Source organism: Agrococcus sp. Ld7 (assembly GCF_045064095.1).
Taxonomy (GTDB): domain Bacteria; phylum Actinomycetota; class Actinomycetes; order Actinomycetales; family Microbacteriaceae; genus Agrococcus.
Window position 1 is genome coordinate 230,687 of sequence record NZ_JBISGY010000027.1, and the last position, 54,801, is coordinate 285,487.

Consider the following 54,801-nt stretch of genomic DNA (forward strand, 5'->3'; position numbering starts at 1 on the left):
ATCTTCTCGATCATGCCGCGCGAGCGAGTGGCCTCCGCGAGCTCGTCAGCCAGCTGCCGCACCGTGACGTCGTCGAGGCCGCGGCCGGGGCCGGCGGGCTCGACCGGAGCAGGTCCGGCGCTCAAACCTGGTTGCCCATCTTGAAGCCGATCTCCTCGGCCGGCTCGCCCTTCAGCGCGTCGCCGGGGGCGCGGGTGTAGGAGAAGCCGTCGGCGCCGACCGTCACGGCCATCTCGCTCGCGTCGGTGCGCTCGATGACGGGCTGCGGGTTGCCGTCGAGATCGAGCACGAGCGAGGCCTCGGTGTACCAGGAGGGCACGACCGGGTTGCCCCACCAGTCGCGCCGCTGGTTGTCGTGCACATCCCAGGTGACCGTCGGGTTGTCGGGGTCGCCGGTGTAGTAGTCCTGCGTGTAGATCTCGACGCGGTGGCCGTCCGGATCGAGGATGTAGAGGTAGAACGCGTTCGAGACGCCGTGACGGCCGGGGCCTCGCTCGATGCGGTCCGAGATGCGCAGAGCGCCCATCTTGTCGCAGATCTGGATGATGTTGTGCTTCTCGTGCGTCGAGAACGCGATGTGGTGCATGCGCGGCCCGTCGCCACCGGTGAGCGCCGTGTCGTGCACGGTCTGCTTGCGGTGCATCCAGGCGGCGTAGGTCACGCCCTGGTCGTCCTGGATATCCTCCGAGACGCGGAAGCCGAGATCCTCCAGGTAGGCGCGACCGCGCGGCACGTCGGGGGTGACCTGGTTGAAGTGGTCGAGGCGCACGAGCTCGCCCGCCGAGTAGAGGTCGTAGCGCTGCGTGAGCCGCTCGACGTGCTCGGTGGCGTAGAAGAACTCGTAGGGGAAGCCCAGCGGATCCTCGACCCGCACGCTGTCGCCGAAGCCCTTCTGGAAGCCGTCGGCACGCCGCTCGGTGCGGCAGCCGAGCTCCCGGTAGTAGGCCTCGGCGGCGTCGACGTCCTCGGGCGTCCGCACGCGGTAGGCGAAGGCGGCGACAGCGGCGACCGGGCCCTTGCGCAGCACAATGTTGTGGTGGATGAATTCCTCGAACGACCGCAGGTAGATCGCCTCGTCGTCCTCCTCCGTCACGTGCAGGCCGAGCAGGTCGACGTAGAACTTCCGGCTCGCCTCGAGGTCGGTGACCACGAGGTCCATGGCCGCGCAGCGCACGATGTCGGGTGCGGGCACCGAGGGCGTTGGGATCTTCTCGCTCATGATTGCTTCTCCTTCGAAGTCTGTCGGTTCAGGTGCTGGCACGGCTCAGGCGGATGCGCCGAAGCGCACGGTGTGGACGTCGCCGAGCGTGATGTGCACGGCCTGCTGGTCGCTGTAGAAATCGAGCGAGCGGTAGCCGCCCTCGTGTCCGAGACCCGATGCCTTCACGCCGCCGAACGGGCTGCGCAGGTCGCGCACGTTGTGGCTGTTGAGCCACACCATGCCGGCCTCCACGTTCTGCGAGAACAGGTGGGCGCGTCGGAGGTCGTTGGTCCAGATGTAGGCGGCGAGGCCGTAGCGCGTGTTGTTCGCGAGCTCGAGCGCCTCCTCGTCGGAGTCGAACGGCGTGATCGAGACGACCGGGCCGAAGATCTCCTCCTGGAAGATGCGAGCGTCAGGAGCGACATCCGCGAACACCGTGGGGGAGACGAAGTTCCCCTCCGGGAACGCATCGGGGCGGCCGCCGCCGGCGAGCAGACGACCCTCCTGCTTGCCGATCTCGACGTACGACATGACCTTGTCGAAGTGCTCCGGGTGCACGAGCGCGCCCACCTCGGTCGCAGGGTCGTGCGGGTCGCCGACCACGATGTTCTTCGCGCGCTCGGCGTAGCGCTCGAGGAACTCCTCGTAGATCGAGCGCTCGACCAGGATGCGGCTGCCGGCCGTGCAGCGCTCGCCGTTCAGCGAGAACACGCCGAACAGGGTCGAGTCGATCGCGGCGTCGAGGTCCGCATCGGCGAAGACCACGGCGGGGCTCTTGCCGCCGAGCTCCATCGAGAGTGCCTTCAGATGGGGCGCTGCGTTGCCGAAGATGAGCTTGCCCGTGCTCGACTCGCCGGTGAACGAGATGAGCGGCACGTCGGGGTGCTTGACGAGCGCGTCGCCGGCGGTCTCGCCGAAGCCGTTGACGAGGTTGAAGACGCCACGGGGCAGCTCGGCCTCCTCGAAGATCCCCGCCCACAGCGACGCCGAGAGCGGCGTGAACTCGGCAGGCTTCAGCACCACGGTGCAGCCGGAGGCGAGCGCGGGGCCGAGCTTCCAGGACTCGAGCATGAACGGCGTGTTCCACGGCGTGATGAGCCCAGCGACGCCCTTGGGCTTGCGGTTGACGTAGTTCACCTGGCTGCCGGGCACCTTGTACGCGTCGTCGCGCCCCGCGACGATCAGGTCGGCGAAGAAGCGGAAGTTCTCGGCGGCGCGCTGCGCCTGGCCGCGCGCCTGCGTGATGGGCAGGCCCGAGTCCCATGACTCGAATTGCGCGAGCTCCTGGTCGCGCGACTCCACGATGTCGGCGATGCGGCTGAGGATGCGGGCGCGCTCGCGGTTCTTCATGCGGGGCCACGGGCCCTCCTCGAACGCGCGCGTTGCGGCGGCGACGGCGAGGTCGATGTCGGCCTGCTTGCCGGAGGCCGCGATCGTGTAGTCCTCGTTCGTGACCGGGTTCAGCACGCCGAAGGTCTCGCCGTCGACCGAGGGAACGCGCTCGCCGTCGATGTAGTGGGGGATCAGGTCGGGGATGCCTGCGGGCTGGTTCGCCATGATGGCTCCTTCTCGGTCGGGTCGGTCTGTGGGGAGGGTTCGGGGATCCGCGGCCGAGGCCGCGTCGCTCATTCGGATGGCGCGGTCGGGCGGTGGAAGTAGGCGTCGGGCGTCGCGAGCCGGTGGTGGCGCACGGCGAGCTCGATGCTGCGCGGGTCGGCGCCGTCCTCGATGAGGGCGAGGATGGCCTCGTGCTCGTCGACCGACGGCAGGGCACGGCCGGGCACGAACGAGAACGTGGACTGGCGCAGTCGCGCAAGGCGCCGCCAGCAGGTGTCGATGACGTCGGCGAGCACGGCGTTGGGAGCGACGTCGCTGAGCCGCCGGTGGAACGCCTCGTTCAGCGCCGTGAACTGCACGGGGTCGAACGCCGTGAGCGAGTGCCGCATCTGCTCGTTGATCGCGCGCGCTTCGTCGACGTCGGCCTTGGAGTAGAGGCCCGCGGCCAGGGAGATGGCGGCGCCCTCGACGAACGAGAGCGTCTCCATGGTGTCGTGGTACTCGAGCTCGTCGATCTCGGCCACGCGCGCGCCGATGTTCCGCTCGAAGGTCACGAGACCCTCTGCCTCGAGGCGGCGGATCGCTTCCCGTACGGGGACGACGCTCATCTCGAGCTCGCGACCGAGCGCATCGAGCACCAGTCGGTACCCCGGGGAGTAGGTGCCGCTCACGATGCGATCGTGCAGCAGCGTGTAGGCTCGCTGCGACTTCGACGGAGCGATCGCTCCGCCGGCCTCGGTCAGTGCAGCCGCCTTCGCCGATCTCGTCCTCATTGGCCGTCCGCCTCCGACAGGGTCGCCTCGTACTTCGCGCGCCACTCGGCGTTCATGGGGAAGAGGCCTTCGATGCGCTCACCGGCGTCCATCTGCTGAGCGATGAACTCCTCGGCGCGCTCGGCCGCGATGCACTCGGCGACCAGCTCGCGCGCGATGGCGGGCGGGATGACGAGCAGGCCGTCGCCGTCGCTGACGATCACGTCACCGGGCTGCACGGTCGTGCCGCCGCACGCGATCGTCTCGTCGTAGCTCCACGGCACGTGCAGGCGGCCGAGCACGGCGGGGTGCCCGCCGCCGTGGTAGGTCGGCACACCGATCTCGGTGACGACGTCGAGGTCGCGCACGGCGCCGTCGGTGATGATGCCCGCAGCGCCGAGGTGTCGGGCGCGCAGCGCCAGGATGTCGCCGAAGGTGCCAGCGCGATTGTCGCCGCGAGCCTCCATGACGACCACGTCGCCCGGGTGCAGGTCATCGAAGAGCCGCTTCTGCGCGTTGTAGCCGCCGCCGTGGGTCTCGAACAGATCCTCGCGGTTCGGCACGTAGCGCAACGTGCGGGCGGTGCCGATGATGCGCGTGCCGGGCTGCGTCGGCCGCAGGCCGTCGATGGAGACGTTGTTGAGGCCGCGCTTGCGCAGCGCCGAGGAGAGGGTCGCGAGGGCGACGCTCGCGAGCTGCGCGCGCAGCTCGTCGTCGAGCACCGGGGCAGCCGCGTCCTGGAACTCGGCGACAGGACGACCGGACGCATCGGCCCACTGCTCCGGCGTCGGCTTCGGCTGGGCGGAGTACGGCGGGAGCTGCTGCTCGCCCACGCGCACCGTGGAGGCGAGGCGGCCGGTCGAGACCTGCTGGCCATCCACCGTCGTCGCCGACACCTCGACCTCGACCCGCTGGCCGGGGGCGAAGGTGGAGGCGTTCGCGGGCGTGCCGGTGAGGATGACGTCGCCGGGCTCGAGGGTGACGAGCTGCGACAGGTCGCTGACGATCTGCGCGAGCGAGAAGATGAGCGTCGCGGTCGAGTCGGCCTGCACGAGCTCGCCGTCGAGCCAGGTGCGCACCTCGATCGCGTTCGGGTCGAGCTGCGTTGCGTCCAGCAGCGTCGGGCCGATCGGCGTGAAGCCGTCGCCGCCCTTGGAGCGGATGTTCGAGCCCTTGTCGACCCAGCGCAGGTCGAACACGCCCAGATCGTTGGATGCGGTGACGTGCGCGACGTGCCCCCACGCATCCGCCTCGCTCACGGCGCGGGCTGCGGATCCGATCACGATCGCGATCTCGCCCTCGAAGCCGAAGATCTCCGTGCCCGCCGGCGCGACCATCTCGCCGCCGGTGGAGAGGGAGGTGGCTGGCTTCAGGAAGTAGCCGGGCGCCTCAGGCGTGCGGCCCTTCTGGGCTGCGCGCGCCGCGTAGCCGATGTGCATCGCGAAGATCTTCGACGGCCGCGTGCCGAGCAGCTGCCAGGCGTCGACTGCGGTCTGGGGGGCGCCCTGTTGGGGCTGCGACGATGCATCCATGCGGGCATCGTATACGATTCCGAATCTGGTCTGCAAGAGGCTGACGATGCGGATCTCGCCCCACGCGGCGCTCCGGGCGACACGCCCCCTTGACGGTCGTGGATGAAATCGTATATGTTCCTGCCAGTCCATGGCGCAGGCCGCACCCCGCTACTGACGAAGGAGTCAGCGTGTCCCACAGCCCCACGCACACGAGCACGAGCGAGCGCAACAGGGTGCTCGCCGCTGTCGTCGTCGGCACCACCATCGAGTGGTACGACTTCTTCATCTACGCCTTCATGGCGAACCTGGTCTTCGCGCAGCTCTTCTTCGAGCCGGCCGGGGAGGGCCTCGGCCAGATCATCTCGCTGGTCACCATCGGCATCTCGTTCCTGTTCCGGCCTCTCGGCGCGTTCCTCGCCGGTCACTTCGGCGACCGGCTCGGCCGTCGTCCGATGCTCGTGATCACCCTGCTGCTCATGGGCGCCGCGACCACGCTCGTCGGTGCGCTGCCCACGTATGAGCAGATCGGCATCCTGGCGCCGATCCTCCTCATGCTGCTGCGCATCCTGCAGGGGCTCTCCGCCGGCGGCGAGTGGGGCGGCGCCGTGCTGATGGCGATCGAGCACTCCCCGACGCACCGCCGCGGTCTGTTCGGCTCCTTCGTGCAGTCGGGTGTGCCGCTCGGCATGCTGATCGCGACCGGTGTGCTGGCGGGCGTTCGTGCCATCTTCGAGGGCGACTCGTTCCTCGAGTGGGGCTGGCGCATCCCGTTCTTCGTCTCGATCATCCTCGTGGTCGTCGGCTACATCGTGCGTCGCGCGGTCGAGGAGTCGCCCGTCTTCCTGGAGATCAAGGAGACAGCGCAGCAGGAGTCCGCTCCCATCAAGCAGGTGTTCACGAAGTACGGCACGATCGTGCTGCTGTGCGCGATGGTCTTCATGGGCAACAACGCGGTCGGCTACATGACCACCGGTGGCTACATCCAGGGCCTCGCCTCGCGCCCGACCGACGCGGGCGGGTACGGCTTCGACCCGGTCGGCGTGCAGCTGGCGAACCTGGCGGGCGCTGTGTCGTGGCTGGTGTTCACCTTCATCGCCGGCTGGCTCTCGGACCGCATCGGTCGCAAGCCGCTCTACCTGATCGGCTGGGTGACCCTCGCCGTGGGCGTGGTGCCGCTGTTCACGCTCACCGCGCAGGGCGTCGGGGGCGTGGCGATCGCCACCACGATCCTGGGCGTGGGCCTCGGCCTCACCTACGGCGCGCAGGCTGCCTGGTACGCCGAGTCGTTCCCGGCCTCGGTGCGGTTCTCGGGCGTCTCGATCGCCTACGCGATCGGTGCGGTGTTCGGTGGCGCGTTCGCGCCCACCATCGCGCAGGCGCTGCTGCAGGCCACCGGTTCCACCTGGTCGATCGTCGTCTACCTGCTCGGCATGGTCGTGCTCGCGGTCGTCGGCACGCTGCTGCTGCGCGACCGCTCGCAGATCCCGCTCACGATCGAGTTCGAGCACGGCGGCAACTGGGAGGACTGGAAGAAGGGCGACGGCGACCCCGCCGGTGTCGCCTCCGGCGCTGCGCGCGACAGCCGCTGAACCGCCGCGAGGAGGGGATCCGCTTCGGCGGGTCCCCTCCTCTCGCTGTGGCTTCGACCCCGAACCGTGCGGTGCACGCATCGGCAAGACGGTCGCCGTGATTCGCTAGCCCCTCCCATCGCGCCTCTGTGAGCATGGCGAGAGTCGATCGACGGCGATCGGCAGAGGGAGGGATCATGGCGGACGTACTCGTCGTGGGTGCAGGGTCGGCAGGATCGGTCGTCGTTCGTCGTCTGCTCGATGCTGGCGCGAGCGTGACGCTGCTCGAAGCGGGAGGCGACGACCGGAAGCCCACCGTCGATGATCTGGGCCGGTTGGGTGAGCTGTGGCTGAGCCCCGACGACTGGGGCTACTTCACCACGCCGCAGGAGCACGCGCACGGGCGCAGGATTCACTGGCCGCGCGGCAAGGTGCTCGGCGGCTCGCACTCCCTCAACGCATCGATCTTCGTCCGTGGCGCCCACGGCGACTACGACCGCTGGGAGCGCGAAGGCGCAACGGGATGGAGCTGGGATGACGTCGCGCCCGTGTTCCGCCGCATGGAGTCCTTCTCCGGTGGCGCGAGCGAGCTGCGCGGTGGCGACGGCCCGCTCGACGTCACCGACCGGTACGCGCGGAACCCCGTCTTCGAGTCGATCCATGACGCCTTCGTCGCGGCCGGCGTTCCCGCGAACCCCGACTACAACGGGGAAGCCATCGAGGGCGTCAGCTGGATGCAGCTCACGACGCGCGACGATGTGCGGCTGTCGTCGTGGCGGGCATACATGGGCCCGGTGCAGGAGCACCCCGCGCTGACGATCCGCACGGGGGTGTGGGTGCACCGGCTCCTCATCGAGGGCGGTCGAGTCGTCGGCGTCGAGCTCGAGTCGGACGGCGCGCTCGAGCAGGTGCGCGCCGACGAGGTCGTCCTGTGCGCGGGGGCGCTCGACACGCCCCGCATCCTGCTCCATTCCGGGATCGGCCCAGCCGCGCACCTGCGCGACGTCGACGTGCGCGTTGCACATGATCTGCCCGGCGTCGGCGAGAACCTGCACGATCATCTGCTCGTGCCGTTCGTCTACGAGACCACGGCAAAGCCCATCCCCACCCGCGCCGACTACGAGCCCGTGGCGATGGTGCACTCCTTCACGCGGTTCCGCGACGGGATCGATGTGCCCGACACGCAGCCGATCTGCTTCTCCGTTCCGATGGCGCCGCCCGGAGACGACGTCACCGGCACGTGCTTCACGCTCCAGGCGGGGCTCGTGCGGCCAGAGTCACGCGGCACGGTCAGGCTCGCGTCGAACGACCCGCATGCGCTCGCGCTCATGGATCCGCAGATCCTGGAGCGCCCAGAGGACGTCGCGAGCCTGCGCGCCTCGATGCAGCAGATCCTCGAGGTCGGCGCTCAGTCCGAGCTCGCAGACGAGTGGGGCGCGCGGCTCGTGCTGCCGACGGGCCGGCTCGACGACGCGGCGCTCGATGCGCACATGCGCGAGTGGGTCACGACCTACCACCACCAGGTGGGCACCTGCCGCATGGGCACCGACCCCGGCGCGGTCGTCGACCCCGAGACCTTCGCCGTCCACGGCCTCGAGGGCCTCAGGATCGCGGACGCCTCGATCATGCCGAGCGTACCGAGCGGCAACACCAACGCGCCGACGATCATGATCGGCGAGCGCGCAGCCGGCGTGCTCACGAACCACCGATGAGCCAACACCGAGAAGGAGCGACCATGGAGACCTACGAGAGCCTGCTGGCAGCGATCAGCGCACAGGAGGGGACGCCCGTCATCGACCCGGCGACGGGCGAGGTCTTCGCCCACGCGCCGCGATCCAGCGTCGACGACCTGGAGCGCGCGATCGAGGCCGCCAGCGCGGCGCAGCCGGCGTGGGCGGCGAAGACCGATGCACAGCGCTGCGAGGCGCTCGCGGCCGCAGCCGACGAGGTGGAGGCGAACGGCGAGGCGCTCGCGCAGCTCATCGCCCGCGAGCAGGGGAAGCCGCTCAGCGGACCCGGCGCGCGCTTCGAGGTCGGCGCCGTCGTGGGATGGCTCCGCGCGACGATCGCGACCGTGCTCGAGCCCGAGGTGGTCGTCGACGACGGTGACACCAAGGCCACGATCTACTACCGCCCGATCGGACTGGTCGGCGCGATCGGGCCCTGGAACTGGCCCGCGATGATCGGCACCTGGCAGTTCGCCCCCGCACTGCGGATGGGCAACGGCGTGGTGATGAAGCCCAGCGAGTACACGCCGCTGAGCGTGCTCGCCACGGCGCACCTGGTCAATCGGCACCTGCCGGCGGGCCTGTTCACGGTGCTCGCGGGTGACGGGGAGCTGGGCGAGGCGATCAGCAGCCACCCGGCCTTCGGGAAGGTCACCTTCACGGGCTCGGCGAAGACCGGGGCGTCGATCATGCGCGCATCGGCCGACAACCTCACGCGCCTCACGCTCGAGCTGGGGGGCAACGACCCGGGCATCGTGCTGCCGGATGTCGACGCGAAGGCGATCGCGGAGGGCCTCTTCTGGGGCGCCTTCATCAACACCGGGCAGACCTGCGCGGCGCTCAAGCGGCTCTACGTGCACGAGGACGTCTACGACGACGTGGTGCGCGAGCTCGTCAGCGTCGCGGGCGCCATGCCCATGGGCGCGGGCTCCGACGAGCAGAACCTGCTCGGACCGCTCACGACCGAGCAGCAGTTCGATGTCGTCGACCGGCTGGTGGAGGATGCGAAGTCGCGCGGCGGCAACGTGCTGCTCGGCGGCGAGCCAGACCGGGATGCACCGGGCTGGTTCTATCCCGCGACGCTGGTGGACGGCCTCGACGACGACGCGGCCCTCGTGGTCGAGGAGCAGTTCGGCCCGGCACTGCCGATCCTCAAGTACAGCGACATCGACGACGCGATCGCGCGCGCGAACCGCGGTGAGGCCGGTCTCGGCGCGAGCGTCTGGTCCGCCGACCCGGCGGCCGCACGCGAGGTCGCTGCGCGCATCGAGGCGGGCTCGGTGTGGATCAACTCGCACGGCACCATCCACCCGATGGCACCCTTCGGCGGCGTCAAGGGCTCCGGCTACGGCCTGGAGTTCGGCGTCGAGGGGCTGAAGGCGATGGGTGTGCCGCAGGTCATCCACGGCTGATCCTTGCGACGAGGAAGGGGCCCCGCCGTCTCGGTGGGGCCCCTGCTTCGTCGCGTGCCACGCGTCTGCGCGGCCGCTACCCGAATGCGAGCGTCGGCACGTCGACGATGTGCGCCCCGCCGTCGACCAGGATGGTCGAGCCGGTGAGGTAGGAGCTCGCGGGGCCCGCAAGAAAACCCACGAGCTCGGCGATCTCCGCCGCCTCCGCCGGGCGTCCGAGCGGCACGTCGCGGGTGACGAGCGCATACGCCTCGTCGATGGAACCGGCACGCCCCTGCTCGACGAGCACGCGCATCTCATCGTCGGCCATCGGCGTGCGCACCCATCCGGGGCAGACGGCGTTGGCGCGCACGCCGGTGCCGCCGCCGTCACGGGCGATCTGCCGCATCAGCCCGAGCAGCGCGTGCTTGCCGACGGTGTAGCCGGTGGTCTCCGGTGCCGCACGGATCCCGGCGAGCGACGAGATGATCACGATCGACCCGCCGCCGTTGGCCATGGCTGGCAGCGCCGCACGACACGCGACGAACGCGGTCGTGACATTGGCCTGCAGCGACGACGCCCACTCCGCGTCCGTCGTGTCGGCGACCGCGGAGTAGCCGTGGCCGCCCGCGCTCGTCACCAGGGCGCCGAGCGGCCCGAGCTCCAGCGCTCGGCGAACCACCGCGTCCATCGCGTCGCGGTCGGACGCGTCGGCCACCACCGCGCGGATGCGGTCGGGCGACAGCGCTGCCGTCTCCTCGAGCGGCTGCGCGCGGCGGCCAGTGACGACGACGTCCCACCCCTCGCGGACAAGCCGCAGGGCGACGGCGCGGCCGATCCCGGTGCCGCCGCCCGTGACGATGGCGCACGTCATCCGGACGACCCCTGCGCGAGGTACGCGGTCACGTTCGCGACCTCGAACCGGCTGCCGACCGGGAAGACCGTCGCGCTGCCGGGCTCGAACGCGTCGTCCCCGAAGATGGCGCCGTCGGTCCGCAGCTGCCGCAGGTCGATGAGCACGGCGCCGAGCGTCGGCACGATCTTCTCCCGCCAGAGGAACAGCACGAGGTCGTCCGCCACGCGGATCGCATCGCACGCGTCGGTGTCGGCCAGCCCCGCCTCGACGCCCGAGAGGCAGTGCCAGGTGTACCGGTGCTCTGAGAGGTAGATGTGCTCGTAGGACTCGGTCGGGGAGTACGTGTACCGGTTGCGCATGCCGACGAGTTCGCGGGTCGGGGCGTGGAGGCGCCCGCCTTCCTCGAGCACGCCGTGCCGGATGGCGATGGTCACCCCGGTGGGCTCATCGCCGCGCTGCACGCGGGTCCAGGCACTCTCGCGCGCGGTCTCCTCGTCGGGCAGCCGTGCCGAGACGCGCGTGAAGCCCCCGTCGGCGAGCACGAGCAGCTCGAGGCCGCGCGCGCCCGACAGCGCCCTGGCCAGCAGCACGCCCGGCCGCAGCGAGGTGACGTGCACGGGGCTGCTCACGCCGCCGAGGTCGGCGGTGCCGTCCTCGCCGAACGCAACCCGCTCGCCGTCCAGGTCGAGGACGCGGCCCGCCAGCTCGTCGACCGCCGGCAGCACGTCGCCGTGCACCTCCATGCCGCGTCCGAGATCGCCGACCGAGATGAACGCGCTCATCGGGAGCTCGCCGCGCGCTCGCCGTCGCCGTGCCGCTCAGCGGACGGCAACGTGGTCCTCGCCGTCATCACCGTGATGGCCGTGGTGCGCGTCGTAGCCGTCACCGTCTCCGGTGTCGTGGCCGCCGCATCCGCACGTGTCCCCGACACAGCCGCAGCTGCCGCCCGCCTCTGGCACGTCGAGCGCCGGGTTGCGGTCGAGGAAGCCGTAGGGCTTCAGCCAGAAGCCGGAGTAGTCCACCGGCATGATGGGCCAGTCCTCGGGTCGGGGGATGTGCGAGAGACCGAAGGAGTGCCACACCACCAGGTCGGCGCCGTCGACGTCACCGCCGGCAGCCACCGACGCGGGCAGGCCTGAGCCACCGGAGTGCTGGTTCGGGTAGCGGCCTGCGGGGTAGAGGTCGTCGTCGCGATGCGACGTCACCCACAGGTGCTTCGTCGCGAAGGTCGCGCGATCGTGCACGGTCGAGGAGGGGTCGGCCATGAGCGTCGCCTTCGACTCAGGGATGAGCTGGAACTCGGTCGGCCTGCCCACGGCGTTCGTGCGGCTCGACGAGCCGATGTGCCAGGTCCGCCCCACCGCTCCATCGCCGAGCACGCCGGTCGCCTCGCTCACGCGGTCGCGGCGGTAGCCGAACGCGTTGCCCCACGGATTCGCGTCGCCCATGGGCACGCGCACCAGGTCCACCTGATCGACGTAGTTGTCGGTGCCGTCGATGTCGAAGTCGAGTCGCGCGCAGAAGATGTGCTGGTGGATCGGGGCGAACAGCGCCGGTGCGATCTCGGTCGCGTGCGGCAGGATCGCGCCCGGCTCGTCTGCGCCGCAGAACACGATGCCGGTCGCCTTCGCCTCGAACTGGATCGAGCCGTCGAGGTAGAGGTACCAGAAGAAGCCGTAGTCGTAGTTGCCGACGGTCGCCCAGTAGGAGACCACGAGCCGCCGCGAGCGGCGACCGTGCGTCGTCTCGCCGTCGAGCTCGCGGTGCTTCCACAGCACGCCGTAGTCCTCCTCGTGCATGCACACCGCGCGGGGGATCGTGATGGGCTCGCCGGTGTCGGCCGCGACGTGCGCGTCGAAGTAGTGGATGGCGCCCAGGCAGTCGCATCCCAGCTGCTGCGCGTTGGCGTTCTTGCCCAGGTTGTACTCGCCGGCGTCGAAGTAGCTGATCCAGCGGCGCGTCTCGCTGGTGTCGCCGTAGGGCACGACCATCTCCGGCACGCTCGCGCGGTGCATCACCGGGCGGAGCTCCTCGCCGTCCTGCCAGCCGAGCTGATGCAGCACGAGGCCCTCTCGCATCGAGAAGCCGATGCGGAAGCGCCACTGCTCCCAGACCACCTCGTTGCCGTCGACCGAGAAGCTCGGACCCTCGGGCATCCTGATGTCGATGGGCTTCAGGCTCGTGCGGCGCTCGCCGACCGACGCGTCGTCGTAGTTGGCGTCGAGCTGCGGCAGCGGCACCTGGCGCTCGTCGACGAGCTTGACGACCTTGCGCTCGGTGACGTCGACGAGCAGCACGAGCCCCTCGACGGGGAACGACCAGGGGTTGTCGCCCTCGGCCGGAGGCATGAAGGTGAGCGATCGCATCATGCGCTTGCCGACCTCGTCCGGCTCGTTGAACTGGCCCGGCGCGAGCGGCACGACGAGCGCGCGCTCGAGGCCCTCGATGCCGCGCGCCTCCATGGCGCGGCGCCAGCCCGCATCCGCCTTCACGACCTCGTCGACGAGCTCGTACTCCTCGAACAGGTAGGGCGGCTGCCCGAACGGAGCCTCACCCGTCGGCAGCGTCTCGACCGACTCCAGGCGGTCGTCGTCGAGCGCCACCACGGCCTCGCGGACGCGCCCCGTCTCGCTGTCGAGCAGGGTGGAGAGCACCCGCCGACCGAGCGGGTTGCCCTCGGTCCACTGCGCGAGGCTCGCCTTCGGCGGGTCGAGCAGCACCTGCAGCGGGAACCGCGTGTCGGGCCGCAGCTCGCCGGCGCGATCGAGCACCGATCGCACGCGCTCGATCTCGGCGGACGTCAGCGGCGCCAGCGGGTGCGTCGCCTCCGTCAGGCTCGAGTCGCGCGCACCGTGGGTGTGGGTCGTGTCGGGCATGGGGACCTCCTCGTCCAGCGTGTCTCCACGCTAGGCGGCGGTGGCGGCGCCTGCTTGCCCGTCAGTGCAGGCTGCTTGCCTGCGACCGCTCGTCCGGCACCAGCGTCGGCTCCAGCGCGGTGGCGAGCCGATACTCGGTCGGGCTCTGCCCGAAGGTGGTGCGGAACAGTCGGGAGAAGTGGGCGGGGTTCACGAGGCCCCACCGGGCCGCGATCGTCGCGATCGGCAGCTCCAGCAGCTGCGCGTCGGCGAGATCGCGGCGGATGTGCTCGAGTCGACGCTCGCGGATCCATCCGGCCACCGTGATGCTGTGCTCGGCGAACACCGCGTGCAGGTGCCGCGTCGAGATGAAGTGGGCGGCGGCGATCGTCGCCGGTGACAGCGATGGGTCGGCGAGCATCCGATCGATGGTGCCGAGCAGCTCGTGCAGCAGCTGTCGCTTGGGATCGCGTCGCACACCGTTGTGGAGCTGCGTTGACACGAGGGTCATGAGCAGGTCGAGCCCGGTGCGCGCGAGGCGCTGGCCGTGCTCGCCGGGCAGCTCGGCGAGGCTCTTCGCCAGGTCGACGAAGAAGGAGTTCACCACGCGACCCAGCGGCGACTCGAGCGGGAAGGCGGTCGCCGTCACCTCGGCGAGCTCATCACGCGGCAGGTCGAGGTACCCGATCGGGAAGGTGAACACCAGCAGGCTGGACGTGCCGTCGAAGCGCAGCGTGTACGGGCGCGAGGTGTCGTAGATGGCGAGGTCTCCCGGATGCAGCAGCGCGACCCGGCCGTCCTGCTCGATGAGCTCCTCGCCGTCGAGCTGCAGGCTCACCTTGATGAGATCGCTCGGGCTGCGCCGCACGAGCTTCGGCGTGCGGGCGACGACGCTGGCCGTGTGCCTGATGCGGAACACCGAGACCTCGCCGATGTCGACGCGACTGGCGCGAGCCCAGAACTCGTCCTCCCCGAGCGGATGCACGTCGAGCGGCACGAAGTTGGTCGCGACCTCACGGCGCCAGCTCGTGATGTCGTGCGTCTCGCCGTCGAGCGGCGGGAAGTCGAAGATGTCGGCCAAACGTTCCTCCTGGGCCGCGCCCACGAGGCCCGCCATCAGGGTATCGGGCTGACGCGACGGGAGGCGCGGCGGTGGCGGAGGCGCAGGACGGCTCAGCCGAGGAGTGCGAGCGAGCCCGCGATCATGAGCGAGACGCCACCCAGCAGCGAGCACACGATGATCGACCAGCGCACGGCCGTGCGGTTCACCCGGTGCGCCATCCGGTCGCCCAGGAGGACGCCCGCCGCGACCGGCACCACCAGCGCGAGCCAGCCCCAGAGCGGCCAGTCGGGCGCACCCTCCGGTGCGACGAACGGCCGCACGAGCACGATCGTGCTGCTCACGAGCGCCCAGAACGGCTGCATCGTCGCGACGAAGGTCTTGTCGTGCCATCCCGACACGAGCGAGTAGAGACCGACGATCGGGGCACCCATGCCCACGCTCGCGTTCAGCAGGCCGATCGACGAGCCGGCCGCCAGTCGCAGGCCCGGTCCGTCGCTGTGCCGTGCGGTGCTGGTCACGGCGACCGAGACGAGCACCCCCGCGACCGCGATCGCCCCGACGATCACGCGCAGCAGGTCGGTGTCGAGTGCCCGCGCGATGAGCAGCCCCGGCACCATGAGCGCCACGGCAGGCACGAGCAGCCAGACGAGTCGCCGCCAGTCGACGTCGTGCCACACGCGCGGCAGGATGATGAGGCACGCGATCGCGCCGTACAGGTTCACGACCAGCACCGCGGCCAGAGGACCGGCGACGAGCGCCACGACGGGCGTCACGATGAGGCCCCAGCCCATGCCGATCATCCGCTGGCCGGCGGCGCCGACGAGCACCGCGAGGGCGGCGATGACGAGTGAGAGCAGCTCCATGTGCGCGCTAGCGCAGGTCGGCCTCGATGGCGCGGGCGGTGCGCTGCACGGCCTCGCCCAGCGCGTTCGTGTCGGGCTCGCCGACCGTGACGACGGCGACCGCGGCATCCGTGGTGCCTCGCGCTCGGATCGGGGCGCCGATCGACGTGATGCCCTGCATCACCTCGTTCGCGCTCACGGCGAAGCCCCGCGTGCGCACGCGCTCGACCTCCGGGTGCATCGACTCGTCGTGGCCGAGCTCGCGCCACGTCGCGTCGCTCAGCATGGACTGCAGGGCGACGCCCGGTGCGCCGAGCGAGATGGGATGCCGGTGCCCGGGGTGCTGCGCGACGGAGGCGTTGACGCCGCGCGGCACTGCTGTGACGAGCGTGACCGCGTCGTCGCCGTCTCGCACGGCGAGGAAGGCGGTGGCGCCGAGCTCATCGGCGAGCTGCTGCAGGTGCGGGAGCGACGCGGACTGCAGGTCGTGCTCGACGTCGCGCGCGAGCACCACGAGCTGCGGGCCGAGCGAGAGCATGCCGGCAGCGTCGCGGACGACCAGCCGGTGCTCCTCGAGCGTGCGCACGAGCCGGTAGGCGACCGAGCGGTGGACGCCGAGCAGGCCGGCGAGCGACTGGATCGACTGGCCGCCGTGGTCGGCGAGCAGCGAGAGTGCGGTCAGGCCGCGCGAGAGGGTCTGCGATCCGCTTGCTGGCTTGACCGCCGGCTGCTCGGGCATCCTCGCTCGCTCTCGTCCCCGCATCCGATCGGATGCCTTTGCTCGAGCATAGAACAGACCGTTCAGCTATGGAGACAGAGTGTTGCCACTGCCAACGAGGCGCGGCTCAGATCTCGATGGAGTCGCCGGGCTGCAGACGATGGTGCTCGCCGCCAGCGGCGGTGACCGCGTCCTCGATCCGGGCGTGCGCCATGCCCAGACCCATCTCGGACAGCGGTGCATCGTGCACCGCGAAGGTTCCTTGCGGCGCGACCTCGGTGACGAAGTCCATCACCTCGCCGATCTTCAGCCACGGGGCCCCGGCTGGCGTCGCCAGCAGCTCGACGGGCACATCGGGCTTCGCATAGGAGTCGCCCGGGTAGTAGAAGCGCTCGTTCACCAGCACGCCGAGGTTGTCGACGAGCGGGATCGAGCGGTGGATCTCGGCGTGCTCACCGCCGAAGAAGCGCAGCCGGAAGGGCCCGGCGGTGACGCGCTCACCCGCCTCCACGACCGTCACGTCGAAGTCACCGGCGGCAGCGGCCACACCGGCGGGGCCGTAGATCGGCACCGTCGGGTGCGCCGCGCGCAGCGCAGACAGGTGCTCCGCGTCCCAGTGATCCGGGTGCTCGTGGGTGATGACGATCGCGACGAGGCCGGGCGCCGAGACGGGGCCCGTCTGGTTGCCCGGATCGATCACCAACTGCTGGCCCTCGTCGCCCAGGATCATGCAGGCGTGCTCTTGCTTGGTCACTCGCATGCGCTCCACGATAGGCGGTGCTGCGACCGAGCGGCGAGTCGCGGCGGTCCGGAGGCGGCCACTCGCGCCATACGCTGACACCGTGCAGATCGTGGTCGCCTCGAACCCAGCCGCGCGATTCGGTCGCTCGGAGCCGGTCGGTGCGCTCGTCGCGGCGCGCATCGCCGACCTCGGTCACGACGTGCAGCACATCGTCGCGGTCGACTTCGCCGGTCAGCTGGAGCAGACGCGCTTCGCCATGATCCAGGCAGAGGTGCTGGTCGTGGTGGGCGGCGACGGCATGGTGCATCTCGGGGCGAACATCGTCGGCGGCACCTCGAAGCGGTTGGTGATCGTGCCCTCCGGCAGCGGCAACGACTTCGCGGCCACGCTCGGGCTGGGGTCCACCGAGCAGGTGATCGACTCGCTCGCCGCGATCCTCGCGAGCTCGCCCGACCGCATCGACCTGGTGCGAATCGAGCATCCCGACGGTGTCACGCTCGCCGCCGGCATCGTCTCGGTCGGCTTCGATGCCGATGTGAACGTGCGATCCTTCCGCCTGACGAGGGTGCCGAGCCGGCTCCGCTACCAGGCCGCCATCATCGCCACGCTGCTGCGGCCCAAGCACCGCACCTTTCGCGTCAGGCTCGATGGGGGAGCGGAGCGCACGCGGCGGACGCTCATCGCCGCGATCGCCAACAACCGCGTCTTCGGCGGCGGCATCCCCATCGCTCCGCGCGCCGACCTGCGCGATGGGAGGCTCGCAGCAGTCTTCGCCGATGAGCTCTCCTACCCGGGATTCCTCTCGGTGCTGTCCAAGGCGCTGCGCGGTCGTCACGAGTCAGATCCCCGTGTGCACATCGTCGACTGCGAGAGCGCCGAGCTCGCGAGCGACGAGACCGTGATCGTCTGCGCCGACGGCGAGATCGTCGGCCGGCTGCCGGTGCGCTGCAGCATCATGCCGGGGGCGCTGCAGGTGCTTCGCGTCGAGTGATCTGACCGGCTGGCGCCCGGATTTGGCGGAGAGCGAGATCGTGTGGCAAACTATCCAGGTTGCGAACGCAAGACACGCAGCACGGCCCCATCGTATAGCGGCCTAGTACGTCGCCCTCTCACGGCGGTAACGCGGGTTCGAATCCCGCTGGGGTCACAGTCGCAGAGCCCCGGTCCACGGACCGGGGCTCTGCTGCGTTTCCGGGTGCGGTCGCGAGGGCGCCGCCCAGGTGCGACGCCGCGGCGCCCCGTCGACAGCACGAACTGGACCGGGCCCGAGCTGACGCTCTGACCCGGCCCAGCGGCGCTCAGCGAGCTGCCGGCAGCAACGCGCCGCGGAAGTACGCCGCGAGCTCGTCCTTGGCGGTCAGCGGCAGCACAGCGGAGACGTACTGGTCGGGTCGCACGACCACGATCGCGCCGTCGCGCGAGATGCCGCGCGCCTCGAACACGTCGTCATCCGGGAGCGTGGCGAAGACGTTCTCGAGGTTGATGAGCTCGAACGGGCCAACGACGGGCTTGAACGCATCCGGCACATCGTTCATGACGACGTCGTGGTGGCCCTGCTGGTAGATGACCTTCACGTCGAGCAGTGCGCTCGTGTCGCGTCCGGCGGGCGTGTGCACTGCGATCGGCGAGTCGGGCGAGCTGTGCAGCCACTCGGCGAGGTCGCGCGTCGCGGAAGCGGCCGCCGGCTTCGCCGGGTCGGCGAAGACGTAGATGCGGTAGCGCCCATCGGCGGTGTGCTGGTGGCCGAGGTGCAGCGGGTTCGTGTCGCAGACCCGCGCTACGCGCGCCGACTTGAAGCGCTTGCCGATCGGATAGCCCGTCGCGAGCTCCTGGTGGGTGTCGTCGCCGACGATCTGCGACGGCTCGTACTGCGTCATGAACCCCGCGGGGAATTCGGCGGTGGAGGTGTAGAAGTCTGCGACCGCCTGCGGGTTCTCGAACTCGCTGACGGGCTTCGCCATCAGCGTCGACCACTCCTTGTCGAAGTCGATGAGGTTCTGCGCAACGACCTGTCGCTCGCCCGAGTAGGTGTCGAGCAGGCTCTCGGGTGCTCGGCCGTCGAGCACGTGGCCCAGCTTCCAGCCGATGTTGAAGCCGTCCTGCATCGACACGTTCATGCCCTGCCCGGCCTTCGCGCTGTGGGTGTGGCATGCGTCACCGGTGATGAACACGCGCGGCGTGCGGCTGCCCCGATCTTCCGGCAGCACGTCGTCGAAGCGATCGGTGATGCGGTGGCCGACCTCGTAGACGCTGCTCCACGCCACGTTCTTCACGTCCAGCGTGTAGGGCGCGATGATGTCGTTGGCCTTCTGGATGATCGCCTCGATCGGTGTGCTCCGCACCGCGCCGTCGCCGCCCTCCGGCACCTCGCCGAGGTCGACGTACATGCGGAAGAGGTAGCCGCCCTCGCGCGGGATCAGCAGGATGTTGCCGCCCGACGACGACTGGATCGCGCACTTCGTGCGGATGTCGGGGAAGTCGGTGACCGCGAGCACGTCCATGACGCCCCACGCGTGGTTGGCCGACTGGCCCGCCAGCGTGCACCCGATCGCCCGACGCACGTTGCTGCGGGCGCCATCGGCGCCGACCACGTACTTCGCGCGGATCGTGCGCTCCTGGCCCTCCTGCTCGTGCGCGGTGCCGCGCAGGTGCACGAGCACCGGGAACTCGCCCTCGTCCGTCACGTCGATGTGCTCGCACTCCCAGCCGAAGTCGGGCGTGACACGGCCCGGTGCGTTGAGCGCGGCCTCGGCGAAGTAGTCGAGCACGCGAGCCTGGTTGACGATCAGGTGCTTGAACTCGCTGATCCCGGCAGGGTCGTCGAGCGGGTTCGAGGTCTTGACGATGCGCGAGGGATCCTCGGGGTCGGGGCTCCAGAACGCCATCTCGGTGATCCAGTAGGCCTCCGCCGTGATCGCCTCGGCGAACCCGAAGGCCTGGAAGGTCTCGACGCTTCGGGCCTGGATGCCGTCAGCCTGGCCGATCGCGAGGCGCTCGCCGCGGCGCTCGATGATGCGCACGTTGACGTCGGCGAACTGCGCGAGCTGCGCCGCCGTGATCATGCCGGCGGGGCCCGTCCCGACGATGAGCACGTCGACCTCGTCGGGGAGGTGCTCCGGGCGGTCGAGGCCGATGCCAGCGGCCGGCTGGATGCGCGGGTCGGTGGACACGTAGCCGTGGTGGTGGAACTGCACGGGTGCTTCCTCACTCCTGTGTGAGACGACGGACGTCATCGCGGTGTGGTGTTCTATATATGAACACGCACTTCGATTATTGCTCTCGAGCATAGGGCGGCGGCGAGCGCGTGACAAGCAGTGCGCGCGATGTGGCCGCCCGCCGGTGCCGTCGCCTTGCGGTCGCCGCTGGCACTGACGGTGCAAGCGCCGCCCGCGGCCGGCGCCGCGCGACCGAGGCGCGCTCGCCGCGCAAGCGCCGCCCGCCTCGTGGTCCCAGCCTGAGGATGGATCCGCGATCTGTCCTCAGTGGAGGATCAATCGTCCTCTCCCTGCGATTTGTCCTCCTTTCGCGACGGGCATTGGCGCGCGTCGCGATGCGCGGGCCGCGCTGCTGACGCCCGGGTGCGCCGCGTTGTCCACCGGAGCCGCAACGACAGGCGCGGCCGCGAGCGCCGCGGTGCATCCTGCACGGATGCGCGACCTGAGATCCGACATGCTTGCGGCCGGCGGTGCCGTGACCCGCAGCACCCTGCGGGGCCTGGGGCATCCCAATCGCAGGATCCGCGCTGCCGTCGAATCGGGCGAGCTGCAGGATGTCGGCCGCTCCTGGGTGGTGCTGCCCGGAACCGACCCGACGATCGCGGCTGCGCTCAGAGCGCGAGGCGTGCTCGGCGGCGCGACGGCGCTGTGCAGCTACGGGGTCTGGGTGACGCACGTGCCTGTTCTGCAGGTCGCCACCTCGCCGCGCAGGGGAGTCAAGGCCATCACCACCGCCGAACGCATCTGGGAGCCGCACGACGTGGATGCGCAGCCGTGGCGCGTCACCGTGCTCGACGCGTTGGCGCAGCACGCCAAGCGCGTGCCCCGCGACGATGCGATCGCGTCCATCGACAGCGCGTGGCATCAGGGGCTCGTCGCCGAGCCGGACATCGACCAGCTCTTCCGCAGGCTGCCGCAGCGCTGCAGTGCGTGGCGGCGACTGCTGGATTCCCGTGCCGAGTCGGGGCTCGAGTCACTCGTGCGGGTGCCCTGCCGCGATCGCGGCTGGAGGGTGGAGTCGCAGGTTCCCGCGCCGGGCGACGGCTTCAGCGACCTGCTCCTGGACGGCTGGCTCTACGTCGAGGCGGACGGATCCGAGTGGCACGACAACGAGCAGCAGGCGGCGAAGGACCGGCGGCGCAACCGGGCGATCACCGACCGGGGTGACCGCTGGTTGCGCTTCGGCTACGCGGATGTCGTGCACGATCGCGAGCGCACCATCGCGACCATCGCGGCGCTGATTGCGCAGGGCCGGCCAGTCCGGCGCCCGGCTGCGTCCTGAATGGAGGAGATGTCGCCGAAAGAGGACGTTCGGTCCTCTCCCCGCCACAGAATGCGATTTCATCCGCTGCCCGGGACGGGGCGGCGGGATGGGGCGGGGCAGGGCGTGCCGGGCGGAGCAGGCTGGGGCGGTCAGGGGCCGGCAGGCGGCCGCGGGCTCAACCGAGGTAGCCGAGGTCGCGCACGGCGTCGCGCTCCGACGCCAGCTCGTCGACCGAGCGGTCGAGCTGCTCGCGCACGTCGGCATCCATCGCCAGCCCCTCGACGATCGACCACTCGCCATCGGCGATCGTGACCGGGAACGAGGAGACCAGGCCCTCCGGCACCCCGTACTCCCCGCGAGAGATGACCGACATCGAGGTCCAGTCGTGGGCGGGCGTGCCGTGCACCCAGGCGCGCACGTGGTCGATCGTGGCCGACGCGGCGGAGGCCGCCGACGAGGCACCGCGCGCCTCGATGATCGCCGCGCCGCGGTTCGCGACAGTAGGAACGAACTGCTCCTTCACCCATTCGCGTTCGACCAGGTCGACCGCCGGCTCGCCTGCGACGACCGCGTGTGTGAGATCCGGCACCTGCGTGGCCGAGTGGTTGCCCCAGACGATCATGCGATGGATGTCGGCCACCGCAGCTCCGGTCTTGGCAGCCAGCTGCGCGATCGCGCGATTGTGATCGAGGCGAGTGAGTGCCGAGAAGCGCTCCCGCGGGATCTCGGGCGCCGCTGCCGCGGCGATCAGTGCGTTGGTGTTCGCGGGGTTGCCGGTCACGGTGATGCGCACGCCCGCGGCGGCATGCTCCTGGATCGCGCGGCCCTGACCGGCGAAGATCGCGCCGTTGGCCGCCAGCAGGTCGCCGCGCTCCATGCCCTTGCCGCGCGGCCTTGCGCCCACGAGCAGCGCGTGATCCGTGCCCTCGAAGGCGACCGCGGCGTCCGCGGTCGCCTCGACCGATGCCAGCAGCGGGAAGGCGCCGTCGTGCAGCTCCATCACGACGCCCTCGAGGGCGGGCAGCGCCGGCTCGATCTCGAGGATCCGCAGCCGCACAGGCTGCTCGGAGCCGAGCATGTCGCCCGCCGCGATGCGGAAGAGCAGTTGATAGCCGATCTGGCCGGCACCACCGGTGACGGTGATCGTGACGGGGGATGGGGCGGCGGGTGCGGTCATATCCCCATGGTGCCCGCGTCGGGCGACTCCCGCCAGCGGCTCAGAGCCATTGCCGCCGTTTGAAGACCAGGTAGAGCACACCCGCGAACACGAGCATGAGCACGATGGCGAACGGGTAGCCGAACGCCCAGTGCAGCTCTGGCATGTGGCGGAAGTTCATGCCGTAGATGCCGGCGATGAGGGTGGGCGCGAACAGGATCGCGGCCCAGGAGGTGACCTTCTTGGTCTGATCGTTCTGCACGAGCTGCTGCTCGGTCATGGTGCGCAGTTCCTCGTTCTGCCGCTCCGCAACCCGGGCGGTGGCGAGCTGGAGCATGCTCGCGAGCAGGTCGCGATCGCCCGCCAGTCGAGCGGATGTGCGGCGTGCGTGGTCGTCGACGTCGCGCAGGTGCGTGCGCAGCTCCACATCCCGCTCGTCCGTGCCGGCCGCGACGCGAGCGACGACGTCGCTCATCGGCTCGGCGATGCGCTGAGCGGTGAGCACTCGGCGCATCGTGCGATAGATGTCGACTGTCGGCGGGTGCTCCTCGCCGAAGAAGACATCCTCGACCGCTTCGACCTGGGAGTGGATGTCGAACGCAAGGCGCTCGTGCGCGTCAGCCGCATCGTCCAGCAGCGCGTACAGCACCACCTGCGGCGACAGCGAGAGGGTCTCGATGCCGCGCTCGAGGCGGTCGCGCACGCGCGCCAATGGGTCAGTTCGCCCCCACGAGACGGTGACGATGCTGCGAGCGGTGATGATCGCGTGCACCTCATGGCTGACGAGGTCGTCACCATCGAGCTCCACGCGATGGAACACGCAGTACTCCGTGTCGCCATAGGTCTCGAGCTTCGGTCGCTGCCCGCGCGAGGAGACGTCCTCGACGAGCAGGTGGTGCAGGTCGAGCTCGTCGGCCACGTCGCGCAGCTCTGCTGCGGTGGGCTCCTCCATCGCGACCCATGCGAACCCGTCGTGCTCGGCAGCCGTCTCCAGGACTCGATCGAATGCCACAGTGCCAGGCACGCGTGCCCCGTCAGTCCAGACTGACGCGTCAGCGATGGGCATCGGTGCAGCCTCTGCGAGTCACGATCGCACTCTATGCCTGCCGCTGCCTCGATCGCGCCAGCGCGCCCCGCGTAGACTTGTCAGGCGGGCAAGACGGTGCCCGTCTGTGATGGGGAGATCGATATGGGCAGGACGCTCGCAGAGAAGGTGTGGGACGACCACGTGGTCGTGAAGGGCGAGGATGGCGCGCCAGACCTCATCTACATCGACCTGCACCTCATCCACGAGGTGACGAGTCCGCAGGCATTCGACGGCCTGCGCCAGGCCGGCAGGCCGATGCGCCGCACCGACCTCACGGTCGCCACGGAGGATCACAACACGCCGACGCTGGAGATCGACAAGCCGATCCAGGATCCGACCAGCCGCAAGCAGATCGAGACCCTGCGCGAGAACGCCGAGGAGTTCGGCGTGCGCATCCACTCGCTGGGCGACAAGGAGCAGGGCATCGTGCACCTGGTCGGGCCGCAGCTCGGCCTCACGCTGCCGGGCATCACGGTCGTGTGCGGCGACTCGCACACCTCCACCCACGGCGCCTTCGGCGCGATGGCGTTCGGCATCGGCACGAGCGAGGTCGAGCACGTGATGGCGACGCAGACGCTGCCGCTCAAGCCCTTCAGGACCATGGCGATCAACGTCGAGGGCGAGCTGCGCCCGGGCGTGACCGCGAAGGACATCATCCTCGCCGTGATCGCCAAGATCGGCACCGGTGGCGGCGCCGGTTACGTCTTCGAGTACCGGGGCAGCGCCATCCGCGCGCTCTCGATCGAGGGCCGCATGACGATCTGCAACATGTCGATCGAGGCGGGCGCCAGGGCCGGCATGGTGGCGCCCGACGAGACCACGTTCGCCTATGTGAAGGACAAGCCGCACGCCCCGCGGGGCGCCGACTGGGATGCCGCGATCGAGTACTGGAAGACGCTCCCGACCGACGACGACGCCGTCTTCGACAACGAGATCCTCATCGACGCCACCGAGCTCGAGCCCTTCGTGACCTGGGGCACGAACCCCGGCCAGGGCGTCTCGCTCTCCGGCGAGGTGCCGTCGCCCGAGTCGTTCCAGGACCCGACCGATCGTGCCGCCGCCGAGCGCGCGCTCGAGTACATGGCACTGAGCCCTGGCACGAAGCTCAAGGACATCCCCGTCGACACGGTGTTCATCGGCTCCTGCACCAACTCGCGCGTCGAGGACCTCACGGCCGCCGCCGACATCATCCGCGGACGGCAGAAGGCGGATGGGGTGCGCGTCATGGTCGTGCCGGGCTCTGCCAGGGTGCGACTCGAGGCAGAAGCGCTCGGCCTCGACAAGGTGTTCAAGGACTTCGGCGCCGAGTGGCGCTTCGCTGGCTGCTCGATGTGCCTGGGCATGAACCCCGATCAGCTCGCACCCGGTGAGCGCTGCGCCTCCACCTCGAACCGCAACTTCGAGGGCCGGCAGGGCAAGGGCGGCCGCACGCACCTGGTGTCGCCGCTGGTCGCGGCGGCGACCGCGATCCGCGGGACGCTCTCGAGCCCCTGGGATCTGCAGCACAGCGACCCGAAGCACGGTCAGCAGCTGCAGACGGATGCGTCGGCGACGACGGGCGAGGAGGCCTGACATGGAGAAGATCAGCACCCTGACCGGAACCATCGTGCCGCTCGAGCGGTCGAACGTCGACACCGACCAGATCATCCCGGCGGTGTTCCTCAAGCGCGTCACGAAGACGGGCTACGACGACGCCCTGTTCCACTCCTGGCGGCAGGACCCCGACTTCGTGCTCAACCAGGAGCCCTACCGCGACGGCGGCATCCTGGTCGTCGGGCACGACTTCGGCACCGGCTCGAGCCGCGAGCACGCCGTGTGGGCGCTGCGCGACTTCGGGTTCAGCGCCGTGCTCGGCCCGCGCTTCGGCGAGATCTTCCGCGGCAATGCCGGCAAGCAGGGTCTGCTCGTCGGTCAGATCTCGGAGGAGACGATGGAGGCGCTCTGGGCCGCGGCCCGCGAGACCACGGGCGCCCAGATCACCATCGACCTCGAGGCGCGCACTGCGACCGCCGCTGGCGTCACGCATTCGTTCGAGATTGACGACTACACTCGCTGGCGCCTGCTCGAAGGCCTGGACGACATCGCGCTGACCCTGCGCGACGAGGGCGCCATCACGGCGTTCGAGCAGCGCCGTCCGACGTGGATGCCGAAGACGCAGCCCGTCAGGGAAGGAACCCCGTGAACTTGACCGAGTTCAGCAAGAACGCCGGTGCAGCCGTCGGTATGAGCGTCGACACCATCGCCGTGCGCGGCGGCAAGCCGCTGCGCGGCCGCATCCAGATGAAGGGCGCGAAGAACCTCGTCACGAAGGCGATGGTCGCCGCGCTGCTCGCCGACAGCCCGTCAGAGCTGCGCAGCGTGCCCCAGATCAGCGACGTGCGCGTCGTGCGCGGTCTGCTCGAGCTGCACGGCGTCACCGTCGAGCAGGACGGCGACACCCTGCGATTCGACCCGGCCAACGTGCGCACGGCGCACGAGACCTCGATCAACGCGCACGCGGGCTCCAGCCGCATCCCGATCCTGTTCTGCGGGCCGCTGCTGCACCAGCTCGGCGAGGCCTTCATCCCGGATCTCGGTGGCTGCCACATCGGCGACCGCCCGATCGACTTCCACCTCGATGTGCTGCGCAACTTCGGCGCCGTGGTGGAGAAGCTGCCCAGCGGCATCCGCATGTCGGCGCCGAACGGCCTGCACGGCGCGAAGATCGACCTGCCATACCCCTCGGTCGGCGCGACCGAGCAGGTGCTGCTCGGGGCCGTGCGCGCGAAGGGCCGCACCGAGCTCACCGGTGCCGCCGTCGAGCCCGAGATCATGGATCTCATCGCGATCCTGCAGAAGATGGGCGCCGAGATCCAGGTCGACACCGACCGCACGATCCGCATCGAGGGCGTCGAGAAGCTCGTCGGCTACAGCCACACGGCGCTGTTCGACCGCAACGAGGCCGCCTCCTGGGCGTGCGCCGCGCTCGCAACCGGTGGCGACGTGTTCCTCGAGGGTGCGCGCCAGCCCGAGATGACGACCTTCCTCAACGTCTACCGCAAGGCGGGCGGCGCCTTCGAGATCGAGGACGACGGCATCCGCTTCTGGCACCCCGGTGGCGACCTGAAGCCCGTCGTGGTCGAGACGGATGTGCACCCCGGCTTCATGACCGACTGGCAGCAGCCGCTGGTGGTGGCGCTCGCGAAGGCGAACGGCATCTCGATCGTGCACGAGACCGTCTACGAGCAGCGGTTCGGCTTCACCGAGGCGCTCGTCGAGATGGGCGCACGCATCCAGATCCACACCGACTGCCTCGGCAGCCACGCCTGCCGCTTCGGCCAGCGCAACTACGAGCACTCGGCGGTGATCGCCGGCCCCGTGCAGCTGCACGGTGCAGACATCACGGTGCCCGACCTGCGCGGCGGCTTCAGCCACCTCGTGGCGGCGCTGACCGCAGAGGGCACCAGCCGCATCTCCAACGTCGGCATCATCGCTCGCGGCTACGAGCGCTTCATCGAGAAGCTGGAGACGCTGGGCGCAGACTTCGACGTGGTGGCCTGATGACGCTGCCGGGCCACCCGCCCAAGCCGGAGCGCAAGCCCATCTACGTCGGCCTCGCCGCCGCCGTCCTGCCCGCGATGGCGGCGATGGCGAAGCTGCACATCCGCGGCCACGAGCACGTGCCCGCCAAGGGCGCCTTCGTGCTCTCGCCGAACCACTACAGCGAGATCGACCCGGTGGTGATGGCGGTCGCCATCTGGAAGGCGGGCCGGGTGCCGCGCTTCATGGCCAAGTCCAGCCTGTTCCGCATCCCGGTGGTCGGACGCATCCTCGCCGCTGCGGGCCAGATACCGGTGGAGCGCACGGGTCGCGGAGGCGGTGGCGCCGAGCCGATGGAGGCTGCGCGCACGCTCGTGCGCGAGGAGCTCGGGGTCGTCATCTACCCCGAGGGGTCGCTGACGCGCGACCCGGATCTGTGGCCTATGCGGGGAAAGACCGGCGCCGTGCGCATGGCTCTCGAGGCGGGCGTGCCGCTCATCCCGGCCGCGCACTGGGGCACGCAGCATCTGATGCCTCGCTACGGCAAGGGCATCCGACCCGTGCCGCGCAAGCACATCCAGGTGCTGTTCGGCCCACCGCTCGATCTCTCGGAGTTCGCGGGCAAGACCGACCAGCGCTCGATGACGCTCGCGACCGAGCGGCTGATGGACGCCATCGCCGCTCTGATGGGCGAGCTGCGCGGCGAGACGCCGCCGGCCCAGCGGCACAACCCGAGCGCGCATGGGCAGGCCGCAACCGGGCGCTTCTCCGACGGACCGCCCACGTCGAACCCCGGTGACGCACAGGAACCGCAGGATGGCTGACGCGGTCGTCCTCGGTGCGGGCAGCTGGGGCACGACGTTCGCGAAGACGCTCGCCGATGGCGGTGCGGCGACCACCCTCTGGGCACGCAGACCCGAAGCCGCGCGCGAGATCGACGAGGCGCGCCGCAACACGCGCTACCTGCCCGGCATCACGCTGCCGGCGAGCCTGCATGCCACCAGCGACATCCGCGAGGCGCTCGCGGGCGCGTCGCAGGTCTACCTGGCCGTGCCGAGCCAGCAGCTGCGCAAGCTGCTGCGCGAGCACGGAGGAGCGATCGAGCCCGACGCGCCGATCGTCAGCCTCATGAAGGGCGTCGAGGCCGGCACACGCATGCGCATGAGCGAGGTCATCGCCGAGGAGCTGCGCGTCGATCGGCACCGCATCGCCGTGGTCTCGGGGCCGAACCTCGCGCTCGAGATCGCCCAGGAGCATCCGACCGCCGCCGTCGTCTCCTCATCGAGCGCCGACACCGCCAAGGCCGTGGCGAAGCGCGCCCGCAACGACTACTTCCACTCGTTCATCAACACCGACGTCATCGGCACCGAGTTCGGCGGGGTGCTGAAGAACCTGGTCGCGCTCGCGATCGGCATCGTCGACGGCGTCGGCTACGGCGAGAACACGAAGGCGTCGATCATCACGCGCGGGCTGGCGGAGGTCACCGACTTCGCGGTCGCCCACGGCGCCAAGCGCGGCACGCTGCGCGGCCTCGCCGGGCTCGGCGACCTCATCGCGACGTGCGCATCACCGCTGTCGCGCAACTTCACGGCGGGCCGGCTGCTCGGCATGGGCTACTCGCGCACCGACGTGATCGATCGCATGGAGCAGATCGCCGAGGGCCTCGCCTCCGTCGACCCCGTCTCGCAGCTCGCGGCCGCCAAGAGGGTGCGGATGCCGATCCTCGAGCAGGTGAAGCTCGTGCTCGACGGCGAGATGAACCCGCGCGACATCGCGCCGCACCTGACCACTGATGACGAGCCGATCGAGGAGTGAGCGTGCCTGAGCAAGAGCCCGCAGAGCCCACCCGCAAGACCCGCGTCGCACTGCTGTTCGGCGGCCGATCCAGCGAGCACACGATCTCGTGCGCCACAGCCGGCAGCGTGCTCGAGCACATCGACCGCGACCGCTACGAGGTGGTGCCGATCGGCATCACGCGCGACGGCCGACTGGTGCTGCAGGCCGACGATCCCGTGCCGCTCGCGCTCGAGAGCGTCCCCGAGGTCACCGAGGGAGCTGCTGTGCGCCTGCCGGATTCGGCCTCCTCGCGCGAGATCACGGTGACGGATGCCGCTGGCGTCGTCACGTCGCTCGGTGACGTCGATCTGATGTTCCCGATCCTTCACGGCCGCTTCGGCGAGGACGGCACCGTGCAGGGCATGCTCGACCTCGTCGACGTGCCCTACGTCGGCAACGGTGTGCTCGCAAGTGCGGTGGCGATGGACAAGCACTTCGCCAAGACCGTCATCGAGCACTCCGGCATTCGGGTCGCGCCGTGGATCACCGTCTCGCGGCGGGACTGGGCCGACGACAGGGACGCGGTGCGTGCCCGCCTGGGCGACTTCCCCATGCCCGTGTTTGTCAAGCCGGCGCGCGCCGGCTCTTCGGTCGGCGTGAGCCGCGTCGACTCGCTGCTCGCCTTCGATCGAGCGATGGATGTTGCGCTCGCCGAGGACACCCGCGCCCTGGTCGAGGCGGCAGTGCACGGGCGGGAGATCGAGGTGGGGGTGCTGGGTGGTCGTGACGGCATGCGCGCCCGCGCCTCGCTGCCGGGTGAGATCGTGCTCGACGAGGGCACGTTCTACGACTTCGACGCGAAGTACCGCGGGCTGGCGACCGCCCGCACCGAGTGCCCCGCCGACCTCGACGACGTGACCATCCAGGCGCTGCAGCAGGCCGCGATCCACGCCTTCGAGGCGATCGACGGCTCCGGCCTCGCGCGCGTCGACTTCTTCGTCTCGCCCGAGCACGGCATCGTCCTCAACGAGGTCAACACGATGCCCGGCTTCACGTCGATCTCGATGTTCCCGGTCGTCTGGCAGGCGTCCGGCATCAGCTACGGCGAGCTCATCACCGAGCTGATCGAGCTCGGCCTGCAGGTGGAGCGGTAGCCATCGAGCTCATCACCTTCGGTCACGGTCGTCTCGACGGCGATGGGCTGCGTGCGCTGCTGTCGGGCGCCGGCGTGGAGCTCGTGGTCGACATCCGCCGCTTCCCGGGCAGTCGGAGCAACCCCGCGGCATCGCGCGACGCCATCGAGGGCGAGCTCGCAGAGGGCGGGATCGACTGGCGGTGGGAGGAGCGGCTGGGCGGCCGACGACGCCTCACGAAGGACGAGGATGGCGCGTCGCCCGACGACTGGTGGCGAGTCGCGGCGTTCCGCGCCTACGCGGCGTGGACGCGCGCGCCCGAGTTCGCCGACGGCCTCGCCTCGGTGCTGGCGGATGCGTCGGAGCGACGCACGGCGATCATGTGCTCGGAGGCCGTGTGGTGGCGCTGCCACCGGCGGGTCGTCGCCGACGTCGCGACGGTCGCGCACGGCGTCGAGGTGCAGCACCTCATGCACGACGGGAGCCTGCGCCCGCACCCGCTGAGCGAGACGGCGACCGCGGTCGACGGCACGGTGCACTGGCCGGCAGCGCCGCCCTCCAGCTAGCGCAGTCGCCGCCCGGCCGCCGCGTGTCAGGTTGTTGCACGAATCGCGCCGCAGCACGACAACAAGCCAACACGGGAGCGAGGGGTTCAGGCGCGCTCTGGCTCAGTGCGCCGAGTCGCGCTCCTCACCGTCGGCCTCGGCCGGGTCGAAGCCCTCGGCAGGGTTCTCGTTCGCGTCCTCGCCGACGGTCGGCTGCTGCACGTGGTCACCGCCGTGCGCACCGCCGGTCACGACGCTTTCGTCCTGCGCGTCGCTGTGGTGCCGATTCGTCGACTGCGGCTCGTTCTCGTGCTGCTGGTCAGCCATGATTCTGCCCCTCGACCTCGGAATCCGCGTTCGGGTCCTTCGCGGGCTCCGCGTGCTCCTCGTTCGCCGGCACCGTCGCCTCGTCGGACGTCGGCTCACCGGTGAGCGCCTCGGCCTCTGCATCGCCGCCGTAGCCGCCCTCGGCTTCGTCGCGGCTCGCGTCCCCGTGTCCTTGCTGGTCATCGCTCATGGTCCTGCCTCCTCAGCGCGGCGTGGTGGCCGCTCAGCGCGACGCTACGCCCGTTCCCTGGAGACGCGGTGCACGTGCGGCCGATCGCGCGCGCTCCGATCAGCGAGGCGAGCGACGCGTCGGGCGAAGGTGCTCGACCCACGCCGCCGCATCCGGCTCCGAACGAAGCCTCGCCGCGATCGCAGCCACCGCATCCGCTTCCGCGGCGGCATCCCGCGCGAGCACATCGATGCCCGCCTCGGTGAACGGCGTGCGTTCGAAGTGGATGGCAGCGAATGGTTCCTCGTGCAGCAGCACCCGCCAGCGACTCCGCACGAGCAACGTCAGCGGCTGCAGCCCGCGCCAGACGTACGAGCCGTCGCTGTGTCGCTCGTCGATGCCGACGATGGTGCTCCAGCCGCGCCTGCCGCGCGAGAGGACCGTGTCGCTGATGCGTCCGTCAGGCAGCGGCGCATAGGTGATGCTCGGCTCGCTGCGCCGCTGCCACATGCCGAGGCTCGACGCCACCACGTGCCAGGTGCCCTGCAGCATCGCGTCGCTCACGCGACGAGTCTTGCAGGTGCACGAGATGCGACGACGGATGCCTCAGACGCCGACGGACTGCTGCGCGCGCGCCGCGTCGATGCGCGCGTAGGCGAGTGCCTCGGCGGCCTCGAGCGTCGTGGTGCCCCGCTCGCGCGCGCTCGCGAGCACGCTGCGGAGCGTGTCGCCGATGCCCGTGAGGCGCTCGGCGATCGCGGGCCACTCCATGCCGTTCGCCATACCCTCGAGGTGGATGACGCCACCGGCGTTCACGACGAAGTCTGGCGCGTAGACGATGCCGCGCTGCTGCAGGCGTGCGGCGCCCGAGTGATCGGCGAGCGGGTTGTTCGCGGGACCGACCACGGCCCGCACGGGCAGGGCGTCGATCGCCTCATCGGTGAGGATGCCGCCGAGGCCCGCGGGAACGAAGACGTCGGCCTCGGTGATGAGCGCTCGGTCGGGGGAGATCCACCGAGCGTCGAGCTCGCTCGCGAGCTGCTGCTTGCGGTCATCGATGTCGGTGACGGTGAGGCGCGCGCCCTCGCACGCGAGCATGCGCGCGAGTCGGCCACCCACCTGGCCCAGGCCCGAGATCACGAAGGATCGACCCTCGATGCTCTCCGAACCGAACGCCGCCTCGAGCGTCGGTGCGATCGACGAGTAGACGCCGAGCGCCGTCGCGCCTGCGGGCTCGCCCGCTCCGCCCTTCTCCGCGGGCAGGCCGACGACGTGCGCGGTGCGCTCCCGCACGACGACCATGTCGTCCTCGGTCGTGCCGACATCCTCCGCGGTGCGATAGCGGCCGTCGAGCATCTCGATCAGGTCGCCGAGGTCCAGGAGCGCAGCCCGACGTCGCGCGCTGTCGAGCGGCTCACCGATGGGGAGCGCGATCACCGACTTGCCGCCGCCGGCGTCGAGACCTGCGGCCGCGTTCTTGAGCGTCATCGCCGCCGAGAGCCGCAGCGCATCCGCCTGCCCGTCCACCCACGTCGGGTACGTCCACATGCGGCAGCCGCCGAGGGCGGGGCCGAGCGCGCTGGAATGCAGGGCGACGGTGATGATGAGTCCGCTTCTGGCGCCCTGGGATGTCAGGACGCGCTCGTGCGTGAACTCGGGGATGGCGCTCATGGTGCTCTCCTCGTTGAGTGCTGATGCCGCGGGTCGCGCGGCTCCCTCGATCTTGGATCGGATGCGCGGTGCGCGCAAGCCAGCACGCGCCGTTTGCGCTCGCAGCGCAGTTGGGGGACGAAACCGGTACGGCCAGTGCGCAGTTCGACCGTCATCCGGGCGCGCGCTCAGGCTCCTGCGCGGCGGCCCCTCGAGTGGTCTCGAAGATCCTCGACGACCGGGATGCTCGCCAGCAGCAGCAGGATGCACGCCGTCGGCACGACCGTGACGAAGCCGAGCACCATGTACGAGAGCGCGCCCGTCAGACCGCCCACGAAGAAGGCGCCCACGAGCAGCGTGTGCAGCCCCAGCTTGCCCAGGTCGGCGCGCACCGGCTCCGGGTCGTCCGCACGCCGCGGGTAGACGAGCTTGCCGAGCTCGATGCCGATGTCGGTGACCATGCCGGTGACGTGCGTCGTGCGGATCTGCGCGTTCGAGATCTTCGTGATGATCGCGTTCTGCATTCCCATCGTGAAGCCGAGCACCGCGATGAGCGCCCAGGTTCGCCCCTCTGTCGTGAGCTCCTGCGCGAGCAGGCCGATCAGCAGGGCGAGCACGGCTTCGAGCAGCAGCACGAGCGCGTAGCGGCTGCGCAAGCCGCGGCGGCGCGCCCAGTTGAACAGCATTGCGCATGCGGCGGCACCGACGACGAACGCACCGATGCCGACGGCGCTCAGTACCGCCACGTCGAATGCACCCACAGCCAGACTGTCGGCGAGTATGGCCGTGAGACCGGTCATGTGCGAGGTGTAGATCGCGATCGCCATGAAGCCGACGGAGTTCAGGATCCCGGCGGTGAACGCGAGCAGCGTCGCGAGATCGCGATTCGTGGTCGGGTTGCGGTCGGGGCCGGCGATGGCTCGCAGGTGGGCGATCATTCGTGCACCGAGCCCAGCCTTCGCGGGCTCGCGCAACGCATCCATGCCCCCAGGCTAGCTCCCGGTGGCGCCGCAGGAGCGGTCAGGCAACATCGAACCCGCTGTCGCCGCGAGCTTCGACCTCGGTCGACTCGACGCCATCGACACGTGCCGTTCCAGGCCCGTGCGCGAGCCAGCCAGCCATTGCCTCCACCGCATCCGCGACGCCTTCGGCTTCCACCTCGACCGTGCGATCGAGAAGGTTGCGGGCGTGGCCCGTCACACCGAGGCGCCGAGCCTCAGCGGCCGCAGCCATGCGGAAGCCGACACCCTGGACGCTGCCGCGGATCACGAAGCGGCGGCGGATGCGGGGTGCCTGATTCAGTGCGTGACCTCGTCGGACTCCGGCTCGCGCGCCTGGACCTCTCTCGCTGCCGGGTCGACGCCGCTGGCCTCGCCCTGCTCCCAGCGTGCGGGCAGGGCGACGTTCGGCGTGCCGTCGCCGTGCACCGGCTTGCCGGTCTTCGGGTCGTGCGCCGCGCTGTCGTGACCCTCGCTCGGGGCGAACTCGTTGTCGCGGCTCGCGAACGAGCTGGCGGATCCGCTGTCGGCGGGCGCGCCGGTGCTCGACGGATCGTATGCCGGGTCGGTGTGCGGCGTTGCGGCCATGATCGGTGCCTTCTCTGCGTGGGCGAGGGCAGGGATGCCGCTCGCGGAGCTACTCGCGACGCTACGCGCGCGAACTGCAGGCTACAAGCCTTGGCTATGAGGCGCTGAGCACCGCCTCGCGGCGGACCGCCGACGACGTCGCCGGTAGGCTCGTCTGTCGTGGCACTCACGATCGGCATCGTCGGACTCCCCAACGTGGGCAAGTCGACCCTCTTCAACGCTCTCACCAAGAACAGCGTGCTCGCGGCGAACTATCCGTTCGCCACGATCGAGCCGAACATCGGGGTGGTCGAGCTGCCGGATGAGCGGCTCACGCGCCTCGCCGAGATCTTCGGCTCGCAGCGCATCCTGCCCGCGGCGCTGTCATTCGTCGATATCGCCGGCATCGTGAAGGGCGCGAGCGAGGGCGAGGGGCTCGGCAACAAGTTCCTCGCGAACATCCGCGAGGCCGACGCGATCGCCCAGGTCGTGCGCGGCTTCGGCGACAGCGATGTCGTGCACGTCGACGGCGCTGTGGATCCCGCCTCCGACATGGAGACGATCAACACCGAGCTGATGCTCGCCGACATGCAGACGCTCGAGAAGGCGATCCCGCGGCTCGAGAAGGAGCTGAAGGGCAAGAAGATCGAGGCCAGCGTGCTCGCCGCGGCCGTCGAGGCGAACGAGATCTTGAACTCCGGGCGCACGCTCTCACAAGCGGGCTTCGACACGACGCCGATCCGCGAGCTCGGGCTGCTCACCGCGAAGCCGGTGCTGTTCGTCTTCAACGTCGATGAGGCGGTGCTCTCGGATGCTGACAAGAAGGCAGAACTGGCCGCGCTCGTCGCCCCGGCCAAGGCGGTCTTCCTCGACGCGCAGGTGGAGTCGGAGCTCGTCGACCTCGATCCTGCTGAGGCGCTGGAACTGCTGCAGTCGCTCGGCCAGGACGAATCCGGCCTCGACCAGCTCGCCCGGATCGGTTTCGAGACGCTCGGCCTGCAGACCTACCTGACCGCCGGCCCGAAGGAGTCGCGCGCCTGGACCATCCGCAAGGGCTGGACCGCCCCGCAGGCCGCGGGCGTCATCCACACCGACTTCGAGCGCGGCTTCATCAAGGCAGAGGTCGTCTCGTTCGAGGATCTGGATGCGCATGGCTCGATGGGCGAGGCGAAGGCGGCCGGACGGGTGCGCATCGAGGGCAAGGACTACGTGATGATCGATGGTGACGTGGTGGAGTTCCGCTTCAACGTGTAGCGGAAGCTCCGGGCAGTTTGCGTTCAGACCACCCGCGGGTAGTCGATCGTCAGCAGAGTGTCGTCGCGGAAGTCGCGCAGCACGCTCTCGCTGAGTTCTCCGATGCCGATGCCTCGAGCTCGGGAGGGCACCACATCGTCGTCCCCGGGGCTCCAGGCTCGGAGCACAGCGACACGCGAGACGTTCGCGACGTGGTCCGGCATGTCACGCAACCACCCGAGCCACGCGTCGGCTTCGATCTCACCGTGGACCGGCGCGTCGTTGCGACGCCCGATGAGACTGTCGCAGTCACACATCCGGCTGGTCAGAGTGAACACCACGGACGAGCCTCGGACTCGACCGGAGGCTATGCGCATGGTGGTCTGCACTGGCGGCATGCCCAGCCTGTCCTCAGTGAATCGCTGGAACTCCGAAGTGAAGGCTGCGGCGTTGATCGCCCACAGATTGGTGGCGCACATGCTCCCCATCTTGCATGCTGTCGATACGCGACGGAGAGGCCTATCCGTGACGCAACCCGGTGGAGTTCCGCTTCAACGTGTAAGTGCGAGTACTCGGCGCCCACTCCCACGTCGCTGTCAACGAGCTCCTCGCTGTCTTGTTCCAATGCAAGCCTCGAACGAAGAGCGCCGTTCCGACGACCTTGTCGGCGAGAAATCCGTTCGATGAGGTGCATCTCCTGCAATACTTCGGCAACGCACCAGAATCGCGACGAAAGAGGATGCCATGGCGGAGGCGAAGAACTATGTCGTTCTGCAGATCGTGCTCAAGGAGAAGTTCTTGGGCACCGGGTCCGGGAATCTGACGGAACTGGAACAGGCCATCAACGCACAGGCAGCACTTGGGTACCGGTTGCACACGATCACGACGTCGGCGTCAGGCAGCAAGGGCCTCGGAGGCGGGGACCGCATCCAAGCGACGCTGATCTTCGAACGGCTGTAGCGCTGATCCACCCGAGAGGAATCTCGATGGAAAGTCGCAGCGATCGCGCCCCGGCGGGTCGCATGACATCCCAGGCGGTCCATCGTCCGAACGGCGTGTCGATCGCGGTCAGCCAGTTGGAGAGCGACGGCCCGGTTGTCGTGCTGCTCCATGGTCTGGCCGGGAGCTCGCGGGAGTTGGTGCCAACCGCGCAGGCGCTGAAGGGCTACCGGGTGCTTCTCGTGGACCAGCGAGGGCATGGCTCGAGCACACGAAGGCCCGACGATCTGTCGCGAGGTGCCTTTGTCAGTGACGTTGTCGCAGTGATGGAGGAGCTCGTTCCGGGGCGGCGCGCGACTCTGGTCGGCCAGTCGATGGGAGCTCACACCGCGTTTCTCGTGGCTGTGGCGCGACCCGATCTCGTCGAAAGCCTGGTGATGTTGGAGGGCCACCCTGCAGGGAGTCACGATGCGGTGGAGTCGTCCAGCCTCGGGCGCTACTTCGACTCGTGGCCGGCGCCCTTCGCGAATGAATCGGCCGCCGACGCATTTCTCGGCGATGACGCGATCGCGGATGCTTGGGTCGCGGACCTGGAGGTCACGGCAGATGGTCTGCATCCTCGCTTCGACGCCGACATCATGGAGCGGGTGATCGCCGCCGTGCACGAACCGCGTTGGGCGGAATGGGAATGCCTAAAGGTTCCGACGCTTGCGGTCTTCGGCTCCGACGGAATGTTCTCGGCCGCGGCCAAGGACGAGCTGATCCGTCGGAGACCTGAGACTGACAGAGCCGACCTCGCCGGCGGAAGTCATGAAGCCCACCTCAACGCTCTTGGCGAGTGGATCGGCGTACTCCGCCACTGGCTGTCGCACGGTCCTACCGCCTCCTCGTCGGTCCGTGCGAGCGGAACTTGATCCGTAGTGAAACTCGGCCGGTGTTGGGTTCAACGCTCAGCCTGCAACGCGTGATCTAGGATCAACCATGACGACTCTTCAGGGTGCGGTTGTTCTCGTGGTCGGCGCCAGCGGTGGACTCGGTTCGCGCATCGCCGCCGAGCTGGAAAGCAGAGGCGCCGTCGTCGCCCGGTCATCGAAGTCAGCGGGACACGATCTCCGCGACCCCGCCGTCGTCCGCGAGGTGCTGCACGACACGAACGCCGAGCACGGACGTCTCGACGGACTGGTGATCGCGTCCGGAGTCGTCGCGTTCGGCGACGCATCGGACCTCGAGCCTGCCACGGTCGACGAGCTCTTCGCCGTGAACACCACCAGTGCCGTCGAGCTGATCGTCCAGAGTCAGCCCTACCTTGCGGCCTCCTCGCGTGACGGCAGGGAGCCCTTCGTGGTGACGCTGAGCGGCGTTGTCGCCGAGACGCCCGTCGCCGGGCTGGCAGCATATTCGGCTTCGAAAGCCGGGCTCGCGGCTTTCGTCGTCGCGGCGGCGCGCGAGTATCGTCGTGCCGGCATCCGAATCCTCGACGCCCGCCCGGGTCACACTGGCACCGCACTGTCCGAGCACCCGATCGCGGGGTCAGCGCCGCGCTTCGGAGCGGCACTCGATCCAGACCTGGTCGCAGCGCGCATCGTCACCGCGATCGCCGACGGCGAGAAGGATCTGCCCAGCACAGCCTTCTAGGTTCGGCAGGGATGCGGCAGCCATGCGCCTCGCAACACCGGCAGGCGTACGGTGAGCACATGACGGAGCAGCAGCGCTACACAGTGATCTCCAAGCGCGACGGCTACGAGTTGCGAAGGTACCCGGCGCACATGCTCGCGCAGGTGGAGGCCCCCGGACCGTTCTTCAAGGCGGGCAACCGGGGCTTCGGTCCCTTGTTTCGCTACATCTCGGCGTCGAACATCTCGATGACGGCGCCCGTGCTCCAGGCTCCGAACGCGCCGAAGCAGCACACGGTGAGCTTCGTCATGCCCGCGGGCGCTACGACCGTGCCTGCCCCGGCTGACGACTCCGTGCGCACCGTGGCAGTGCCGGAGCGGCGGGTTGCCGCGCGCAGGTTCAGTGGGGGTTCGAGCGTGAAGCGATATCAGCGGAACGCGGAAGCGCTCCGAGCGGCTCTCGCTCGAGACGGCCTGGCCGTCGATGGCCGGGTCTACTTCGCTCGCTACGACCCGCCGTGGAAGCCCGGGTTCCTGAAGCGCAACGAGGCGCTCGTTGCGCTCGGGTGACGCGCCGACGGAAGGCAGCACGGGCATCGATGCGGCAGTGAGGCTGCGTCGGCTCCGCACGTCCGACGCCGCAGCCGTCCGGGCAGCGTTCGCATCCAACCCAGCCGTTACAGCGCAACGCGGGGTCTCGCGGACATCGTTCAGGACGACACGACATCCTGGACCGATGAAGAATCCGACAGCCGCCATGCTCGTGATCGGCGACGAGATCCTCTCTGGCCGCACGCGGGAGGCGAATGCCTATCACCTGGCGGGCGAGCTCGGGAAGGTCGGCATCGACCTGCGCGAGATCCGCGTCGTCCCCGACGACCATGCCGTGATCGTCGACGCGCTGCGAGTGCTCCGAGCCAGCCACGATCACGTCTTCACCTCCGGCGGCATCGGGCCGACGCACGATGACATCACGGCGGATGCGGTGGCCGACGCGTTCAGCGTCGGGATCGAGGTGCGTGATGACGCCCGCACGCTGCTGCAGGACGCGATCGGGCGGGGGCGCACGCTCACCGACGAGCACCTGCGCATGGCTCGCATTCCGCACGGCGCAGTGCTCATCGACAACCCGGTCAGCGCGGCCCCCGGATTCACGATCGGCAACGTGCACGTCATGGCCGGTGTGCCCGCGATCTTCGTCGCCATGCTCGACGCAGTGCTCCCCGCGCTGGAGGCCGGTTCGCCGATGCTGTCGCGCGAGCTGCGGTTCGAGGTGGGGGAGGGTCGCATCGCGGCGCCGTTGCGGGAGCTCGCCGTGGCAATGCCCGACCTCGGCATCGGCTCCTATCCGTTCCAGGAGGGCCCCGTGTACGGCACCAATATCGTCGTCCGCGGCACCGACGCCGACCGCATCGACCACGCGCTCGAGCGGCTCCGTGGCATTCGCAGCTCCCTGGACTGAACGTCTGCGCTGATGGACCACACCGCTCATGGCAAGGCTGGCCGCGAGGGCTCCCTCAGTGGCCGCGTCGCGCTCGTCACGGGAGTCAGTCGGAGGCGAGGGATCGGGTTCGCGATCGCATCGCGGCTGGCGGCGCGTGGCGCGCACCTCGTCGTGACGCACCATCAGGCGCATGACGCCGAGCAGCCATGGGGCGCCGATGACCTCGAGGCAGTGCTCGCGGGGATCCGGGCGCGTCGCCTCCACCCCGACCAGCGACTGGTGGATGTCGCCGCCGACCTCTCCGAACCCGGGGCACCGGAGGAGATCATGCAGCGCGCCGTCATCGAGCTGGGGCACGTCGACATCCTTGTCTGCAACCACGCGCGCTCGGGTGGGGACGGTGCGCTGGGACAGTTGACCGCCGAGATGCTTGACATGCACTGGGCCGTCAACGCGAGATCCACGCTGCTGCTCGTGCAGGCCTTCGCGGCCCAGCACGATGGACGCCCAGGGGGCAGGGTCGTGCTGATGACATCGGGTCAGGGACAAGGGCCGATGCCGGGAGAGATCGCATACGCCACGTCGAAGGCCGCGCTGGCGGGCATCACCGTGACACTGGCCGACCAACTCGCCGATGTCGGCGTGACGGTGAACACGGTGAATCCGGGCCCGGTCGACACGGGCTACGTGACCGAAGAGCTGGCCGAGCACCTTGCTCCGTTGTTCCCACTCGGGCGGTGGGGGGAGCCCGACGATCCCGCTCGGCTGATCGAGTGGCTCGTCAGCGATGCGGGCAGGTGGATGACGGGCCAGGTGCTGCACTCCGAGGGTGGCTTCGCGCGCTGGCGACACCCTGCTGCAGGCGCGACGCGACAGGACTGAAGTCGCCGCAAGCGGCGCACCCGGTCTCCATCAACGAGATCAGAGCCGCGATCGAGCGCATCGCTGCGGATCCTGCTCGTGGACGCACCTGCGACGCGATTCGAGAGGGCTACCGTCGGTACAGCATCGGCAGCCATCTCATCTTCTACGTCCAAAGAGCCGAGAACGTGGACGTCATCCGCATCCTGCATCAGCGTATGGATCCGACGCGCCACCTCGAGTCGGCGCCCGCCGCCCTCGGAGCTGCCGGAGGGATGCATCGCATGATGCTGTGCCGAGTCAGTCTCGCCAGTCGCGTGCCCAGTACGCCGCATCGGGGATGCGCAGGCCCGGATCGAAGCCGAAGAAGTCCCGTGTCGCATCGTCGGCCACGCTCGAGACTGACCGCTGCAATTGGCCTTCGAGGTCGCGTTCGCGCAGTTCACGGGCGAAGCGCGACCGGATCTCTGGCGAAACCGGCGCGAGGCACGTCGCCATCGCGAGCGTCACGGCCACCAGGTCGTCGTCGGTCAGTGCCCCGATGCCACGTGCGTGGCTCTCCGCCTGCTCCTGCTGCTGCACCTCCCATGGTGGGACCGTCCGTTGCGACACCGCCTCGAGCCAGTCGTAGTCGCCGTCACGGTCGAGCTGCCGCAACCGAGCGGGCACGAGGTCGGTCGGCAGATGCCGCTCATCGACCGGCAGGAGACGGCGCAGCTGCGGGCGCACGCTGGCGAGCGTGCGGCCGACGCGGCCTGCGATCTCTTCTATGGAACAGTCGCTCCGGCATGCCTGCATGAGCGCCTCGAAGTCTTCGGTGGCCCAGGGCAAGCGGTGTCGTCGAGGCATCCTGTCTGGGAGCTCGACCGGACGCAGACCGCGCGGTTGCAGGTCGGTGGCGGCTGACGGGTGTTCACTGCGCGAGAAGTCGGTCATGCGAGCACTCTGCGGCAAGCGAAGCGAGGGCAACGACATGCATGCGCATCCCTGTGCATAACCGCGTCGTCGACCGGTCAGCCCCACACGAGCAGCGCCACACGGCCTAGCGCCGCGCCGCTAGTAATCGCCCCGATGGTCGGTGCGGTCCCGTCCGGGCCCGAAGCGCTTCAGGTGGGTGCGCCGCGCGAGCCGGATGACGGGCCGCAGGAGGAACTCCGCACTCCCGATGATGAACAGCCAGGTAGCGAGATCGGTGGTCGACTCCCAGAGGAACAGGATGCTGCCGACGAGGAACAGGATGCCGATAAGCACGTCGTTGGCGATGCTGAGGGCCTCGTACCGATTGCGGATCACGAGCTCCTCCCGCCCGATGCGCACCGCGATGTCGTCGGGGCCGAGCTCGTCGTCGGGGGACCGTTGCTGGTTCGCTGCAGACATGGGGCGATGCTCGCAGATGCCGATGCCTGGACGCTCAATGCACTGGCGGTGCCCCGCTGCGGTGGCGGACACCGTGGCTGGCGACGCCCCGCAGCTGCCTCGAGCGGGCCGACCCTCAGCGTCGACGAGCTCGAGCAGGTCGACGTCCGCCTGCTGACCGGGGCGGCGAGTGCTCAGGCGCCGCGCGAGAGACTGGCGGCTATGGACCTGCCTGAGCGCTCGCAGCACGAGCCCGACTTCGAGGGCGTGCGGGTGCGCGGCGCCCGCGAGCACAACCTCAAGGACGTCGACCTCGACATCCCGCGCGACGCGCTCGTCGCCTTCACCGGCATCTCGGGCTCCGGCAAGAGCTCGCTCGCGTTCGGCACCATCTACGCCGAGTCGCAGCGCCGCTACTTCGAGTCCGTGGCTCCATACGCGCGTCGGCTGATCAGCCAGGTCGGCAGCCCCGACGTCGATGGCATCACTGGCCTGCCGCCCGCGGTCGCCCTCCCGCAGCAGCGCTCCGGTGGCTCTGCGAGGTCGACGGTTGGCAGTGCCACCACCATCGCGAACGTGCTCCGCATGCTCTACTCGCGCGTGGGCACCTACCCGACGGGCGCGCCCATGCTGCTCGCAGAGGACTTCTCGATGAACACCGTGCAGGGCGCCTGCCCGACCTGCCACGGCCTCGGGCGCGTGCACGATGTGCCGGAGGCGCTGATGGTGCCCGACCCATCGCTCTCGATCCGCGACGGCGCGCTCGCGGCATGGCCGAAGGCCTGGCATGGCAAGCAGCTGCGCGACAGCCTCGTCTCGCTTGGCTACGACATCGACATCCCGTGGCGCGATCTTCCCCGCGAGCAGCGCGACTGGGCGCTCTACACCGAGGAGTCGCCGCAGGTGCCCGTCTTCACTGATCGCTCACCCGCCGAAGTGCGGAAGGCGGTCGCGGCGGGCGTTGCGCCGAGCTACATGAGCACGTTCCTGGGCGTGCGGCGGTATGTGCTGTCGACGTTCGCGGGTTCGAAGAGCTCCCGGATGCGCGAGCGCGCCGCGTCATTCATGGTCAGCGTGGTGTGCCCGAACTGCGGCGGCAGGCGGCTCAAGCCCGAGGCGCTCGCGGTCACGTTCGAGGGCTACGACATCACTCAGCTCGCGGCGATGCCGCTCGACGAGGTCGCGTCGGTGCTGCGGCAGGTGCTCGAGCCCAACTGGCGGCCGCGAGCCATCGGTGGGACGGACGATGCCGAGCATGCCCCGGGCCCGGAGCAGTTGCTCGCGGCTCGCAGGCTCACATCCGAGCTGCTTGCGCACCTGGCGCCCATCATCGATCTCGGACTCGCATCCCTCTCCCTCGATCGCACCACGGCATCCCTCTCCTCGGGGGAGCTGCAGCGCATGCGGCTCGCGACGCAGGTGCTCTCGCAGCTGTTCGGTGTCGTCTTCGTGCTCGACGAGCCTTCGGCCGGGCTGCACCCGGCCGACACCGAGTCGCTGCTGCGGATCCTTGCCACGCTGAAGGACTCGGGCAACACTGTGTACTTCGTCGAGCACTCCCTCGACGTGATCCGCGAGGCGGATTGGATCGTCGACATCGGCCCCGCCGCAGGCGCCGATGGCGGCGAGGTCGTCTACTCCGGCCCCATTGCGGGGCTGCGCGATGCATCCGACTCGGTCACCCGCCGCTACCTCTTCGACACGCTCGATGCCCCGCATGCCGCACGCGAGCGGCGGGCCGGCGACGGCAGGCTCGAGCTGGTCGACGTCACCCGGCACAACGTGTCGGGCCTCAGCGTCGGCTTCCCGCTCGGCGCGCTCACGGCCGTCACGGGCGTCTCCGGCTCGGGCAAGTCGACGCTCGTCGTGCAGGCGCTGCCCGACCTGCTGCGGGCGAGCCTCGCGAGCGACGTCGACGAGCACGCGGTCGACGGCGACGGACGTGCGACTGCGACCGACGACCCGCTCGCGCAGGCAGCCGAGGCGGTGACGGCGGGCCGCGCGCACGGCCCGGAGGGTCGGCTGCGCCGGGTCGTGCAGGTGAGCCAGAAGCCCATCGGCCGCACGTCGCGCTCCAACGTCGCCACCTACACGGGCCTGTTCGACCGTGTCCGTGCGCTCTTCGCCGCGACGCCGGAGGCTCGTCGGCGCCGGTACGGCGCTGGCCGGTTCTCCTTCAACCAGCCCGCCGGTCGATGCCCCACCTGCAAGGGCGAGGGCACGATGGAGGTCGAGCTGCTCTTCCTCCCGACGGTGCACGCACCGTGCGCGACCTGCGGCGGCAGCCGCTACAACCCGGAGACGCTGGAGATCGAGCTGGACGGGAAGACGGTCGCGGATGTGCTGGCGATGAGTGTGCGCGAGGCGCGCGCCTGGTTCTCGGACGACGACGTGCACCGGCACCTCGATGCGCTGCTCGATGTCGGGCTGGGCTACGTGGCGCTCGGGCAGCCGGCACCGCAGCTCTCCGGCGGCGAGGCGCAGCGGGTGAAGCTCGCCTCCGAACTGCGGCGAGGCCAGCGCGGCGACACGCTGTACCTGCTCGACGAGCCCACCTCCGGCCTGCATCCGGCCGACGCCGATCGGCTCGTCACGCACCTGCACCATCTCGTGGACGGCGGCAGCACGGTGATCATCGTCGAGCACGACATGCGGATCGTCGCCGAGGCGGACTGGGTCGTCGACCTGGGGCCGGGATCCGGTGACGCGGGCGGTCGGGTGGTCGCGGAGGGCACTCCCGAGCAGGTCGCCGCAACCGCGTCGAGCCGCACCGCACCGTACCTCGCCGAGGCGCTCGCGCGCAGGTCGCTGTAGCGGGGAGTCGCATGGACGCCGACGTGATCGTGATCGGAGCTGGGCTCGCAGGGCTGCAGAGCGCGCGGTCGCTGCAGCGCGCGGGGCTCACGGTCGCGGTGCTGGAGGCGGCGGATGCGGTTGGCGGCCGGGTGCGCACCGACCGGATCGACGGCTTCCGCGTCGACCGCGGCTTCCAGCTGCTGAACCCCGCCTACCCGGCGGTGCGACGGCTGATCGACGTCGCGGACCTCGATCTGCAGTCGTTCGGGGTCGGCGCGATCGTGCGCACCGGCACGACCACCACGACGCTCGCGCACCCTCTCCGGCATCCGCGTCACCTGCTCGCCACCATCGGCAGCGACCTCACACCCGCACGCGACCTCGTCGCACTCACGCGCTGGATCGGTCCGACACTGCTGCGCCCGACGGTCGCGTCGCGCGCGTCGACCGACGCGACGCTGCGCACATCGTTCGACGCCGTGGGCCTGACGGGGCGATTGCGACGGGACGTGCTCGACACCTTCCTGGCCGGCGTGCTCGCGAACAGCACGGGGGAGAGCTCCGCCAACTACGTGCGGCTGCTGCTGCGATCGTTCGCGCTCGGCGTGCCGGGTCTGCCGAGTGGCGGCATGCAGGCGCTGCCCGAGCAGCTGGCCGCGTCGCTGGAGCGATCGGCGGCGGGCACCGTGCGACTGCGAACGGGCGCGCGCGAGATCCGCGAGATCGCGGAGGGGGTGCAGGTCGTCACCGATGCGGGCATCGTCAGCGCGTGCGCCGCCATCGTCGCGGTCGGGCCGCAGCACGTCGGCGACCTCACGGGCCTTCCGGCGCCCGCGACGCGCGGGTTGACCACCTGGTGGTTCCGCGCGACCGGGCAGCCCCGCACCGGGCCGTTCCTGCTGCTCGACGCCTCCCGGCCCGGTGGTGGCCCCGCGGGGCCGATCTGGAACACCGCCGTGATCTCGGAGGTCGCGCCGTCGTATGCGCCCGTCGGGCAGCACCTCGTGCAGGCGACGACGCTGCTCGACCGCCCGGATGGGCGAGCGAGCGAGGCGGATGTTCGTCGCGATCTCGCCCGGCTCTACGGCACCGAGACGACGCACTGGGAGGTGCTGGCGCACCACGTCATTCCGCATGCCGTGCCGGTGCAGTCGCCAGGACCGATCGACCGCGGGCCCGCGTGGACGGGGAAGCGCGTGCTCGTCACCGGAGACCATCGCGAGACCGCGTCCATTCAGGGAGCGCTCGTCTCTGGCGAGCGGGCTGCGCGGGCCGTCACTCGCCGGCTCGGCTGACGCAACGGGGAGTCGCGGCGGCGCGCTACTTCGCGCAGTCGATGCAGGTGGTCGCCTGCGGCCGGGCTTGCAGCCGCTCGGGCGCGATGGGGCGACCGCAGACGCTGCAGATCGCGCCCTGCCCGCGCTCGACTCGCGCCGCTGCCTCATCGAGTGCGGCGAGCGCGTCGATCCGCGTCTGTCTCAGCCCCTCGAGCCGCGACCACTCGGAGGACAGCGAGACACCATCGGGATCGTGCTCGTCGTCATCGTGAACGGCCTCGCGCATCCGGCGGAGGTCGGCGAGCTGCCGGTCGACATCCTCGAGCTCCGCGAGCGCCTCCCGGCGACGCTCGGCGATGCCGTCGGCGCGCGCATCAGCCATCGTCGCGCGCCTCTTTGCGGAGTCCAGTCATGTGGCGAGCACAGCCAGCGCTAGCGCGTGCGCGCCGGGACGGCCTGGAGGTGTGACGGCGTGGGCTTCACGACGTGCTCGTCGTACTCGGGGTGCCTCGGCAGCCACTTCGCCACGTAGGGGCACACCGGCACGATCGACAGGCCCTGCGCAATGGTGTCGTCCACGACGTGCTGCACCAGCACGGAGGCGAGGCTCTGGCCGGCGTAGTCCTCCGACACTTCTGTGTGAAAGAGGATCCGCTCGCCGCCCTCGACGTCGATGTAGTCCTCCTTGCCGATCACCTGCTGGGCAGCGTCCTCGACCTGCGTGTCGATGAGCACGTAGCGCGACTGCTCGGGCTGGTGCTGCACGTCGAAGCGCTGCTGGGTGCTGTCGGTCATGGTCATCCTCCTGATCGGATTGGGGAGCGTCCGGCCGGATGCCCGCTGCCCTGGCATCCGGCCGGCGGGATCCTAGTGAGCGGTGGTGTTCCGGACGATCCTGCCCTCCGCGTCGCGCGGCCGCACCGGGTGCTGGCTGAGGATCGAGATGCGGTTGAACGTGTTGATGGTGACGGCCACCCATTCAGCAGCCACGAAGGTGTCATCGCCCAGGGTTGCGCGCGCGACCTCGAGCTGCGCCTCCGTGTCGGCAGAGAGCGGCATCAGCGTCACCGCTTCGGTGATCGCGAGCACCGCCGCCTCACGCTCCGAGTACAGCGTGCTCTCGCGCCACGTGGAGAGCAGGTCGAGCTTCTGCTGCGGGATGCCCGACTGGCGCGCCTGACGGGAGTGCAGGTCGAGGCAGTAGGCGCAGCCGTTCAGCCGCGAAGCATGCAGCTTGATGAGCTCGGCCTCCTGCGGCAGGAGCCCGTGCTGCGCAGCTTCATCGCGCACGGCCGCCGAGTAGAGCTGGGCGGCCTTCCACGACTCCGGCATGCCCTTGTCCAGGAACGGTCGCATGGCTCTCCTTGTGCTCGCGCTGCTGATCCCGACCGTACCTCAGTGGTCAGGGGGCGCGGATGGCGCGCTGTCCTTCGGATCGGCCCTGAAGGCTCAGTCGGCCGACGGCGGCCTGCGATTGCGCTTGATGTCGGATCGTCGGCTCTTCGCCTCGAGCCGCCGCCGCCGGGAGCCGCCCGTCGCGCGGGTGGGTCGGCGGATGGACGCTGGAGCGACGGCATCGCGGAGGACTGCCGCGAGCCGCTGCCGCGCAGCGGTGCGATTCTGCCGCTGCGCACGATGCTCGGCCGCGGTGATGGTCAGCACCGTGCCGGAGAGGCGAGGGGCGAGTCGATCGAGCGCGCGGGCGCGCTGCGCATCGGTCAATGCAGTCGTCGTGCGCAGGTCGAGGCTCAGCTGCACGCGCGAGTCCGTGGTGTTGACGCCCTGACCGCCGGGGCCCGACGCTCGCGAGAACTGCTCGACGAGCTCGTCAGCGGGTACCAGCAGCCCTTGCGGGGCTCCTGGCCCCGGGGGCACGACCACATCCTCCACGCGACGATTGCTCGCTACTGCGGCGCGACCCGACGGTGCGGATACTCCGGCTCGCGACGCTGGAAGCTCAGGATGCTCGGGTTCTGGATCACGCCGTCACGGATCTCGATCGCGCGCGAGATGGTGTGGTCGGCGTCCCATGACGCGGGACCTTCCATGACCGTGCGCAGGAACGGCAGGAGGGCCTCGCTGATCTCCCAGGTGGCGGCGTTCCACAGGTACGACGGGCTGTGGTCGACCGCGTAGTAGTGCACGCCCACGCCGACCGTGAACATCGGGTCGTCGAAGCCGGTGGGCTTCGCCCATTCGAAGCCCATCCCCGCATCGCACGAGACGTCGATGATGAGGCTGCCTGCCGCGAACGCGTCGAGATCCTCGGTCCGCAGATAGGTCACCGGCGCCGAGACGTCCTGCAGCGTGCAGTTGACGACGATGTCGTGCGCCGCGAGGAACTCGGGCAGCAGCACGCTGCCCTCGTCGGTCAGTACCTGGCTGCTGCGGATGTCGCCACCGTCGGTGGTGAGCTGGAGGATGAAGGCGCCGTGGATCGGCGAGCTGACCGCGGCGACATCCCGTTGCGTCAGCACCTGCACGTCGTGGATGCCCTGCGCATTGAGCGCCGTCACCGCACCTCGCGCGGTCGCGCCGAAGCCGATCACGACCGCGCTGCGCCGCGGCCCGTAGTCGCCCGTGGACCCGATCAGCTGCAGGGCGTGCAGCACCGAGCTGTAGCCGGCCAGCTCGTTGTTCTTGTGGAACACGTGCAGGCTGAAGTCGCCCCGGCTGTTCCAGTGGTTCATGGCCTCGAACGCGATGAGTGTGAGCCGACGGTCGATCGCGGTCTGCGTCATCGCCGCGTCCTGCACGCAGTGCGGCCAGCCCCACAGCACGCCGCCCTCCGGCATCGCCGCGACATCCGCCGACTGCGGCTTCGGCAGCAGCAGCACGTCAGCCGACGACAGCACCTCCGCGCGCTCGGCGACCCGGCCGACGCGCGCCTCGACCCACCCGGGCTCGAGCTGGAAGTCGGCGCCGTAGCCGCGCTCGACGACCATTCGCGCCCGCACGTCGGCATCGATGCGGTCGAGGTGCAGGGGATGGATCGGCAGTCGGCGCTCATTCTCCATCGAGGAGTCAGCGAGCAGGCCCAGCGTGAGCAGACCCTCGCTCGACGGCGCGGTCGGCTCGGGCACAGGGGTGTGAGCGGCGTCGGACATCCGGACTCCCATCGTTGGGGAACCAAGGTCAGCTCCTGGTCCGAGCGTACGCGCCTCGAGGTGGGCGCCGAGCGATGACGGTGGTGCTCAGGCGAGCGAGCAGGCACGATGGGCGCATGGAGGATCCGAAGCAGCTGCTGACCGCGACCGCTATCGAGAACGCGGGGCTCACGGATTGGAGGCGCGGTGATGAGGCGCTCACTGCGCGCTTCCGCTCCGGCAACTTCGCCACCGGCCTCCAGCTGGTCGCACGGATCGGTGCATCGGCCGAGGCCGTCAACCACCATCCCGATGTGCTGCTGACCTACCCGGCGGTCACCGTGACCCTCACCAGCCACGACGCGGGCGGCGTCACGATCCGTGACGTGCGCCTGGCGCGCGTGATCAGCGAGCACGCGGCGGCTCTGGGCATCAGCGCGGGCGCACGCTGACTCCGAGCGATCAGGACAGCTGACGTCGTCTGCACTGAGAGACTGGGCGGATGACCGCAACCCTCGTCGCCCAGGGGCTCGCCGGTGGCTACGGCCACCGCACACTCTTCGACGCGCTCGACGTGACCGTCGCGCCCGGCGACGTGATCGGCGTGGTCGGCGCGAACGGCGCGGGCAAGTCGACGCTGCTGCGACTGCTGGCCGGCATCGATGAGCCGCAGGCAGGATCCATCTCCCTCGCTCCCGCAGACGCCTTCGTCGGCTTCCTGCCGCAGGAGCACGAGCGCGTGGCGGGGGAGAGGGTCGTCGACTACATCGTTCGCCGCACGGGGTGCGCGCAGGCGAGTGCAGACATGGATGCCGCGGCGCTCGCGCTCGGCGATCCGTCGCTGGCGCCCGCGGGCGTCGACCCGGCCGACGCATACTCGAGCGCGCTCGAGCGCTGGTTGGCGAGCGGCGCCGCCGACCTCGACGAGCGCATCCCACTCGTGCTCGCCGACCTCGGCCTGCAGCTGCCGTCCGGCGCGGTCGAGCAGGCCATGATGACCTCGCTCTCGGGCGGGCAGGCCGCGCGCGTGGGGCTCGCGGCACTGCTGCTGTCGCGGTTCGACGTGGTGCTGCTCGACGAGCCCACGAACGATCTCGATCTCGACGGGCTGGAGCGGCTGGAGGCGTTCGTGCAGGGCCTCCGCGGCGGCGTCGTGCTGGTCAGCCACGACCGTGAGTTCCTCGCCCGCTGCGTCACGCGGGTGCTCGAGCTCGACCTCGCGCAGTCGTCGAACCGCATCTACGGCGGCGGCTACGACGCCTACCTGGAGGAGCGCGCGACCGTGCGCCGGCACGCCAGGGAGCAGTACGACGAGTTCGCCGAGCAGAAGGCCGACCTCGTCGCTCGCGCCAGGACGCAGCGCGAGTGGTCGAGCCAGGGCGTGCGCAACGCCATGAAGAAGGCGCCCGACAACGACAAGATCCGCCGCCGGGCTGCCACCGAGTCGAGCGAGAAGCAGGCGCAGAAGGTGCGCCAGATGGAGAGCCGGATCGCGCGCCTCGACGAGGTCGAGGAGCCGCGCAAGGAATGGCAGCTCGCCTTCACCATCGGGGCCGCGCCGCGCTCGGGCACGGTGGTCTCCACGCTCAGCGCCGCCGTCGTCCGCCAGGGCTCGTTCACGCTGGGACCGGTGTCGCTGCAGGTGAATGCGCAGGAGCGCATCGGCATCACCGGGCCGAACGGCGCCGGCAAGTCGACGCTGCTGCGCGCGCTGCTCGGGCAGCAGCAGCCCGACGAGGGCTCCGCGAGCCTCGGTGCGAGCGTGCGCATCGGCGAGATCGACCAGGCACGATCGCTGCTGACCGGCACGTCGCGACTGGCGGCAGCGGTCGAGGCGCTCGTGCCCGAGCTGGCCTCCGGCGAGGTGCGCACGCTGCTGGCGAAGTTCGGCCTGCGCGCCGACCACGTCGGCCGTCCGGTCGACGAGCTGTCCCCCGGGGAGCGCACCCGCGCGGGCCTCGCGCTGCTGCAGGCGCGCGGCGTCAACCTGCTGGTGCTCGACGAGCCCACCAACCACCTCGACCTGCCCGCCATCGAGCAGCTCGAGCAGGCGCTCGAGACCTACGACGGCACGCTGCTGCTCGTGACGCACGACCGGCGGATGCTCGAGACCGTGCGCACCGATCGGCACTGGCGGGTCGAGGCCGGCAGGGTCGTCGAGCTGTGACGAGCCAAGGCTCGCGGATCGGAGGTGCATCGTGAGCGACCGGACCAATCCCGTGTTCGATCCACCGCAGGGGCGCAGGTCGATCCCCGTCCGCACCAGCTACACGCCCGCGCACACCTGCTCGCCCGCGGTGCGGATGCGCGTGCTGAGCGCGACCCCGCTGTTCGTCGACCTCACCGTCGACGAGCTGCAGTCCATCGACGCCCGCATGATCACCTTCCATGCCGACGTCGGCGACATCATCCATCGGCAGGGTGATCCCGCCGAGTCCTTCTACGTGCTTGCCGCCGGACGGCTGAAGGTGGTTCGCACGAGCGCCGAGGGGCAGCAGGAGGTCGTCGACCTGCTCGGCTCCGGCGACGCGTTCGGCGGCATGGACTCCTTCGGTCGCACCCGGCACACGGAGACGGTCGAGGCGTTGACCACGGTGTGCGTGCTGCGGATCGACGCGCCCGGCTTCCACCGGATCCTGCGCGAGTTCCCTCCGGTCGCGCTGCGCCTGATCGACGACCTGGCGACCCAGCTGCTGGAGTCCAGAGCATCCGCGGCGCTGCGGTCGACGACGGTGACGCAGCGGGTCGCCGCGACCCTGCTGCGGCTGGCCGAGAAGTTCGGCGAGCGGGAGGGCGAGCGCGTGCTCATCCAGATGCCGCTGACACGCGCCGACCTTGCCGGCATCACCGGCTCCACCCCGGAATCCGTCTCTCGCGCCATGAGTCGGATGCGCGCGGCGGGCCTGGTCGAGTCGGGTCGACGGTGGACCAGGATCCTCGACCTCGATGGCTTGCGCGCGGCCGCCGACTGAGCCGCCGGCATCCCCCACCGCCACTGCACGCTGCGGGTCTGCAGCAGCATGACGCACGTCATGGTCGCCGCGCCCTGCCCTTCGTAGGTTGGGAGCAAGCCTCCAGATGGAGGGTCGCTCCCGACGAAGGGGATGGTCATGGCCACCACGAGCTCCACCCAGACGAAGCTGCGGGCTGAGGGATTCTCCTGCCCCTCATGCGTGGCGAAGATCGAGAAGCAGGTCGGGCGCCTCGACGGCGTCGACAACGTGCAGGTGCACTTCGCCTCCTCTCGCATCGAGGTCGAGCACGACGCCTCGAAGGTCAGCGTCGACGACATCGTCAGCGCCGTGGCGAAGGCCGGCTACGCGGCGAAGCCGTCGGCGTTCTGAACCCGAGGTCTCCGCGGCATCCCGCCGCGGAGGTCCTCCGCCAGTGTGAGCACGAGAAGGACAGGATCATGAGTCGGTTGCAGCAGATCGTGGCGGGGCGCTGGTTCGTCCCCGCGGTGTCGGGCACGTTGATCGTGCTGTCGTGGGTCGCAGGTGGCATCGAGATGGCGCTCGTCGGCGCCATCCTGATGGTCGCCGCGGCTGTCGTGGCGGGCTGGCGCATCGCCGTGCAGGCGGTGCGATCGCTGCTGACCAAGCACGTCGGCATCGATCTGCTGGTCTCGGTGGCCGCGATCGGCGCCATCATCATCGGCAACTTCTGGGAGGCGGCGGCGGTCACCTTCCTGTTCGCCATCGGGCACGCGCTCGAGGCGGCGACGCTGAACCGCACGCGGTCCGCGCTGGCCGAGCTCGTGGCCGTGGCGCCGGACGTCGCTGTCGTGCTGCGCGGTGGCCAGCAGGTCGAGGTCGGCGCGGGGGATGTCGAGGTCGGCGAGACCGTGCTGGTCAAGCACGGCGCGAAGGTGCCGGTCGATGGCACGGTGGTCGCCGGAACCGGCGGCATCGATGAGGCGTCGATCACCGGTGAGTCGATGCCGGTCGACAAGGGCGAAGGCGATCAGGTGTTCGCGGGCACGGTCTCCCGCAGCGGCTTCCTGCAGGTGCGGGCCTCCGGCATCGGCGCCGACACCACGCTGGCTCGCATCATCCATCGCGTCGAGGAGGCGCAGGATGCCAAGGCGAAGACGCAGTCGTTCATCGATCGCTTCGCGCGCTGGTACACGCCCGCCGTGCTGCTGCTGGCGCTCATCGCCGGACTCGTCAGCGGTGACGTCGTGCTCGCGCTGACACTGCTGGTGATCGGCTGCCCTGGCGCGCTCGTGATCTCGATCCCGGTCGCGATCGTGGCAGGGATCGGCCGTGCCGCGAAGGACGGCATCCTCATCAAGGGCGGCGAGTACCTCGAGACTGCCGCGAAGATCGACGTCGTGGCGGTCGACAAGACAGGCACGCTCACGCAGGGCCGCCCGCGTCTCACCGATGTCGTGGTGCTCGATCCCGCGCTGGAGCGGGCGGACGTGCTGCGCTGGGCGGCGAACGCAGAGGCAGGCTCGGAGCACCCGTTGGCGCGCCCGATCCTCGCAGCGGCCGACGCAGAGGGCATCTCCGTCGCCCTGCCGGAGCACGTGCACCCGATCGCGGGCAAGGGCATCGAGGTGATGAGTGCGGGGCATCGCGTGCTGGTGGGCAACCAGGCGCTGCTGGAGCAGTTCGGCGTGCGCGATGACGGTGGCGCGGAGCGGGCGGCCAGACATCTTGCCGACGGCGGTCGCACGCCCATGATCATTGCCGTGGACGACACCGTGGTGGGCGTGATCGCAGTCGCGGACACGGTGCGTGACGACGCGGCCACCATGGTCGATCAGCTGCACGCTGCCGGCGTGCGCCGCGTGGTCATGCTGACGGGCGATGTGCAGGCGGTCGCGAGCGCGATCGCCACGGCGACCGGCATCGATGAGGTGCGAGCGGCGCTGCTGCCGGAGGACAAGCTCGCGGCGGTGCAGGAGCTGCAGCGCGCGGGGCACACGGTGGCGATGGTCGGCGATGGTGTCAACGACGCCCCTGCGCTGGCCGCAGCCGACATCGGGGTCGCCATGGGTGCGGCGGGGTCCGCGGTGGCGGTGGAGACCGCCGACATCGCCTTGATGGGCGACCACCTGCTGAAGCTGCCGGAGGCGATCGGCCTCGCAAAGCGCACCGTGTCGGTGATGCGCCAGAACATCGCCATTGCGCTGCTGACCGTGGTCGCGCTGCTTGCGGGCGTCTTCCTCGGCGGCGTCACGATGGCGATCGGCATGCTCGTGCACGAGGCGTCCGTGATGGTGGTGATCGTCAACGCGATGCGGCTGCTGCGGCGGCAGCGGGCAGCCGGATCGGCACGTCGACCGCGGTCGACTGGCAGTGCCGTCGAGCGACGACCGGGAGTGCTGACCGAGGGTTAGCCTGGGGCGCGGGAGGCACCATGCTCGATGCGCTGCTGTGGGGCGGGGTCGCGGCTTCTTCGCTGCTGATCGGTGCGCTGCTCGCGATCGTTCGGCGGTGGCCGGATGTCGTGGTCGGCGTCGTGCTCGCGTTCGGAGCCGGCGCGCTGATGGCGAGTGTCGCGTTCGAGCTCGCAGAGGGCGGGCTGCGCGATGGCGGTCCGCTCGCCGTGGGCGTGGGGCTCGCCGCGGGCGCGCTGGTCTACTTCTTCGCCGATCGCGGGGTCGAGCGGTGGTCGGGACGCAAGGGGGCGAGCGCAGCTGGTGCGCCGCTCGCCATCGGCGCGCTGCTCGACGGGATCCCCGAGCAGGCGGTGCTGGGCATCGGCCTGGCCGCCGGCGGCGGCGTGAGCATGGCGCTGCTCGTCTCCGTCTTCGTCTCGAACCTGCCAGAAGCGATCGGGTCGTCCTCCGACATGCTCGCGGCGGGACGCTCGCGGCGATTCGTGCTGTCGCTGTGGCTCGTCGTCGTGATCGTGAGCGTGCTGGCGGCGGTCGCGGGCGCGCTCATCGCCGATGCCGCGCCGCCGGGGCTCGCGGGCATCGTGGACGGCTTCGCGGCCGGGGCATTGCTGGTGATGCTGGTCGACGCGATGATCCCGGAGGCGCGAGCGAAGG

The 54,801-nt window shown here is 70.1% G+C and carries 57 protein-coding genes, 1 tRNA gene and 1 pseudogene (2 of these 59 only partly in view); 29 read left to right on the plus strand and 30 right to left on the minus strand.

Annotation, left to right across the window (positions count from 1 at the left end):
• The 5 genes from ACJJVL_RS07265 to ACJJVL_RS07285 all read right to left on the minus strand — a co-directional run.
• Positions 1 to 125, minus strand: partial view of a 2-keto-4-pentenoate hydratase gene (locus tag ACJJVL_RS07265; RefSeq protein WP_405217794.1) — the 5' end (the start) only. Its footprint begins 706 nt before the window's first position; the window shows 125 of its 831 coding nt (coding positions 1-125); it begins with the start codon at positions 123 to 125; its stop codon lies beyond the left edge, outside the window.
• A complete protein-coding gene (hpaD, locus tag ACJJVL_RS07270; protein WP_405217796.1) occupies positions 122 to 1,219 on the minus strand; it encodes a 3,4-dihydroxyphenylacetate 2,3-dioxygenase in 1,098 nt (365 codons plus the stop codon). Before hpaD ends, ACJJVL_RS07265 begins: the two co-directional genes overlap by 4 nt.
• A 45-nt stretch (positions 1,220 to 1,264) precedes the next feature.
• A complete protein-coding gene (gene hpaE / locus ACJJVL_RS07275) occupies positions 1,265 to 2,758 on the minus strand; it encodes a 5-carboxymethyl-2-hydroxymuconate semialdehyde dehydrogenase (protein WP_405217798.1) in 1,494 nt (497 codons plus the stop codon).
• A gap of 68 nt (positions 2,759 to 2,826) precedes the next feature.
• Positions 2,827 to 3,531: a GntR family transcriptional regulator gene (locus ACJJVL_RS07280; protein WP_405217799.1), complete on the minus strand. Its 705-nt coding sequence runs from the start codon at positions 3,529 to 3,531 to the stop codon at positions 2,827 to 2,829.
• Positions 3,528 to 5,042, minus strand: coding sequence for a fumarylacetoacetate hydrolase family protein (locus ACJJVL_RS07285; protein ID WP_405217801.1), 1,515 nt, complete (start codon positions 5,040 to 5,042; stop codon positions 3,528 to 3,530). The genes ACJJVL_RS07280 and ACJJVL_RS07285 overlap by 4 nt, the downstream gene beginning before the upstream one ends.
• A gap of 170 nt (positions 5,043 to 5,212) precedes the next feature.
• On the opposite strand from ACJJVL_RS07285, the gene ACJJVL_RS07290 reads away from it, so the two are divergent.
• The 3 genes from ACJJVL_RS07290 (at position 5,213) to ACJJVL_RS07300 (ending at position 9,731) form a co-directional block, all read left to right on the plus strand.
• Positions 5,213 to 6,613 (plus strand): MFS transporter, encoded by a 1,401-nt coding sequence (locus ACJJVL_RS07290; protein WP_405217802.1) that lies wholly within the window; start codon positions 5,213 to 5,215, stop codon positions 6,611 to 6,613.
• A 176-nt stretch (positions 6,614 to 6,789) separates the two neighbouring features.
• On the plus strand, positions 6,790 to 8,304 hold the full coding sequence (locus ACJJVL_RS07295; protein ID WP_405217803.1) for a GMC family oxidoreductase: 1,515 nt from the start codon (positions 6,790 to 6,792) through the stop codon (positions 8,302 to 8,304).
• 23 nt (positions 8,305 to 8,327) lie between these two features.
• Positions 8,328 to 9,731 (plus strand): aldehyde dehydrogenase family protein, encoded by a 1,404-nt coding sequence (locus tag ACJJVL_RS07300; RefSeq protein WP_405217804.1) that lies wholly within the window; start codon positions 8,328 to 8,330, stop codon positions 9,729 to 9,731.
• Positions 9,732 to 9,807: 76 nt separating this feature from the next.
• Here ACJJVL_RS07300 and ACJJVL_RS07305 read toward each other — a convergent pair whose 3' ends face one another.
• The 7 genes from ACJJVL_RS07305 to ACJJVL_RS07335 form a co-directional block, all read right to left on the minus strand.
• Positions 9,808 to 10,584 carry an SDR family NAD(P)-dependent oxidoreductase gene (locus ACJJVL_RS07305; RefSeq protein ID WP_405217805.1) on the minus strand — a complete coding sequence of 259 codons (777 nt, stop codon included), beginning with the start codon at positions 10,582 to 10,584 and terminating at the stop codon, positions 9,808 to 9,810.
• Positions 10,581 to 11,348, minus strand: coding sequence for a MoaF C-terminal domain-containing protein (locus ACJJVL_RS07310; RefSeq protein ID WP_405217806.1), 768 nt, complete (start codon positions 11,346 to 11,348; stop codon positions 10,581 to 10,583). Before ACJJVL_RS07310 ends, ACJJVL_RS07305 begins: the two co-directional genes overlap by 4 nt.
• Positions 11,349 to 11,384: 36 nt before the next feature.
• Positions 11,385 to 13,442 carry a primary-amine oxidase gene (locus ACJJVL_RS07315; protein WP_405217807.1) on the minus strand — a complete coding sequence of 686 codons (2,058 nt, stop codon included), beginning with the start codon at positions 13,440 to 13,442 and terminating at the stop codon, positions 11,385 to 11,387.
• Positions 13,443 to 13,503: 61 nt separating this feature from the next.
• Positions 13,504 to 14,502 carry a helix-turn-helix domain-containing protein gene (locus ACJJVL_RS07320; RefSeq protein WP_405217808.1) on the minus strand — a complete coding sequence of 333 codons (999 nt, stop codon included), beginning with the start codon at positions 14,500 to 14,502 and terminating at the stop codon, positions 13,504 to 13,506.
• Positions 14,503 to 14,594: 92 nt separating this feature from the next.
• Entirely contained in the window at positions 14,595 to 15,347 is a 753-nt protein-coding gene (locus ACJJVL_RS07325) for a TSUP family transporter (RefSeq protein WP_405217809.1), read from the minus strand.
• A 7-nt stretch (positions 15,348 to 15,354) separates the two neighbouring features.
• Positions 15,355 to 16,065 carry an IclR family transcriptional regulator gene (locus ACJJVL_RS07330; RefSeq protein WP_405217810.1) on the minus strand — a complete coding sequence of 237 codons (711 nt, stop codon included), beginning with the start codon at positions 16,063 to 16,065 and terminating at the stop codon, positions 15,355 to 15,357.
• Between the two features lie 106 nt (positions 16,066 to 16,171).
• Entirely contained in the window at positions 16,172 to 16,804 is a 633-nt protein-coding gene (locus ACJJVL_RS07335) for an MBL fold metallo-hydrolase (RefSeq protein ID WP_405217811.1), read from the minus strand.
• An 82-nt stretch (positions 16,805 to 16,886) separates the two neighbouring features.
• Between ACJJVL_RS07335 and ACJJVL_RS07340 the strand changes: the two genes are divergently transcribed.
• A complete protein-coding gene (locus ACJJVL_RS07340; RefSeq protein WP_405217812.1) occupies positions 16,887 to 17,777 on the plus strand; it encodes a diacylglycerol/lipid kinase family protein in 891 nt (296 codons plus the stop codon).
• Positions 17,778 to 17,860: 83 nt separating this feature from the next.
• Positions 17,861 to 17,933, plus strand: a tRNA-Glu gene (locus ACJJVL_RS07345).
• Positions 17,934 to 18,084: 151 nt separating this feature from the next.
• Here the strand turns inward: ACJJVL_RS07345 and ACJJVL_RS07350 are convergent.
• Complete coding sequence (locus tag ACJJVL_RS07350; RefSeq protein ID WP_405217814.1) at positions 18,085 to 19,980, minus strand: FAD-binding monooxygenase; 1,896 nt, start codon at positions 19,978 to 19,980, stop codon at positions 18,085 to 18,087.
• Between the two features lie 454 nt (positions 19,981 to 20,434).
• Between ACJJVL_RS07350 and ACJJVL_RS07355 the strand changes: the two genes are divergently transcribed.
• Entirely contained in the window at positions 20,435 to 21,283 is an 849-nt protein-coding gene (locus ACJJVL_RS07355; protein WP_405217815.1) for a hypothetical protein, read from the plus strand.
• Between the two features lie 157 nt (positions 21,284 to 21,440).
• On the opposite strand, the gene ACJJVL_RS07360 is transcribed toward ACJJVL_RS07355, so the two are convergent.
• Together ACJJVL_RS07360 and ACJJVL_RS07365 are read right to left on the minus strand one after the other, a co-directional pair.
• Positions 21,441 to 22,442, minus strand: a complete 1,002-nt coding sequence (locus ACJJVL_RS07360; RefSeq protein WP_405217817.1) for a malate dehydrogenase — start codon at positions 22,440 to 22,442, stop codon at positions 21,441 to 21,443.
• Between the two features lie 40 nt (positions 22,443 to 22,482).
• On the minus strand, positions 22,483 to 23,433 hold the full coding sequence (locus tag ACJJVL_RS07365; RefSeq protein WP_405217818.1) for a magnesium and cobalt transport protein CorA: 951 nt from the start codon (positions 23,431 to 23,433) through the stop codon (positions 22,483 to 22,485).
• 177 nt (positions 23,434 to 23,610) lie between these two features.
• Here ACJJVL_RS07365 and leuC point away from each other — a divergent pair, with 177 nt between their 5' ends.
• Genes leuC through ACJJVL_RS07400 form a run of 7 tightly spaced genes read left to right on the plus strand, consistent with a single transcriptional unit; the run spans position 23,611 to position 30,502 of the window.
• Positions 23,611 to 25,080: a 3-isopropylmalate dehydratase large subunit gene (gene leuC / locus ACJJVL_RS07370; RefSeq protein WP_405217820.1), complete on the plus strand. Its 1,470-nt coding sequence runs from the start codon at positions 23,611 to 23,613 to the stop codon at positions 25,078 to 25,080.
• Between the two features lies 1 nt (position 25,081).
• Positions 25,082 to 25,690 (plus strand): 3-isopropylmalate dehydratase small subunit, encoded by a 609-nt coding sequence (gene leuD / locus ACJJVL_RS07375; RefSeq protein ID WP_405217822.1) that lies wholly within the window; start codon positions 25,082 to 25,084, stop codon positions 25,688 to 25,690.
• Between the two features lie 41 nt (positions 25,691 to 25,731).
• Entirely contained in the window at positions 25,732 to 27,048 is a 1,317-nt protein-coding gene (murA, locus tag ACJJVL_RS07380; RefSeq protein WP_405217931.1) for a UDP-N-acetylglucosamine 1-carboxyvinyltransferase, read from the plus strand.
• Positions 27,048 to 27,851: a lysophospholipid acyltransferase family protein gene (locus ACJJVL_RS07385; RefSeq protein ID WP_405217823.1), complete on the plus strand. Its 804-nt coding sequence runs from the start codon at positions 27,048 to 27,050 to the stop codon at positions 27,849 to 27,851. The genes murA and ACJJVL_RS07385 overlap by 1 nt, the downstream gene beginning before the upstream one ends.
• Positions 27,844 to 28,842, plus strand: coding sequence for an NAD(P)H-dependent glycerol-3-phosphate dehydrogenase (locus tag ACJJVL_RS07390; protein ID WP_405217825.1), 999 nt, complete (start codon positions 27,844 to 27,846; stop codon positions 28,840 to 28,842). The genes ACJJVL_RS07385 and ACJJVL_RS07390 overlap by 8 nt, the downstream gene beginning before the upstream one ends.
• A gap of 2 nt (positions 28,843 to 28,844) precedes the next feature.
• Positions 28,845 to 29,957: a D-alanine--D-alanine ligase family protein gene (locus ACJJVL_RS07395; RefSeq protein WP_405217827.1), complete on the plus strand. Its 1,113-nt coding sequence runs from the start codon at positions 28,845 to 28,847 to the stop codon at positions 29,955 to 29,957.
• A 56-nt stretch (positions 29,958 to 30,013) separates the two neighbouring features.
• Positions 30,014 to 30,502, plus strand: a complete 489-nt coding sequence (locus ACJJVL_RS07400; protein WP_405217933.1) for a DUF488 family protein — start codon at positions 30,014 to 30,016, stop codon at positions 30,500 to 30,502.
• A gap of 102 nt (positions 30,503 to 30,604) precedes the next feature.
• Here the strand turns inward: ACJJVL_RS07400 and ACJJVL_RS07405 are convergent, their stop codons facing one another.
• From ACJJVL_RS07405 to ACJJVL_RS07435, 7 genes are all read right to left on the minus strand, one after another.
• The gene (locus ACJJVL_RS07405) at positions 30,605 to 30,808 is read right to left on the minus strand and encodes a hypothetical protein (RefSeq protein ID WP_405217828.1); all 204 of its coding nucleotides are present in this window, start codon (positions 30,806 to 30,808) and stop codon (positions 30,605 to 30,607) included.
• The gene (locus ACJJVL_RS07410; RefSeq protein WP_405217830.1) at positions 30,801 to 30,998 is read right to left on the minus strand and encodes a hypothetical protein; all 198 of its coding nucleotides are present in this window, start codon (positions 30,996 to 30,998) and stop codon (positions 30,801 to 30,803) included. Before ACJJVL_RS07410 ends, ACJJVL_RS07405 begins: the two co-directional genes overlap by 8 nt.
• Positions 30,999 to 31,097: 99 nt before the next feature.
• Entirely contained in the window at positions 31,098 to 31,541 is a 444-nt protein-coding gene (locus ACJJVL_RS07415) for a hypothetical protein (protein WP_405217831.1), read from the minus strand.
• Positions 31,542 to 31,583: 42 nt separating this feature from the next.
• Positions 31,584 to 32,648, minus strand: coding sequence for a Glu/Leu/Phe/Val dehydrogenase dimerization domain-containing protein (locus ACJJVL_RS07420; RefSeq protein WP_405217833.1), 1,065 nt, complete (start codon positions 32,646 to 32,648; stop codon positions 31,584 to 31,586).
• A gap of 167 nt (positions 32,649 to 32,815) precedes the next feature.
• Entirely contained in the window at positions 32,816 to 33,610 is a 795-nt protein-coding gene (locus ACJJVL_RS07425; RefSeq protein WP_405217834.1) for a YoaK family protein, read from the minus strand.
• 37 nt (positions 33,611 to 33,647) lie between these two features.
• On the minus strand, positions 33,648 to 33,896 hold the full coding sequence (locus tag ACJJVL_RS07430; RefSeq protein WP_405217835.1) for an acylphosphatase: 249 nt from the start codon (positions 33,894 to 33,896) through the stop codon (positions 33,648 to 33,650).
• A 29-nt stretch (positions 33,897 to 33,925) separates the two neighbouring features.
• Positions 33,926 to 34,213 (minus strand): hypothetical protein, encoded by a 288-nt coding sequence (locus ACJJVL_RS07435; RefSeq protein ID WP_405217836.1) that lies wholly within the window; start codon positions 34,211 to 34,213, stop codon positions 33,926 to 33,928.
• Between the two features lie 159 nt (positions 34,214 to 34,372).
• On the opposite strand from ACJJVL_RS07435, the gene ychF reads away from it, so the two are divergent.
• Complete coding sequence (ychF, locus tag ACJJVL_RS07440; protein WP_405217837.1) at positions 34,373 to 35,446, plus strand: redox-regulated ATPase YchF; 1,074 nt, start codon at positions 34,373 to 34,375, stop codon at positions 35,444 to 35,446.
• A gap of 23 nt (positions 35,447 to 35,469) precedes the next feature.
• Here ychF and ACJJVL_RS07445 read toward each other — a convergent pair whose 3' ends face one another.
• Complete coding sequence (locus tag ACJJVL_RS07445) at positions 35,470 to 35,766, minus strand: hypothetical protein (protein ID WP_405217839.1); 297 nt, start codon at positions 35,764 to 35,766, stop codon at positions 35,470 to 35,472.
• A gap of 403 nt (positions 35,767 to 36,169) precedes the next feature.
• Between ACJJVL_RS07445 and ACJJVL_RS07450 the strand changes: the two genes are divergently transcribed.
• The 7 genes and pseudogenes from ACJJVL_RS07450 to ACJJVL_RS07480 all read left to right on the plus strand — a co-directional run.
• Positions 36,170 to 36,385 carry a DUF4177 domain-containing protein gene (locus ACJJVL_RS07450; RefSeq protein ID WP_405217841.1) on the plus strand — a complete coding sequence of 72 codons (216 nt, stop codon included), beginning with the start codon at positions 36,170 to 36,172 and terminating at the stop codon, positions 36,383 to 36,385.
• A gap of 26 nt (positions 36,386 to 36,411) precedes the next feature.
• Complete coding sequence (locus tag ACJJVL_RS07455) at positions 36,412 to 37,278, plus strand: alpha/beta fold hydrolase (protein WP_405217843.1); 867 nt, start codon at positions 36,412 to 36,414, stop codon at positions 37,276 to 37,278.
• Positions 37,279 to 37,345: 67 nt separating this feature from the next.
• The gene (locus tag ACJJVL_RS07460; protein ID WP_405217845.1) at positions 37,346 to 37,999 is read left to right on the plus strand and encodes an SDR family NAD(P)-dependent oxidoreductase; all 654 of its coding nucleotides are present in this window, start codon (positions 37,346 to 37,348) and stop codon (positions 37,997 to 37,999) included.
• 59 nt (positions 38,000 to 38,058) lie between these two features.
• Positions 38,059 to 38,547, plus strand: a complete 489-nt coding sequence (locus ACJJVL_RS07465) for an SOUL family heme-binding protein (protein ID WP_405217846.1) — start codon at positions 38,059 to 38,061, stop codon at positions 38,545 to 38,547.
• 166 nt (positions 38,548 to 38,713) lie between these two features.
• On the plus strand, positions 38,714 to 39,439 hold the full coding sequence (locus ACJJVL_RS07470; RefSeq protein WP_405217848.1) for a competence/damage-inducible protein A: 726 nt from the start codon (positions 38,714 to 38,716) through the stop codon (positions 39,437 to 39,439).
• 12 nt (positions 39,440 to 39,451) lie between these two features.
• Positions 39,452 to 40,303 (plus strand): SDR family oxidoreductase, encoded by an 852-nt coding sequence (locus ACJJVL_RS07475; RefSeq protein ID WP_405217849.1) that lies wholly within the window; start codon positions 39,452 to 39,454, stop codon positions 40,301 to 40,303.
• A pseudogene (locus ACJJVL_RS07480) lies at positions 40,219 to 40,497 on the plus strand (type II toxin-antitoxin system RelE/ParE family toxin); the annotation flags it as partial. The gene ACJJVL_RS07475 and the pseudogene ACJJVL_RS07480, both read left to right, overlap by 85 nt.
• Before the next feature lie 85 nt (positions 40,498 to 40,582).
• On the opposite strand, the gene ACJJVL_RS07485 reads toward ACJJVL_RS07480, so the two are convergent.
• Positions 40,583 to 41,218: a hypothetical protein gene (locus ACJJVL_RS07485; protein ID WP_405217850.1), complete on the minus strand. Its 636-nt coding sequence runs from the start codon at positions 41,216 to 41,218 to the stop codon at positions 40,583 to 40,585.
• A 120-nt stretch (positions 41,219 to 41,338) separates the two neighbouring features.
• On the minus strand, positions 41,339 to 41,659 hold the full coding sequence (locus ACJJVL_RS07490; RefSeq protein ID WP_405217851.1) for a YrhK family protein: 321 nt from the start codon (positions 41,657 to 41,659) through the stop codon (positions 41,339 to 41,341).
• Positions 41,660 to 41,860: 201 nt separating this feature from the next.
• On the opposite strand from ACJJVL_RS07490, the gene ACJJVL_RS07495 reads away from it, so the two are divergent.
• Positions 41,861 to 44,452, plus strand: a complete 2,592-nt coding sequence (locus ACJJVL_RS07495) for an excinuclease ABC subunit A (protein WP_405217852.1) — start codon at positions 41,861 to 41,863, stop codon at positions 44,450 to 44,452.
• Positions 44,453 to 44,463: 11 nt separating this feature from the next.
• Entirely contained in the window at positions 44,464 to 45,729 is a 1,266-nt protein-coding gene (locus ACJJVL_RS07500; RefSeq protein WP_405217854.1) for a flavin monoamine oxidase family protein, read from the plus strand.
• A 25-nt stretch (positions 45,730 to 45,754) separates the two neighbouring features.
• Here the strand turns inward: ACJJVL_RS07500 and ACJJVL_RS07505 are convergent, their stop codons facing one another.
• The 5 genes from ACJJVL_RS07505 to ACJJVL_RS07525 all read right to left on the minus strand — a co-directional run bounded on the left by ACJJVL_RS07505 (position 45,755) and on the right by ACJJVL_RS07525 (position 48,818).
• A complete protein-coding gene (locus ACJJVL_RS07505) occupies positions 45,755 to 46,093 on the minus strand; it encodes a TraR/DksA family transcriptional regulator (protein ID WP_405217856.1) in 339 nt (112 codons plus the stop codon).
• A 50-nt stretch (positions 46,094 to 46,143) separates the two neighbouring features.
• Complete coding sequence (locus ACJJVL_RS07510) at positions 46,144 to 46,506, minus strand: GNAT family N-acetyltransferase (RefSeq protein ID WP_405217858.1); 363 nt, start codon at positions 46,504 to 46,506, stop codon at positions 46,144 to 46,146.
• 72 nt (positions 46,507 to 46,578) lie between these two features.
• Entirely contained in the window at positions 46,579 to 47,067 is a 489-nt protein-coding gene (locus tag ACJJVL_RS07515) for a carboxymuconolactone decarboxylase family protein (protein WP_405217860.1), read from the minus strand.
• Positions 47,068 to 47,160: 93 nt separating this feature from the next.
• A complete protein-coding gene (arfB, locus tag ACJJVL_RS07520; protein WP_405217862.1) occupies positions 47,161 to 47,601 on the minus strand; it encodes an alternative ribosome rescue aminoacyl-tRNA hydrolase ArfB in 441 nt (146 codons plus the stop codon).
• A gap of 14 nt (positions 47,602 to 47,615) precedes the next feature.
• Complete coding sequence (locus ACJJVL_RS07525) at positions 47,616 to 48,818, minus strand: N(5)-(carboxyethyl)ornithine synthase (protein WP_405217864.1); 1,203 nt, start codon at positions 48,816 to 48,818, stop codon at positions 47,616 to 47,618.
• Between the two features lie 116 nt (positions 48,819 to 48,934).
• On the opposite strand from ACJJVL_RS07525, the gene ACJJVL_RS07530 reads away from it, so the two are divergent.
• From ACJJVL_RS07530 to ACJJVL_RS07555, 6 genes are all read left to right on the plus strand, one after another.
• Entirely contained in the window at positions 48,935 to 49,249 is a 315-nt protein-coding gene (locus ACJJVL_RS07530; RefSeq protein WP_405217865.1) for a 4a-hydroxytetrahydrobiopterin dehydratase, read from the plus strand.
• 50 nt (positions 49,250 to 49,299) lie between these two features.
• Positions 49,300 to 50,964 (plus strand): ABC-F family ATP-binding cassette domain-containing protein, encoded by a 1,665-nt coding sequence (locus tag ACJJVL_RS07535; protein WP_405217867.1) that lies wholly within the window; start codon positions 49,300 to 49,302, stop codon positions 50,962 to 50,964.
• 31 nt (positions 50,965 to 50,995) lie between these two features.
• Positions 50,996 to 51,769, plus strand: coding sequence for a Crp/Fnr family transcriptional regulator (locus ACJJVL_RS07540; RefSeq protein ID WP_405217869.1), 774 nt, complete (start codon positions 50,996 to 50,998; stop codon positions 51,767 to 51,769).
• Positions 51,770 to 51,907: 138 nt separating this feature from the next.
• Positions 51,908 to 52,141, plus strand: coding sequence for a heavy-metal-associated domain-containing protein (locus tag ACJJVL_RS07545; RefSeq protein WP_405217871.1), 234 nt, complete (start codon positions 51,908 to 51,910; stop codon positions 52,139 to 52,141).
• Between the two features lie 68 nt (positions 52,142 to 52,209).
• The gene (locus ACJJVL_RS07550) at positions 52,210 to 54,144 is read left to right on the plus strand and encodes a heavy metal translocating P-type ATPase (RefSeq protein ID WP_405217873.1); all 1,935 of its coding nucleotides are present in this window, start codon (positions 52,210 to 52,212) and stop codon (positions 54,142 to 54,144) included.
• A 20-nt stretch (positions 54,145 to 54,164) separates the two neighbouring features.
• On the plus strand, positions 54,165 to 54,801 hold the 5' portion of the coding sequence (locus tag ACJJVL_RS07555) for a ZIP family metal transporter (RefSeq protein ID WP_405217874.1). Its footprint extends 71 nt past the window's final position; the window shows 637 of its 708 coding nt (coding positions 1-637); it begins with the start codon at positions 54,165 to 54,167; its stop codon lies off the right edge, out of view.

Coding starts and splice junctions, on each gene's coding strand:
- hpaE (WP_405217798.1), bottom strand. CDS start 2,758: ATGGCGAACCAGCCCGCAGGCATCCCCGACCTGATCCCCCACTACATC.
- ACJJVL_RS07450 (WP_405217841.1), top strand. CDS start 36,170: ATGGCGGAGGCGAAGAACTATGTCGTTCTGCAGATCGTGCTCAAGGAG.
- ACJJVL_RS07300 (WP_405217804.1), top strand. CDS start 8,328: ATGGAGACCTACGAGAGCCTGCTGGCAGCGATCAGCGCACAGGAGGGG.
- ACJJVL_RS07485 (WP_405217850.1), bottom strand. CDS start 41,218: ATGACCGACTTCTCGCGCAGTGAACACCCGTCAGCCGCCACCGACCTG.
- ACJJVL_RS07425 (WP_405217834.1), bottom strand. CDS start 33,610: ATGGATGCGTTGCGCGAGCCCGCGAAGGCTGGGCTCGGTGCACGAATG.
- ACJJVL_RS07420 (WP_405217833.1), bottom strand. CDS start 32,648: ATGAGCGCCATCCCCGAGTTCACGCACGAGCGCGTCCTGACATCCCAG.
- ACJJVL_RS07305 (WP_405217805.1), bottom strand. CDS start 10,584: ATGACGTGCGCCATCGTCACGGGCGGCGGCACCGGGATCGGCCGCGCC.
- ACJJVL_RS07515 (WP_405217860.1), bottom strand. CDS start 47,067: ATGCGACCGTTCCTGGACAAGGGCATGCCGGAGTCGTGGAAGGCCGCC.
- ACJJVL_RS07310 (WP_405217806.1), bottom strand. CDS start 11,348: ATGAGCGCGTTCATCTCGGTCGGCGATCTCGGACGCGGCATGGAGGTG.
- hpaD (WP_405217796.1), bottom strand. CDS start 1,219: ATGAGCGAGAAGATCCCAACGCCCTCGGTGCCCGCACCCGACATCGTG.
- ACJJVL_RS07550 (WP_405217873.1), top strand. CDS start 52,210: ATGAGTCGGTTGCAGCAGATCGTGGCGGGGCGCTGGTTCGTCCCCGCG.
- ACJJVL_RS07490 (WP_405217851.1), bottom strand. CDS start 41,659: ATGTCTGCAGCGAACCAGCAACGGTCCCCCGACGACGAGCTCGGCCCC.
- leuC (WP_405217820.1), top strand. CDS start 23,611: ATGGGCAGGACGCTCGCAGAGAAGGTGTGGGACGACCACGTGGTCGTG.
- leuD (WP_405217822.1), top strand. CDS start 25,082: ATGGAGAAGATCAGCACCCTGACCGGAACCATCGTGCCGCTCGAGCGG.
- ACJJVL_RS07360 (WP_405217817.1), bottom strand. CDS start 22,442: ATGACCGCACCCGCCGCCCCATCCCCCGTCACGATCACCGTCACCGGT.
- ACJJVL_RS07530 (WP_405217865.1), top strand. CDS start 48,935: ATGGAGGATCCGAAGCAGCTGCTGACCGCGACCGCTATCGAGAACGCG.
- ACJJVL_RS07500 (WP_405217854.1), top strand. CDS start 44,464: ATGGACGCCGACGTGATCGTGATCGGAGCTGGGCTCGCAGGGCTGCAG.
- ACJJVL_RS07495 (WP_405217852.1), top strand. CDS start 41,861: ATGGACCTGCCTGAGCGCTCGCAGCACGAGCCCGACTTCGAGGGCGTG.
- ACJJVL_RS07280 (WP_405217799.1), bottom strand. CDS start 3,531: ATGAGGACGAGATCGGCGAAGGCGGCTGCACTGACCGAGGCCGGCGGA.
- ACJJVL_RS07385 (WP_405217823.1), top strand. CDS start 27,048: ATGACGCTGCCGGGCCACCCGCCCAAGCCGGAGCGCAAGCCCATCTAC.
- ACJJVL_RS07325 (WP_405217809.1), bottom strand. CDS start 15,347: ATGGAGCTGCTCTCACTCGTCATCGCCGCCCTCGCGGTGCTCGTCGGC.
- ACJJVL_RS07535 (WP_405217867.1), top strand. CDS start 49,300: ATGACCGCAACCCTCGTCGCCCAGGGGCTCGCCGGTGGCTACGGCCAC.
- ACJJVL_RS07460 (WP_405217845.1), top strand. CDS start 37,346: ATGACGACTCTTCAGGGTGCGGTTGTTCTCGTGGTCGGCGCCAGCGGT.
- ACJJVL_RS07455 (WP_405217843.1), top strand. CDS start 36,412: ATGGAAAGTCGCAGCGATCGCGCCCCGGCGGGTCGCATGACATCCCAG.
- ACJJVL_RS07355 (WP_405217815.1), top strand. CDS start 20,435: ATGCGCGACCTGAGATCCGACATGCTTGCGGCCGGCGGTGCCGTGACC.
- ACJJVL_RS07405 (WP_405217828.1), bottom strand. CDS start 30,808: ATGGCTGACCAGCAGCACGAGAACGAGCCGCAGTCGACGAATCGGCAC.
- ACJJVL_RS07285 (WP_405217801.1), bottom strand. CDS start 5,042: ATGGATGCATCGTCGCAGCCCCAACAGGGCGCCCCCCAGACCGCAGTC.
- ACJJVL_RS07510 (WP_405217858.1), bottom strand. CDS start 46,506: ATGACCGACAGCACCCAGCAGCGCTTCGACGTGCAGCACCAGCCCGAG.
- ACJJVL_RS07390 (WP_405217825.1), top strand. CDS start 27,844: ATGGCTGACGCGGTCGTCCTCGGTGCGGGCAGCTGGGGCACGACGTTC.
- ACJJVL_RS07505 (WP_405217856.1), bottom strand. CDS start 46,093: ATGGCTGATGCGCGCGCCGACGGCATCGCCGAGCGTCGCCGGGAGGCG.
- ACJJVL_RS07335 (WP_405217811.1), bottom strand. CDS start 16,804: ATGCGAGTGACCAAGCAAGAGCACGCCTGCATGATCCTGGGCGACGAG.
- ACJJVL_RS07410 (WP_405217830.1), bottom strand. CDS start 30,998: ATGAGCGATGACCAGCAAGGACACGGGGACGCGAGCCGCGACGAAGCC.
- ACJJVL_RS07470 (WP_405217848.1), top strand. CDS start 38,714: ATGAAGAATCCGACAGCCGCCATGCTCGTGATCGGCGACGAGATCCTC.
- ACJJVL_RS07465 (WP_405217846.1), top strand. CDS start 38,059: ATGACGGAGCAGCAGCGCTACACAGTGATCTCCAAGCGCGACGGCTAC.
- murA (WP_405217931.1), top strand. CDS start 25,732: ATGAGCGTCGACACCATCGCCGTGCGCGGCGGCAAGCCGCTGCGCGGC.
- ACJJVL_RS07295 (WP_405217803.1), top strand. CDS start 6,790: ATGGCGGACGTACTCGTCGTGGGTGCAGGGTCGGCAGGATCGGTCGTC.
- ACJJVL_RS07525 (WP_405217864.1), bottom strand. CDS start 48,818: ATGTCCGACGCCGCTCACACCCCTGTGCCCGAGCCGACCGCGCCGTCG.
- ACJJVL_RS07330 (WP_405217810.1), bottom strand. CDS start 16,065: ATGCCCGAGCAGCCGGCGGTCAAGCCAGCAAGCGGATCGCAGACCCTC.
- ACJJVL_RS07475 (WP_405217849.1), top strand. CDS start 39,452: ATGGACCACACCGCTCATGGCAAGGCTGGCCGCGAGGGCTCCCTCAGT.
- ACJJVL_RS07545 (WP_405217871.1), top strand. CDS start 51,908: ATGGCCACCACGAGCTCCACCCAGACGAAGCTGCGGGCTGAGGGATTC.
- ACJJVL_RS07435 (WP_405217836.1), bottom strand. CDS start 34,213: ATGGCCGCAACGCCGCACACCGACCCGGCATACGATCCGTCGAGCACC.
- ACJJVL_RS07315 (WP_405217807.1), bottom strand. CDS start 13,442: ATGCCCGACACGACCCACACCCACGGTGCGCGCGACTCGAGCCTGACG.